Genomic DNA, 57,419 nt, shown 5'->3' with positions numbered 1-57,419 from the left:
AAGGTTGAACGATGAAACGACTCATTATTGGTATTTCTGGCGCAAGCGGCGTGATATTTGGCATCCGGCTGTTGCAGGTTTTGCAGCAGGTCAGCGATGTGGAAACGCACCTGATCATCAGTCAGGCAGCACGTCAGACGCTGAGCCTGGAAAGCGACTACAGCCTGCGGGATGTCCAGGCGTTGGCCGATGTGGTTCACGATGTGCGCGATATTGCCGCCAGCATCTCCTCCGGGTCGTTTAAAACGCTGGGAATGGTGATTCTGCCCTGCTCGATGAAAACCCTGTCCGGTATTGTGCATAGCTACAGCGACTCGCTGCTGACACGTGCCGCGGATGTGGTGCTGAAAGAGCAGCGCAAGCTGGTGCTGTGCGTGCGTGAAACACCGCTGCATATTGGTCATCTGCGGATGATGACCACCGCGGCTGAACTGGGGGCCATCATTATGCCGCCGGTACCTGCCTTTTATCACCGTCCCACCACCATTGATCAACTGGTCGATCAGACCGTTAATCGGGTTATCGACCAGTTTGATATTGAACTGCCGCAGGATTTATTTGTGCGCTGGCAAGGTGCATAAGTTTCTTCTTCCGCACTTCTTTGGTGCAGAAACGCGGGAGCGATCACTGTTCCTGCATTTCCTGAACTAAAAGTTCACAACATCGCTTTTTCTCTGCGACATCACTGATATATTCCATTCACAAACCCAGCCTTTTCGTGGCTAAACGGCTGGCTGGGCAGGCGGTAACGCTGCAGACCTGGCATGAAACATGCACAGGAAAAGGCAGTGTTAGTCGCAAACACACATCATGCACCACATAACAATAAGCATTTTACTTGAGGGTAATCTATGAAGAAGCGTGTTCTGGCTCTTTCTTTAATGTTGGGCCTGTCCAGTGCGGCCAGCGTATTTGCAGCAGTACCGACCTCGATTCGTGTCGGCACTGACCCAACATATCCGCCGTTTGAGTCGAAAAACGCGCAAGGACAGCTGGTCGGTTTTGATATCGATCTGGCTAACGAAATCTGTAAACGTATTCAGACCAAGTGTACTTACGTAGAAAGCGACTTTGATGCGCTGATCCCCTCTTTGAAAGCCAAGAAAATCGACGCCATCATCTCCTCGCTGTCTATCACCGCTAAGCGTCAGGAAGAAATTGCGTTCTCTGACAAGCTCTATGCCGCCAATGCGCGTTTAGTGGCGCCTAAAGGCGCAAAAATTGAACCCACTCCTGAGTCGCTGAAAGGCAAAAATATCGGCGTACTGCAGGGCACCACCCAGGAAACCTATGCTAATCAGAACTGGCGTCCAAAAGGTGTGACCGTCACGCCTTATGCTAACCAGGATCTGGTGTATCAGGATCTGACCGCTGGCCGTATCGATGCTGCCTTCCAGGACGAAGTTCAGGCTGCCGAAGGCTTCCTGAAACAGCCGGTTGGCAAGAGCTATGCGTTTGCAGGCCCGGCAGTGAAAGACGATAAAATCTTTGGCGTCGGCACCGGCATGGGATTGCGTAAAGATGATACCGAGCTGAAAGCGGCCATCGACAAAGCGTTTGAATCTATTCGTAAAGACGGTACCTACGACAAAATTGCGAAGAAATATTTTACTTTCAACGTGTACGGTGACTGATCTGTCGTCTTCGCTTCTGCTGTTCGCATAACAGGATTCGCCTCTGGTTGCCCCAGCCTGTCTGGCCGGGGCAACGTTGTGCGTTATCGTTTATGTGTTAACAGAAGCAACGCGGCCCGTCTGTAGGGCGGGCACCGCGTCGTTTCCACCCCACGACAGGACTTTTTTCCATGTTGTATGGCTATTCTGATGTCATTTTAAAAGGGACGCTGGTCACGCTTGAACTCGCGCTGAGTTCAGTCTTGATGGCGGTGATCCTGGGGCTGATTGGTGCTGGCGCGAAGCTATCGCGTAATCGCCTGCTGTCCCTGATTTTTGAGGGCTACACGACGCTGATTCGTGGCGTGCCCGACCTCGTTCTGATGCTGCTGATCTTCTACGGTCTGCAGATTGCGCTGAATCACCTTACCGATGCGCTCGGACTGGCCCAGTTCGATATCGATCCCATGGTTGCGGGTATCATTACGCTGGGGTTTATCTACGGCGCCTATTTTACCGAAACCTTCCGCGGTGCCTTTATGGCGGTGCCAAAAGGGCAAATCGAAGCAGCCACAGCGTTTGGTTTTACCGGTTCCCAGATTTTCCGCCGAATCCTGTTTCCGGCGATGATGCGCTATGCGCTGCCCGGCATTGGTAACAACTGGCAGGTGATCCTGAAAGCCACGGCACTGGTTTCCCTGTTAGGTCTGGAAGATGTGGTTAAAGCCACGCAGTTGGCCGGCAAAAGCACATGGCAGCCATTTTATTTTGCCATCGTAGCCGGTGTGATCTATCTGGTCTTTACCACCTTGTCTAACGGCATTCTCTGGTGGCTCAATCGTCGCTACACGGTCGGTGTGAAGAGGGCGGAGCTATGATCGAGATTCTTCACGAATACTGGAAAGCGCTGCTCTGGACAGACGGTTATCGCTTCACCGGCGTAGCCATTACCCTGTGGCTGCTGATTGTCTCGGTCGTGCTGGGCGGCTGCATGGCGGTGTTGCTGGCGATTGCGCGCGTGTCACCGAATCGTTTTATCAGCCTGCCGGTGTGGCTCTTTACCTACGTTTTTCGCGGTACGCCGCTTTATGTGCAACTGCTGGTGTTCTACTCCGGCATGTATACGCTGGAAATCGTTAAAGGCACGGAGCTGCTGAATGCGTTTTTCCGTAGCGGCCTGAACTGTACGTTACTGGCTTTCACCCTGAATACCTGCGCCTACACCACGGAAATTTTCGCCGGTGCGATTCGTGCTGTGCCACACGGCGAAATCGAAGCCGCGCGGGCCTATGGCTTTTCCACCTTTAAACTGTATCGCTGCATTATTTTGCCTTCTGCGCTGCGCACGGCCTTACCGGTTTACAGCAATGAAGTCATACTGATGCTGCACTCAACCGCTCTGGCTTTTACCGCAACCGTGCCAGATTTGCTGAAAATCGCCAGGGACATTAACGCGGCAACCTATCAGCCCTTTACCGCGTTCGGCATTGCGGCCGTGTTGTACCTGATTATTTCTTATGTGCTGATTAGCCTGTTTCGTCTTGCGGAACGTCGTTGGCTGGCGCACGTGAAACCTTCTTCATCGCATTGAGTAAGACTATGGCTGATAACAAATTAAGCGTCACCGACCTGCATAAACATTACGGTGAACATGAAGTATTAAAAGGCGTGTCATTGCACGCCAATGCGGGCGATGTCATCAGTATTATTGGCTCGTCGGGTTCAGGGAAAAGTACCTTTTTACGCTGTATCAACTTCCTCGAAAAACCGAGCGAAGGCGCCATTGTGGTCAACAACACCGCCATTACCCTGGTGCGCGATACGGATGGCCAGTTAAAAGTGGCAGACAAGGAGCAGCTGCGCCTGCTTCGTACCCGTCTGACGATGGTCTTTCAGCATTTCAACCTGTGGAGCCACATGACCGTGCTGGAAAACGTCATGGAAGCGCCGATTCAGGTGTTGGGGCTGAGTAAAGCCGAAGCACGCGAGCGCGCCATTACCTATCTGAACAAGGTCGGCATTGATGAGCGGGCGCAGGGAAAATATCCCGTACACCTGTCCGGTGGTCAGCAGCAACGCGTTTCGATTGCCCGCGCACTGGCGATGGAGCCGGAAGTGCTGCTGTTTGATGAGCCCACCTCTGCTCTGGACCCTGAACTGGTCGGTGAGGTGCTGCGCATCATGCAGAAACTGGCCGAAGAGGGCAAAACCATGGTGGTGGTCACGCACGAAATGGAATTTGCCCGTCACGTTTCCAGCCACGTGATTTTCCTGCATCAGGGGAAAATTGAGGAGCAGGGGCCCCCGACGGAATTATTCGGTAACCCGAAAAGCCCACGCTTACAGCAGTTCCTTAAGGGATCGCTGAAGTAGTTGAGTTACCTGTCATTCAGCAGGCGCATGGCGGTGGTTTCGTCGGTCACCAGGCCCGATATCCAGCCGCCGTTCACCGCAGCCTGAATGGCAGCATATTTTCGCTCACCACCGGCAAAGCCGATGATATTGCGCGTCGTCTGGCTTTCCAGCGTCACGCTGGTTAACAGCGCATCGGTCTCCCCCAGAACACGTTCGCCCTGCTGATTGAAGAAGTGGCCGAGCATTTCCCCGACAACGCCGCGCGCATTCAGCGCTTGCACCTGACTGTCAGTAATAAAGCCTTCCGCATTCAGTGGGCAGCCGGGGTTAACTTCCCCGATCCCCAGAAACGTCACATGCGCCTGCAGTGCACGATCGACCACGCGCTGATAGACCTGATGCTGACACCACATCTGCTTATCTTCCGGGCTGTCAGCAAACAGCGGTGCGGGGATGAAGAAATACTTGCCCTGCATTTTTTCAGACAGCTTAAGTGGCACGTCATAGCGGGTGCCCGAGTCGTCACGGGCAATCGCGCCAATCATGGAAACACAGTGGTGCTGAGGGCGTTCCACCCAGGGCAGCGCATCGATAATGGCACGCAGCGTTTTGCCCGATCCAATGCCAAACACCTGCGGCTGATCGTCATTGATAAACTGTGACATCACCTCTGCACCTTCCACCGCCAGCATCTGCTGTATGGCGTCGTCGTCAAGGCCACCGGAGGGCACGACGCGACAATGCTGCAGGCCAAATTTTTCCTGCACATCGTGCGCCAGACGCAAGCAGTGCGTGACAGGATGATCGATCTTCACGCTGACCATTCCCATTTCACGCGCCCCTGAAATCAGGCGCTGGGCAACCTGGCGCGACAATCCCAGCGCCCGGGCGATCTCCTGCTGCGTTAAGCCCGCGACGTAATACATCCAGGCAGCACGCGCGGCGAGTTCCTGTTTCTTCTCTTCTTTGTTCATTCCGGCATTCCATCTTCTGTGAACCGCCATTTTATCGCGCAATGCGGCGAAAAGCCTATTCGGGCAAAAGCGCATTTGCTGGGCGAATGTTATAAATGTGAAATTAATCACAGTACATCGACGTAACCTCTGATTAACATATGTGCATCCGGGCAAATGCCCTTTGGTTAAACAAATGCTTAAAGAGGTCGTGATGACAACGTCAGTTTGGATGCATATCGGCGCAGGCTCGTTCCATCGTGCTCATCAGGCATGGTATCTGCATCGACTGATGCAGCAGGGCGACAGCCGTTGGCATATCGCCCTGGGAAATATCCGCGATGATGCCACGCCGTTACTCACGCAGTTGGCCGCGCAGCAAGGCGAATATGTGCTGGAAACGGTCACGCCAGAAGGCGATCGCGATTACGAAACCATCACCTCGATTCGTCAGGTTCTGCCGTGGGACAAAGAGATCAGCGCGCTGGTGCGGCAGGGTGCCGATCCGGCCACCCGGGTGATCGCGTTTACCGTGACCGAAGCCGGTTACTATTTAACGCCGGAGCATGAACTGGACCTGCAGCAGCCCGATATCCGTGCGGATCTCAACGGCGAGGCACGGACGCTGTATGGCGCGCTGGTGCGCATCCTGACGGCACGTGTTGCCAACGGCGGTGCACCCGTAACGCTGTTGAACTGCGACAATCTGCGTCATAACGGTGAACGTTTTCGCCAGGGCTTTTTAGCTTTCCTGGCGGCGAAGGGCGCAGATCGTCTGGCCGAGTGGGTACGCGAGAAGACGACATCGCCAAATACCATGGTTGACCGTATCACCCCGCGCCCCACGGCAGATGTCGCTGAGCGGGTTCAGGCCGCGACAGGTAAAGATGATGCGGTGCCGGTGATGGCGGAATCCTTTATTCAGTGGGTCATTGAAGACGATTTTATTGCCGGACGTCCGGCGCTGGAGCAGGTTGGCGTCGAGCTGGTGGACTCGGTGCTGCCCTGGGAAGAAGCCAAAATCCGTATCCTGAACGCCACCCACAGTGCAATTGCCTGGGCGGGAACCCTTATCGGCTTGCTTTACATCGATGAAAGCACCCGACAGAAAGCCATCCACCAGATGGCCTGGGAATACGTCTCTCAGGATGTCATTCCCTCGCTCTCTCCCAGCCCGCTGGACCTGGCGGACTATCGGGATGTGGTGTTGTCTCGCTTCAGTAACCCCTGGATCAAAGACACCAACCAACGTGTGGCGGCGGATGGCCTGTCAAAAATTCCCGCGATGGTGACGCCGACCTTGCAGGAATGTTACCGGCGCGGCACGCCGCCAGCCGCCAGCCTGGTGCTACCCGCGCTGTTCTATCTGTTTTTGCAGCGTTGGACCCGGGGCGAGCTGCCCTATGACTATCAGGATGGCGTGCTGCAACCCGACGTGATTCAGCAGTGGTTTGCCCGCACCGATCCGCTGACGGCGTATATGAGCCAGTCTTCCCTGTTTGGTGAGCTGGCCGCGTCTGACGATTTTCATGCGCGGCTGACCACGACCGTGGCCGGGCTGGAAACATGGTTGGTCCAGCCAGAGCAACCTCCTCTTGCCGTGGTGTAGGGAGATGACAGGTTCTGGCTATGGATATTGGCCGCTCAGCGCTAAAAGCGCCGATGGTGAAATCACAGCAGCAGCGTGGCATCGGAACATGCCGCATCTTATCCGCACCGGGCAGAGCAGAGCCCATGAAGCGGGTGACGCGCAGCAGCCTGAACGTCGCGGTGCTGGCGCTGACCATCGTTATACATCTCGTCAATGCGGCGGGTCATGAGCGTGCGGACGCGCAAATGTACCTCAACGTGCCGAATCCTGGCGTTGTCTGCCCAGGACCAGAGGCTTTAGCGCCGCCTGACCGTCTTACCGCGTGCCGTGAGCTCTACCGTCAACCATGTCAGCCTCGCTCGCTGACCTGAATAACCTGTAACCGAACAGAGAAGGACCATCGTCATGCACTCTACTGCGTACTGGTTTGGCTTGCCCAAACATCTGATCTGGGGATTTGTGGCTATTGCCGTTTTTATGGCGGGTGACGGCTTCGAGATGGCTTTCCTGTCACGCCATATTACCGATATGGGGTTCACGCCAGGCCAGTCGGCGCTGGTGTTCACCTTTTACGGTTTAGCCGTGGCGCTGGCGGCATGGGCGTCAGGTGTGGTGGCGGAGCTGATTACCCCGCAGCGCGCCATGCTGATTGGTTTTATTTTGTGGGTGGTCATGCATGCCCTGTTTATGAGCCTGGGGCTGGGGATGCGTAATTATCCGCTCATGGTGTTGTTCTATGGTATTCGTGGTTTGGCCTATCCGCTGTTTATCTACTCATTCATGATGATGCTGGTGCAGGTACTGCCACGGGAACGGCTGGCTGCCGCCACGGGCTGGTTCTGGGCGATGTATTCAGTGGGGATCGGCGTAGTGGGAAGCTATCTGCCAAGCCTGATTATCCCTTCCGTTGGTGAAACCGGCACATTATGGCTGGCGATTGGCTGGGTCACCTGCGGCGGCTTGCTGGCGTACTTTAGCCTGCGCAACGTGCCGGTCGATCGTTCTCGCGTCAACTTGCCTCTGCGGGAAAAAATGACGGAGATGTCGCGAGCGGTGACCATCCTGTTCACCAACCAGCATGTGTTTTATGCCTGCCTTATCCGCATCATTAACACACTGTCGCTGTTTGGCTTTGCCATCATCATGCCGCTGCTGTTTGTGGACCGCCTTGGGTTTACCCTGTCGGAGTGGCTACAAATTTGGGCGGTGTTCTTCTTTGTAACCATCTTTACCAATATTTTCTGGGGCATCATGGGCGAACGTATTGGCTGGATTCGCCAGGTACGCTGGTTTGGCTGCCTGGGAATGGCCGTTTCCAGCCTGGCGTTCTACTACCTGCCTGTCTATGCCGGTCACAACTTCCTGGTCGCCCTTATTCCCGCCGTGATGCTGGGGATTTTCGTTGCGGCCTTTGTGCCGATGACGGCGGTTTTCCCCACGCTGGAGCCGCATCATCAGGGCGCGGCCGTTTCGGTATATAACCTGTCTGCCGGTATGAGCAATTTTGTCGCGCCCGCTATCGCCTCGGTGATGCTGCCGTTTTTTGATATCGTCGGCGTGGTCTGGGCGTACACCGGTCTGTATGTGTTTGCCGGTGTGCTGACGTTTATCATTCGCGTCCCGCAACCGAATCACGGCGCGCTGCGTAGGGTGAAGTCAAAACCCGCCGTCACGTCGCAGTAAACGACAGGGGAGCGCCATGCTCCCCTCTGTCGCTCAGTTTTTTACCACGTCCTGTAACGCATCCTGAAGCTCATACCAGCGGAAGCGAAAACCCGACGCCTCCAGTCGTTTGGGCAGCACATGTTGCCCACCCAGCACCAGCACAGAAGATTCACCCATCATCAGTTTTATGGCACTGGCTGGGGTGCGCATAAAAGCAGGGCGGTGCATTACCTCGCCCAGCGTGGCGGCAAACTGCTCATTGCGCACGGCATAGGGCGAAACCATGTTAAAGGGGCCGCTGCAGTCGTCATTGTCCAGCAACCACATAATGCCATTGACCATGTCATCAATATGAATCCACGGCATATACTGTTTGCCGCTGCCGATAGGGCCGCCGATACCCAGTTTAAACGGCAGTTTCATTTTACTCAGCGCGCCGCCCTCGCGCGCCAGCACCACGCCGGTTCGCAGCAGGCAGACGCGCGTGCGCTCTGTTTGAGCGGTCAGCGCCAACTGCTCCCAGCGGGCACACAGCTCGTGGGTAAACTCATTTTGGCCGGGATCATCCTCGGTTAATACGACGTCGCCACTGTTGCCATAAAAGCCCGTCGCCGATCCCGAAATGAAGACGCGCGGTGGTGTGGTGCTGGCATTGATCAGTGAGGCGATGCGTTCCGTGATTTGCCAGCGGCTCTCGCACAACTGCTGTTTATGCGCATCGGTCCAGCGTTTGTCAGCGATGGGTTCGCCGGCCAGGTTAATGACGGCATCGATGCCGTCAAGCGACTGCTGTTGCGCCAGGCCTGACCAGAGCGCGATATCCTCCCCCAGCTTTTCTCGTGCGGCGGCCACGTCGCGGGTGACCACGCTAACCTCGTGACCGAAGTGTTGTAAACGTGGGATAAGATGGCGGCCAATAAGCCCGGTTCCACCGGTGATTAAGATATGCATAGTGCGGCTCCGTCTGATTTTTTATTTTTTGCTTACTTCATCATAGAAGAGTCGTACCCGTGTGGCGTGAGCCGCTTCGTAATTTAGCGAGTTGACCCCAAACATCGGACCAGCGCCTGGTTGTTTTCAGAAATAAAAGTCGGTAAACATGAGGCACCCCTTTTAGCCATTCGAGGTAGCAGATGAATTACCCTTCCATCACCCTGTGGTCAGATTCATCTTTCTTTAGTCCTTATGTCATGTCGGCTTATGTTGCGCTCAGCGAAAAAGGGGTGCCTTTTAGCGTAAAGCGTCTCGATTTATCGCAAAATCAGCAGCGTGCGGAAACCTACCGCGATCTGTCGTTAACCTGCCGTGTGCCGACCTTACAGGTCGATGACTTTATGCTGAGTGAATCCTCGGCGATCTGCGAATACCTTGAGGAGCGTTTTGCCGCCCCCGAGTACGAACGTCTTTATCCCAAAGATCGCGAGAAACGTGCGCGCGCCCGGCAAATTCAGGCCTGGCTACGCAGCGATCTGATGCCGATTCGGCAGGAGCGTCCTACCGAGGTGTTGTTTGCGGGAGAGCACTTTGCGCCGTTGTCGCCAGCGGCACTGGAAGCGGCGGATAAACTGATCGCCGCCGTACAGCGCCTGTTACCGGAGCGGCAGCAAAATTTATTTGGTGAGTGGTGCATTGCAGATACCGATTTGGCTGTCATGCTTAATCGACTGGCGCTGCATGGTGATACGTTGCCTGCGCGTTTACAACATTATGCCGAGTTTCAATGGCAGCGAGCATCAGTCCAGTTATGGTTAGCGGAAAGCGGCAAAAATCGCTAGCGATCGGCGCTTGCTCAACCCGTCATAAGTGATTACCTTACGACTGATAAAAACGTGGCAAACAGCGCGTGCATAAAGACACGCTAAACAGGAAAGGGTTACGGATGGTGGATCACATTGCTGGTGGCGAAATCGAATGGGTCGATATCGTAAGCGAAGAGAATGAAGTCGTTGCACAGGCTACGCGTGCGCAGATGCGCGCGCAATGCTTACGTCACCGCGCAACCTATATCGTGGTTCATGACGGTATGGGCAAAATACTGGTTCAGCGCCGTACTGAAATCAAAGATTTTATGCCGGGTAAACTGGATGCAACTGCCGGTGGCGTGGTGCAGAGTGGCGAGGACATGCTGGAATCTGCGCGACGCGAAGCCGAAGAAGAGCTGGGCATTGCGGATGTTCCCTTTGCAGAACATGGCAAATTCTACTTTGAAGATGAGCATTGCCGCGTCTGGGGCGGCTTATTCAGTTGCGTGTCGCACGGCCCCTTTGCCATGCAGGAAGAAGAGGTGGATGAAATCTTCTGGATGACCCCGGATGAAATCACCGCGCGCTGTGATGAGTTTACCGATGATTCGCTTAAAGCCTTATCTTTATGGCTGAGTCGTAACAACGAAAACAATCACTGATACCTTCTGTTAGCTTTGCGCGCGGTCATGGCCGTTCGCAAAGCTAGTCCTCTGTTTTAATCGCCGTCGCATTCCCGCCTGATTATCAGCTCCCTTTCTTTTAGCCATCAGTCGCGTTGTCATGGCCACGCCGTCCATTCACCTTGCGCGCAAGGAACGGGCAGGGGATTTATGCTAGTCGGCCTGTCAGAACAGGAAAGCGGTTGTGGGTCAACGGTGCGGTTCACCTTCACCGGACGATGACAAGGCGCAGGGCCGGTTTAGCGCTTGCTGTGACTGTGCGCCTGTCAGGCTGACAGCGGCAGGATGCGCACTGTCCAGATCGTACCACCGGCCACCGGTTAACCGCGTGGGCGGTGGTACAATGCGCACCCTTATACTGAGGGTGATCTAAGCCGGTTGCGCCTGGCGCATCTTTTCCCCGCGCCGCCGCAGCACTTCCATCACGATCAGTAATAAAAGCGAAGCCGCAATCATGATAGTGGCGGCCGCTGCAATGGTGGGGTCGAGATTTTCGCGGATACCGGCAAACATCTGAATCGGCAATGTCCGCTGCGTTGGGCTGGCAAGGAATAGCGTCACGACCACTTCATCAAATGAGGTCGCAAACGCGAATAACGCGCCGGAAAATACGCCGGGTGCAATCAGCGGCAGGGTGACTTTACGAAACGCCAGCAGCGGCGAGGCACCGAGGCTGGCGGCGGCCCGCGTCAGATTTGTGTCGTAACTTTTCAGCACGGCAACCACCGTGATCACCACAAAGGGCACGCCCAGCAGCGCATGGGCCAGTACCAGCCCAAGATAGCTGTTCAGCAGTGACAGTTTGGCGAAGAAGAAAAACATGCCAACGGCGATGATCACTACGGGCGCAACCATCGGAGAGATAATGATCGCCATCACCAGGGCTTTTCCGCGAAACTCACCGCGTACCAGGCCCATAGCGGCCAGCACGCCGAGGACGCTGGCCAACAGCGTCGCCAGTGGCGCAACCAGCAGGCTGTTCATTAGCGCACCGATCCACTCCTTCGAGTGAAAAAAGGCCGCATACCAGCGCAGCGAAAAGCCACTTAGCGGATAGCTCAGAAACGAACTTTCGTTAAATGACAGCGGCACGATGACCAGAACAGGCACAATCAAAAACAGCAGTGCCGCTGCGCCGTAGAAATTAAACAGGTAGCGCCAGACCCGCAGCAACGTTGAACCTTGTTGTCTCATCATTCGCTCCTTAACGCACCGCAACTTCGGATGAAGTCCGGGTGACACGTGAATACACCACATACAGCAACGTCACGATAATCAGCAACTGGCTGCCTAAGGCGGCGGCCATGCCCCAGTTCATGGTGCTGTTGGTAAAGAAGGCGACAAAGTAGCTGACCATCTGATCGTCCGGCCCGCCTAACAGGGCAGGTGTCACGTAGTAGCCAATCGCCATCATGAACACCAGCAGCGCACCTGCGGTAATCCCGGCAAACGTCTGTGGCACATAGACGCGCCAGAAGGCCACAAAGGGATGCGCACCCAGCGACACGGCAGCACGGACATAGCTGGGGGAAATGCCTTTCATTACCGCATACAGAGGCAGCACGATGAAGGGCAGTAGAATATGTGTCATTGAGATGTAGACGCCGACCCGGTTAAACACCAGCGTGAGCGGGCTGTCGATGAGACCTGTTGCCATTAAGGTCCGGTTAATTAATCCTCCAGACTGCAGCAGCACAATCCAGCTCGCGGTACGCACAATTAATGAGGTCCAGAAGGGCAGCAGCACCATAATCATCAGCAGGTTGGCCCGGTTAGACGGCTGTTTCGCCAGCCAGTAAGCCAGCGGATAGCCCAGGCCGACGCACAATAAGGTGACGACGGTCGCCATCCACAAGGTGCGTAGCAGAACATTGACATAAAGCGCCTGATCGGGCGACTGTGGTGTGATATCGCCGGTCTTGGCATCGACCTTATGGTCAAACACCGACAGCAGATAATAACTGGTATAAGGTTTGGCGACGCGTTTCAGGGTTTGCCAGGTGGACAGCTCTCCCCACATCGGCTGCTTGTCGATCAACGTTTGTTTGACGTTAAGGCCATCCTCGGGAGCCTGGCGAGGGACGGCCAGGATCAGCCGACGAAAGGTGCTGTCTTCATAACTTAACCGCTTAGCAATGCCGGAAATCTGGCCCTGTTCACGCGCCGCGCTGACTTCTTTTGCCATAGTGGCAAACAGGCTTTCATCCGGCAGCGCCTTGCCATCCCACTTGGTTAAGGCCTGGCTGGTTTGCGGGAGCCCGTCTTTAAGCTCAGGGTTATTCACGCTCATACTGAGAATCGAGCCGATGGGAAATAAAAAACACACCACGACGAAAATCAGTAAAGGGGCAACTAAAAGCAGGGAGCGTTGCGTTTTGATCCAACCAGCCCGGTTGAATTTGTGACGCAGACTGAATGCGCCTTCCGTGCGTCTGACGGGCGCTGAATCCATAACGGGGTTTTGACTCATGCCGACCTCCTCAATGGTGCTGCCGGAGCGGGTCCGGCAGAGGGTTATTTCGCGGCCCAGGCGTTAAAACGCTGTTCCAGTTCTTCACCATGTTCCAGCCAGAACGTCGCGTTAACCTGAACCGCCTTGGCCATATTGTCAGGCGCGGTGGGCAGTTGGGCTAAACGATCGGCAGCCAGCAGCTTGCCAGCCTGGATATTGGCAGGGCCATAAGGAATATTTTCGGCATAGACCTTTTGGTTTTCGGGTTTCAGCGTGAAGGCAATAAACTTTTCCGCCAGCGCTTTGTGTTTTGAGCCTTTCACAATGGCCCAGTTGTCGAAGTCATACAGGTTGCCATCCCAGACGATTTTAAAGTTATGGCCTTCTGCCTGGGCGGTGCCGATGCGACCGTTATAGGCCGACGCCAGCGTTACGTCGCCTGAAACCAGCCACTGCAGGGGCTGTGCGCCCGATTCCCACCACTGAATGTTCGGCTTGAGCTGATCCAGCTTCTTAAAAGCACGATCCACGCCCGCCGGGGTTGCCAGCACGTTATAAACGTCTTCGCGCTTCACGCCATCCGCCATCAGCGCAATTTCCAGCGTGTATTTCGCGCTCTTACGCAAGGCGCGTTTGCCCGGGAATTTTTTCACGTCCCAAAAATCCGCCCAACTGGTTGGGGCCGTTTTTAGCTTGTTGCCATCGTAGGTCAGTACGGTAGACCAGACGAAGAAGCCTGCGCCACATTCGCTTACGCTGCCCTTGGCAAAGTCGGCTTTGTTACCCAGCTTGCTCCAGTCCAGCGTTTCAAGCAGCCCTTCTTCACAACCACGTTCCAGTTCCGGGGTTTCGAGCTCGACCACGTCCCAGCCGACCTGTTTGGTTTCGACCATGGCACGGATGCGTGCCATCTCACCGTTATATTCACCCGCTTCTATGCCGTCATGACCTGAGGCCATAAAAGGCTTATAAAACGCTTTATCCTGCGCGTCTTTGTTGGTGCCACCGAAAGAAACCACCGTAAGGTTTTCGGCCTGCGCCTGGACAGCCACCGCCGCCAGAACCAGTGCCGCTATATTTTTCATCATCCCCGGACTCCTGAATTATTATATTTGGGCAGAATTCTCTGCCCGGTGTTTGCTTTGCAATCTTAATGCCAGGGTACTGCCACGCTGCGGAACGGGCGGCGTGGCAGTACGCGAAACTCAATACTTGCCCAGAATACGGTTCAGCAGGTTCAGTGCCGTGCGGAACTGCGCGTCCGGGATGGTGAGCGGGTAGAGGAAGCGGATCACGTTGCCGTGCACGCCGCAGGTGAGCAGCAGCAGCCCCTCGTCCAGCGCCTGTTGCTGAATCGCTTTGGCGATGTCCGCACTCGGCTTGCCTGCGCCATCCATGAATTCAGCGGCGATCATTGAACCATGACCGCGCACCTCTGCCAGCGCTTTACAGCCTGCACCTTGCAGGGTTTCAACCAGTTGTCCACCCAGTTGCAGGGCTCGCTCGCTGAGGTTCTCATCGCGAATCACCTCAAGCACGGCCAGCGCGGCGGCAATGGCCGGTGGGCTGCCGGCGTAGGTGCCGCCCAGACCGCCGGGCAGCGGCGCATCCATCACCTCAGCCCGTCCTGATACCGCCGACAGCGGCATACCGCCCGCCAGGCTTTTTGCCATTGTGATCAGGTCTGGCTGCACGTCGGGATAGTACTCACTGGCAAACAGCTTGCCGGTGCGGGCGAAGCCACTTTGAATCTCATCGGCGATGAGCAAAATGCCATGCTGATCGCACAGCTTACGCAGAGCGGTGACGAAGGCGGGCGGTGCCACATTAAAGCCGCCTTCACCCTGAATCGGTTCATAGATAATGGCCGCCACCTGTTGCGGGCTGATATCGCAGCGGAAAATGGCCTGCAAACTTTCCAGTGCATCATCCACGCTGCAGCCATGCAGTGCATTCGGGTAGCGGGCGTGAAATACTGAACTGGCAAAAGGGCCAAAACCGGTTTTATACGGGACCACTTTGCCGGTCAGCGACATCGTCATGTTGGTGCGACCGTGGAAAGCCCCCGTAAAGGCGATAACGCCAGGACGGCCCGTGGCGGCGCGTGCAATTTTCACCGCATTCTCAACGGCCTCCGCTCCGGTGGAGAAAAAAGTGGTTTTGGCGGGCCCATTCACCGGCACCAGCGCATTCAGTTTTTCTGCCAGGGCGATGTAGTTTTCGTAGGGCACGACCTGAAACGCGGTATGGGTAAAATGGTCGAGCTGTTCTTTGATGGCGGCGATGACTTTGGGATGGCGATGTCCGGTATTCAGCACGGCAATGCCTGCGCTGAAATCGATAATTTCGCGTCCCTGATGATCCCATAACGTGGCGTTTTCTGCTTTCACCGCATAGAAATCGCACATCACGCCCACACCGCGCGGCGTAGCATTGAGACGACGAACCTGAACTTCACTGTTACTCATAACGCGACCTCATGGTGTTTGTTGCCATATTGTTACAGTGGAATCTGCCTCCTTGCTTTTTAGCGTTTTCAGGGTTTTATAATCCAGAGCCAGTTTTTTTTATTTTGAGGTACCAATTTTGCGAAGCTTACTCGGTGACCTGCTTGCACAACGTCTGGCCTCGCTTTCCGGCGGTACGCTGAATAAGCGATTGTATGATGTCTTGCAGGCAGCCATTCAGGATGGAGCCATTGCCACCGCGACGCGACTGCCCGCCAGCCGCGACCTTGCTCGTGAACTCGCAGTCTCACGTAACACCGTGCTGGCAGTTTATGAACAGCTTCAGTCTGAGGGTTACTTACAAACCCGTACCGGAAGCGGCACCTTCGTCAGTGCGGTATTACCGGAACAGGCACCGGGAGAGCCGCTGGTCAGGCCGGTAACGCCGCCGATGAAACCCGTCCGGCTGTCGCGACGGGGTTCACGTCTGCTGGCGAACAGCGGTGCCGGGAGCCATCAGTGGGGCGCGTTCATGCCCGGCGTACCGGACGTCAGCCATATGCCGCACGACATCTGGCGAAAAATACAGCTTCGCCTCAGCCGGCGGCTGCCGGTTGAGAATCTGAGCTATGCCAGCCACGGCGGCTGCGTCGAGTTACAACAGGCGCTGGCCGATTACCTGCGGGTGATCCGATCGGTGAACTGCAGCCCCGAGCAGATCCTGGTCACCGCCGGAACGCATCAGTCGCTGGATCTGCTGGCGAAAATGCTCTGCGATCCCGGTGACAGGGCTATCGTGGAAGAGCCGGGATACTGGGGAATTCGTAATGTGCTGGCGGTGAATGGGGTGACGCTGATTCCCACTCAGGTTGACGACCAGGGGCTGGTTTTGCCCCCTGAGCAACCGGACAGCCCGGTACCGCGCCTGATCTGTGTGACACCTTCCCACCAGTACCCACTGGGTGCGGTGATGAGTCTGCAACGGCGCCATGAATTACTGGAGCGCGCGAAAAGCAGCGGCAGTTGGGTGGTGGAAGATGACTACGATGGCGAGTTTCGCTTTACCGGTAGCCCGATCCCGGCGCTACAGGGCCTGGCGGCGGATGCACCGGTGATCTATCTGGGCACCTTCAGCAAAACGCTGTACCCGGGCATCCGGCTCAGCTACATGGTGGTGCCTAAATCCATGGCCGCACGCATGAAAATGGCACACTCAGAGCTGTATCGTGGCGGCTACGGCCTGGTGCAGCTCACCCTGGCGGAGTTTATTCGGGAAGGGCACTATGCGGCCCACGTTCGGCGCATGCGGCAGATTTACAGCCGTCGCCGGGCCGTGCTGGTGGAGGTGATTAGCACCTCGCTGGGCGCTGACTGGATTGTGCACCACAGCAATGCAGGTTTGCATCTGGTGCTCAGGCTGCCCGACAGCATCGACGATGTGGCCTTCAGCGCAGAGTTAGAACAGTGCGGTGTGTTAACGCGTCCGCTTTCATCCTACTACCTGCAAGGGACGCCGCAGCGAGGCTTGCTGCTGGGCTACGCCTGCGTTAACGAGGCAGATATCCCCGCCGCCTTTGCGCCTGTCCTTGCCCGGTTGGAACATCATCTGCAAATTGCCTCAGTTTCGCCCTGAGGCACCATCAGCGTGCATCATCCTGGATTGCCTGATTCTGTGAGCAATCTCACGTTGAATTAATGTTAAATATAAAAAGACAATAAAATACAATGGCCTGCAAAGTGATTTTGTAAGCCGTTTCATTTCCTGTTGTCAAATTCTGCTTGTGCAAATCAAAGGCGTTGTGGTAGTGCTAAAAAAAGGCCCGCCAGAATTCGCACGTCAAAAGGATGATGCATGAATCGTGCCGACACCTTTTTTATCCTGTTTACGAGAGTACGCCATGAGAAATTTTGTCAGTTTTCGCAACATCAAAAAGAGCTACGACGGCGACAAGCTGGTGGTGCGCAACCTCAATCTGGATGTGGCAGAAGGGGAGTTTTTGACCCTGTTAGGGCCATCTGGCTCCGGGAAAACCACCAGCCTGATGATGCTGGCCGGATTTGAAACGCCCACCGATGGTGAGATCCTGCTGCGTGATAAACCCCTTCACACCTTGCCGCCGCATCAACGTGATATCGGTATGGTATTCCAAAACTATGCGCTTTTTCCCCACATGACGGTGGCGGAAAATCTGGCGTTTCCGTTGTCGATTCGCCGTTTGAGCAAAGCCGATATCAGTGTGCGGGTTAAGCGGGTGCTGGATATGATTAAACTCACTTCGCTGGCAGACCGCTATCCCGCGCAGATGTCTGGGGGGCAGCAGCAGCGTGTGGCCCTGGCGCGGGCGCTGGTCTTTGAACCCAAACTGATCCTGATGGATGAGCCGCTAGGCGCGCTGGATAAACAACTGCGCGAGCACATGCAGATGGAGATTAAGCAGCTCCACAGTATGCTCGGACTGACCATTGTCTATGTCACGCATGACCAGAGTGAAGCCATGACCATGTCAGACCGGGTGGCGGTCTTCAATGATGGAATGATCCAGCAGATGGACAGCCCGCATAAACTTTATGAGCAGCCCGATAACGCCTTTGTGGCGCAGTTTATCGGCGAAAATAACAGCCTGTTGGCCACGCAGTCGGGACAGCATGGCGATTATTATCAGGTGACGCTGGATAACGGTGTTCAGCTGGATGCGCTGAAGGTGCGCCCGAGCTCGCCTGGTAAAAAAATACAGCTCAGTATTCGCCCAGAACGCATCAATGTGAACGCCGCCAAACCGGGCGAACAGTCTGTTCAGGCCAGGATACAGCAGTTTATCTATCTGGGGGATCACGTGAGAATGCTCACTGAGGTTGCCGGGCAGGGGAATTTTATGGTGAAAATGGCCGCATCTGAGGTATCACCCGACTGGAAAGCCGGCAGTGAAGTGAGACTGTCCTGGCAGCCTCAGCACCTGCGCGCGCTTGACGTTACGCTGCAATAGGCAAAAAAAAGAGCATGCAGTCTGCATGCTCTTATTCAGCCATGGAAACTTAGCCTTCAGCCTGCTGCGACTGAATCGCCGTCAGGGCGATGGTGTAGACGATGTCATCCACCAGCGCGCCACGTGACAGGTCGTTGACCGGTTTACGCATGCCCTGCAGCATTGGCCCGATTGAAATCAGGTCAGCTGAACGCTGTACCGCTTTATAGGTGGTATTACCGGTATTGAGATCCGGGAAAATAAACACCGTTGCGCGACCGGCAACCTGCGAGTTGGGGGCTTTGGATTTTGCCACGTCTTCCATAATCGCCGCGTCATACTGCAACGGACCATCAATCACCAGATCTGGACGTTTTTCCTGGGCAAGTCGCGTTGCTTCGCGTACTTTCTCCACGTCGCTACCTGCACCTGAGTTACCGGTTGAGTAGGAGATCATCGCGACGCGCGGATCGATGCCGAAGGCTTTGGCGGAATCGGCGGACTGAATGGCAATTTCTGCCAGCTGTTCAGCGGTGGGGTCCGGGTTGATCGCGCAGTCGCCGTAGACCAGCACCTGCTCCGGAAGCAGCATAAAGAACACCGATGAGACCAGCGAACTGTTGGGTGCGGTTTTGATCAGCTGTAACGGCGGACGGATGGTGTTTGCAGTGGTATGCACTGCGCCGGAGACCAGCCCGTCGACTTCACCACTTTCCAGCATCATGGTGCCCAGCACCACGTTATCTTCCAGCTGTTCCTGAGCAACCACTTCGGTCATGCCTTTGCTTTTACGCAGTTCGACCAGACGTGGAACGTAGTTCTGGCGAACCACTTCGGGATCAACAATCTCAATCCCTTTGCCCAGCTCAACGCCCTGAGCTGCCGCAACGCGCTGGATTTCATCCGGATTGCCTAACAGGACACAGGTCGCGATGCCGCGCTCGGCGCAGATGGCTGCCGCTTTGACGGTGCGGGGTTCATCCCCTTCCGGCAGCACAATGCGTTTGCCTGCCTTGCGTGCCAGTTCGGTCAACTGATAGCGGAACGCCGGCGGTGACAGGCGACGGCTGCGTTCAGACGTGGCCGTCAGGGATTCAACCCAGTCAGCATTGATGTAGCTGGCAACGTACTCCTGGACTTTCTCAATACGCTGCGTGTCGTCTACGGGCACTTCAAGGTTGAAGCTTTGCAGGCTGAGCGAGGTTTGCCAGGTGTTGGTTTTCACCATAAATACCGGCAGGCCGGTCTGGAAGGCACGTTCGCACAGTTTGGCGATGCGCTCATCAATTTCATAGTTACCGGTTAAGAGGATGGCACCAATCTCAATACCGTTCATTGCCGCCAGGCAGGCAGCAACCAGCACATCAGGACGGTCGGCAGAGGTGACCAGCAGCGAGCCTGGACGGAAGTGCTCAAGCATGTGCGGAATGCTGCGTGCGCAGAACGTCACTGATTTTACGCGGCGCGTCTGAAGTTCACCTTCGTTAATGACCCGGGCGTTAAGGTGGCGGCACATATCAATGGCGCGGGTGGCAATCAGGTCGAAGCTCCAGGGCACACAACCCAGGATGGGCAGTGGGCTATTGGCAAACAGCTGGTCAGGATTGATGTTGGCAATGCTGGCCTTTGACGAATCATCGAAAATTTCTGACAGGTCGGGGCGCGTGCGGCCCTGTTCGTCGACCGGCGCGTTCAGTTTGTTAATGATCACGCCAGTGATGTTTTTATTCTTTGACCCGCCAAAGCTGCTTTGCGTCAGTTCAATACGCTCTTTAAGCTGTGCAGGCGAATCGTTACCCAGCGCGGTCACAAAGACGATTTCAGCGTTTAACGTTTTGGCGATTTCATAGTTCAGGGCGTTGGCAAACTGGTGCTTGCGCGTGGGGACTAAGCCCTCGACCAGGACCACTTCAGCATTCTGGGTATTGGCGTGGTAGCGGGCAATAATCTCTTCCATCAGCACATCTTGCTGATTTGACCCCAACAGCGATTCCACGCGGGACATTGGCAACGGCTCTGCGGCCGGAATGCCTGAACTCTTGCGCACAATGCTGGTGGTCTGGTCTGGTGCATTGCCGCCCGCACGCGGTTGAGCAATGGGTTTGAAAACGCTCAGTCGAACGCCTTTACGTTCCATGGCACGAATGACGCCAAGGCTAACGCTGGTCAGACCGACGCTGGTGCCGGTCGGAATGAGCATAATTGTACGTGACACGATTGAACCTCTCAGATTTCACTGGGTGTCAAAACAACGCCGTCAGCATGGGCTGACGGCGAAAGGAGATCAGGCGGTAAGACGTGCGGCGTCGCGGGCAATCACTAACTCTTCGTTAGTCGGAATCACCACAGCCGGGCGGGTGCCTTCTTTATTGATAAAACCTGACTTGCCAAAGCGTGCCGCCAGGTTGCGGTCGTGGTCAACCTCAAAGCCAAGCAGCGCCAGTTTATTTAAGGTCAGCTCGCGCACCATTGCCGCATTTTCGCCGATACCACCGGTAAAGATCACACCATCAAGACGGCCGTCCATCAGCGCCGTATAGCTGCCAATGTATTTGGCAAGACGATGGCAGAAGACATCCATCGCGCGTTTGGCATCCGCTTTCGTTGCATAGTTATCTTCGACATAACGGCAGTCGCTGGTGACTTCGGTGAGCCCTAACAGGCCGGACTCTTTGGTCAACATTTTGTTGATGGCGTCAACGCTCATGCCTAAGGTGTCGTGCAGGAAGAAAATAATCGCGGGATCGATGTCGCCACTGCGGGTACCCATCACCAGGCCTTCCAGCGGTGTCAGGCCCATCGAAGTATCCACACATTCGCCGTTGCGAATGGCAGAAACAGACCCACCGTTACCGAGGTGACAGGTAATAATGTTCAGCGTTTCCAGCGGCTTGTTGAGCATTTTTGCCGCTTCGTGGGTCACATAGTAGTGACTGGTGCCGTGCGCGCCATAGCGACGAACGCCATGTTCTTTATAAAGCGCATACGGCAGCGCATAAAGATAGGACTCTTCCGGCATTGTCTGATGGAAAGCCGTGTCGAAAACCGCCACATTCTTGTCGGACAAATGCGGGAAGTTTTTCATGGCTTCATCAATACCGATCAGGCCGGCTGGGTTATGCAGTGGTGCAAAAGATGACGCATCTTTGATACCCTGCACGACAGACTGAGAAATGACCACTGACTGCGTGAGTTTTTCGCCGCCGTGAACAATACGGTGACCTATTGCTGCGATTTGTGCTGAAAGCTCTGGTTTTTGTGCCAGAATTGTTTTAACAATGAAATTCAGCGCTTCGCTGTGGGCAGCGCCAGCACCCAGAGGGGCTTCCTGCTTCTGGCCCTCAAGTTTCCATTTAATCCGCGCTTCGGGAAGGTGGAAGCATTCTGCCAGGCCAGACAGGAATTCTTCACCGCTGGTGGGATTAAGGATGGCAAACTTAAGGGAAGAGCTGCCGCAGTTCAGAACCAGTACTAACTTACTCGACATGGAAGTACCTATTTGTTAAAAGTGGCTAAAAATAACGCAATCAGACTTACAGCGTAGCCCATTGAAGCAGCCAGATTAATGACAGAAGTCATACCCAGGTCAAAATAGTGCGTTTTTACGCAAAAAAAATTGAGTTTTTACGCATAAATTTGAAAATTCGCTTAAAACGGGCCTTGTCGTCTCTGTTACAAGGAAAGTTGCGGCAGGGACGTTGTTAAATCGGCGACAGAATAGCCGGAGTCACCTTTAAAGACAAAAACATTTGAAGGATGTTACGTAAAGTTGTGTCGTTATAATTATTTTTCAAAAAATACAGCATTAGTTGAGGCGAGCCATGGCGAATGAATCCCACACCGGCTGGTTCCGGATGTTTCAACGCGGACAGCATTATATGAAGACCTGGCCCAACGATAAACGCCTGGCGCCAGTCTTTCCTGAAAATCGTGTCTCTTCGGCGACACGGTTTTCAATTCGCTTTATGCCGCCGCTGGCGGTCTTTACGTTAACGTGGCAAATCGCGATGGGTGGCCAACTTGGCCCAGCGGTCGCGACGGCCCTGTTCGCCTGCAGTTTGCCCATGCAGGGTTTATGGTGGTTAGGTAAGCGTTCGGTCACGCCATTGCCGCCCACGCTGCTGCGCTGGTTTCACGAGGTGCGCACGAAACTGGAAGCCGCAGGGCAGGCGATTGCCCCGGTTGAGGGGAAACCCACATACCAGGCGCTGGCCGATCTGCTTAAGCGTGCCTTCAAGCAACTGGATCGGACATTTCTGGACGATCTTTAATCTGCGCCGTGCGGCAAATTATTGCACCCAAACCCGCGCTTAAATCAATGAAAAGCGATGTGGCAACGCCCACATCGTTTCCCCTGTGTAATTATCTTTCCATCGTATAAAACCTGAACAGCCAGCGGGCTTGAGGAAGAGATGATGGAAATGACCCATGCACAACGTTTGATCCTGACAAACCAGTACAAAATCATGGCGATGCTGGAGCCGGAGAACGCCGAACGTTTTCGTCGCTACCAAACCATCATTGAGCGTGGTTACGGCCTGCAGATGCGTGAACTGGATAAAGAATTTGGCAAACTACCCGAAGAAACCTGCCGCACGCTCATCGACATTATGGAGATGCACCATGCGCTGCAGGTTTCCTGGTCAAACCTTAAAGCCGAAGGCGACATCGATCCACGACGTCTGGCGTTCCTGGGTTTTGATGCCGCCACGGAATCGCGTTATCTGGGCTACGTGCGTTTTATGGTGAATACCGAAGGGTGCTATACCCATTTTGATGCCGGCACGCACGGCTTTAATGCGCAAACGCCGATGTGGGAAAAGTATCAACGGATGCTGGCTTTGTGGCAGACTTGTCCTCGCCAATACCATTTAAGCGTAAACGAGATTGCGCAAATCATTAACGCCTGATGAGGAGTGACGCGTGGAGTACAGTGGTTTTTTATTTGATTTAGATGGCACCTTAGTTGATTCACTACCGGCGGTAGAACGCGCCTGGAGCAACTGGGGTGCACGTCATGGCATTGCGGCTGATGAAATTCTGGACTTCATTCACGGTAAGCAGGCTATTACTTCACTGCGCCACTTCATGTCGGGCCAGTCAGAAGAAGCGATACAGGCTGAGTTTCTGGCGCTGGAAAAAACAGAAGCAGAAGACACCGACGGCGTGCAGGCGCTGCCAGGCGCAAAAGCGCTGCTCACGCAACTGGATGCGTTGCAGATCCCCTGGGCGATTGTCACCTCAGGTTCCGTGCCGGTGGCACATGCGCGCCATAAAGCAGCAGGATTACCGCAGCCTGCCGTGTTTATTACGGCTGAGCAGGTGGCAAAGGGCAAACCGGAACCTGATCCTTACTTACTTGGGGCAAAAATGCTGAAACTCTCTCCGGCCGACTGTGTCGTGGTCGAAGACGCGCCTGCCGGTGTGGTGTCAGGATTGGCGGCAGGCTGTGCTGTCATTGCCGCCAATGCGCCAGATGATACACCGCGCATCGATGAGGTGGCGCTGCGCCTGACCTCACTGACATCGCTGGTGGTCACCCGACAGACAACGGGCAAGTTTGTTTTTCACAGTAAAGACTAAGCAGAACGTGGCGGCGTGAAGCCGCCCGTATCAGAGCGGCGAATCCTGCGAAATTTCATCCAGAGACAGGCTAAAGCTGGGAATAAACACCTCGACGAAATAGCTCATTTCGGGTGAGTGACGTTGGCTCAGGGTTTTTTCCAGCCGCGCCTTTGCTAATAAAAATTCATTGTTGCCGGCCGACAGCTCTTCAAGGCATTTTACGTATGCGCAAAGTGCATCGGCCTGCTTCACCACGGCTTTCTCTTCTTCACTGTGCAGGTGCTCATCAATCAGCGGGCGGTAAATATCCTGCAGCTCTTCCGGCAGCATCTCAATCAACTTCTGCTGCGCAATCTTTTCAATCTTTTTGTATTCGTGGGCTATCTGCGCGTTGTAGTACTTCACCGGTGTCGGTAAATCGCCGGTCAGCACTTCACTGGCATCGTGATACAGCGCCATCATAGCGATGCGCTCGGCATTGAGATTGCCATTGAACTTCTTGTTCTTAATGGCGGCCAGGGCATGGGCAACCATCGCCACCTGCAAACTGTGTTCCGAGACGTTTTCGGTGCGTACGTTACGCATCAGCGGCCAGCGGTTGATCAGTTTGAGACGGGAAAGGTGGGCGAAGAAATGGCTTTGAGTCATGGTGGTTCCTGTTTGCAACAGGGGAGAGGCGAGCTCTCCCCGACATCACATCAGTATAGGCGCAACAGGACTACTGACGGTAGCCCTGCAGGAAACGGCCAAACTTATTGATCGCCATCTCCAGATCGTCAACGCGTGGCAGCGTGACGATTCGCAGGTGATCGGGCCACGGCCAGTTAAACGCCGTTCCCTGTACCAGCAGGACCTTCTCCTGCAACAGGAAATCCAGCACCATTTTCTGATCGTCGTGAATATTGAATTTTTTAGCATCAATACGCGGGAACATGTAGAGCGCGCCCTGCGGCTTCACACAGCTGACGCCGGGGATCTCGTTGATCAGTTCCCAGGCACGTTGGCGCTGCTCGTAGAGCCGTCCACCGGGCACAATGAATTCGCTAATGCTTTGGTAGCCACCCAGCGCAGTCTGAATCGCGTGCTGCGCCGGTACATTGGCACACAGGCGCATGGATGCCAGCATTTCCAGGCCTTCGATATAGCCTTTCGCATGCTTTTTAGGTCCGTTCAGCACCATCCAGCCCTGGCGGAAACCCGCCACGCGGTAGGTTTTAGACAGGCCATTAAAGGTGACAGTCAGTAAATCCGGTGCCAGCGCAGCGATAGAGTGGTGCTGTGCCGCGTCGTACAGAATTTTGTCGTAGATTTCGTCAGCAAAAATAATCAGGTTATGCTGACGGGCAATCTCAACCACTTCCATTAACAGCTCTTTGCTGTAAACCGCACCGGTGGGGTTATTGGGATTGATAATCACAATGCCACGGGTGCGTGGCGTGATTTTACTGCGGATATCATCAAGATCCGGGAACCAGCCTGCGGATTCATCACACAGATAGTGCACGGCCTTGCCGCTCGACAGGGACACGGCGGCGGTCCACAACGGATAGTCGGGCGCAGGCACCAGCATTTCATCACCGCTGTTCAGTAACGCCTGCATAGCCTGGACGATCAGTTCAGACACACCATTACCGATGTAAATGTCTTCGACCGTAACGTCGCGCATATCGCGCGCCTGGTAGTGCTGCATAATGGCTTTGCGGGCAGAATACAGCCCTTTGGAATCACAGTACCCCTGCGCACTGGGGAGGTTGCGGATGACATCAACAAGAATCTCATCCGGCGCTTCGAAACCAAAAGGTGCCGGATTGCCGATGTTCAACTTAAGAACTTTATTACCTTCTTCTTCAAGGCGTTTAGCCTCTTTTAAAACCGGCCCACGAATGTCGTAACAGACATTGTCCAGTTTGCCGGATTTATCAATTTGAAAAGTCATTGTGGCCGCCTTAATGTGCAGAATCCTTTTGCCTGCCGCTGAAAACAAACCTGCACAATGTACTCTCCTCAGGCCTACAAAAGAAGGGCAAGAAACGGTTTTGGCGTGTTCAGCATCTTTGTCTTCGGGCAGACGACGTAATGCATATTGGTTATCATGCAGTCCGGTTGAAACGTTTGGTTTATAAGGCTTTCCTGGTTTATTGTTCTGTGAGTAAAAATTGAGCGCTGGGTAATGTCTGCTTTTATTATGCCGATAATGAACCTGAAGGCCGTGACACAATCTGAGTCTGCGCAATGCGTCATGAGCGAAATAGTTTAATTATGCTTTATTAATGCATAAAATTTGCGCGGCTTTGACCGCAGTTAATCAGAGTAACCTGAAAAACAACGGTTGCTCTTGATGTTAACGCATTTATATCTAAGGTTTTTTTAACGATTATTAAGACCGACAGAAATAATGCAGAGCATCTTCAATGCATGTTTCGACAATGAAAAGTCGTATTTACTGTTTTCCGGCAGGTTACGTCCGCTCAGGAGGGACAAGGATGAATGTAAGATGCGATTTGATCAAAATATGCAATGCTTTTCATAAAAACATTTCCATTTTGCGGTCAAAAATGATTAAGTATAATTTACTATTTGATGAGATTAAACGCTACACACCGTTAGCGTATTCCAGACCTGTTTACCCCTGCTTAACCGCATTTTGGGGGTAGAAAAAAGACAACTACACAGCTTCCCGCATTTTTGCATCCCGTGCCTTCGGCACAGAAGTTGTCTCTGTCTTCAGGAGCCGGTTTCCTTGTTTTGCAGGGAAGTTCCGTCTTCCTCCGTAAGTAAATTTTATGTCGGCCCTTTGCCGGGACGCCATGAAGCATCATTACCGCTTATCGCTTTGATAAGCATGTAATAACACCAGGATAGTAGTTCTTAAAAATCTAATAAGTGAAGAAAAAAACATGACTAATGCAAATCGTCCGATACTCAATCTCGATCTCGATCTGCTCCGAACTTTTGTTGCTGTTGCTGATTTGAACACCTTTGCAGCCGCCGCTGCTGCGGTGTGCAGAACGCAATCGGCAGTAAGTCAGCAGATGCAACGTCTGGAACAACTGGTTGGTAAAGAGTTGTTTGCCAGACATGGCCGCAACAAGTTGTTAACAGAACACGGTATTCAGCTTCTGGGCTATGCCAGGAAAATCCTGCGTTTTAACGATGAAGCCTGTACTTCCCTGATGTACAGCAACATCCAGGGCGTACTGACGATTGGCGCTTCTGACGATACGTCCGACACCATTCTGCCATTCCTGTTAAACCGCGTGACCTCTGTCTATCCAAAACTGGCGATTGATGTTCGCGTGAAACGCAATCCCTTTATGATGGAAATGCTGAACCAGGGCGAAGTCGATTTAGTTGTCACGACCTCCAGCCCGGGTAACTTTACTCACCAGGTCCTGCGCACGTCGCCGACCTTGTGGTACTGCGCGGCGGATTACGTGTTCCAGCGTGGGGAAGCGATTCCGTTGGTATTACTCGATGAGCCAAGCCCGTACCGCGATATGGCGATTGACCATCTTAATGAAGCCGGTATTCCGTGGCGTATCTCCTACGTTGCATCAACCCTGGCGGCCGTGCGCGCTGCGGTGAAAGCAGGATTAGGTGTAACGGCGCGTCCGGTAGAAATGATGAGCCCGGAATTACGTGTCATGGGTGCAGCTGAAGGCTTACCGGTATTACCTGATACGCAATACCTGCTGTGTCGCAATGCTGACAGTGATAACGAGCTGGCGCTGGCGATCTTTAATGCTATGCAGTCTACGCACGATCCTTACAACATGGTGGCCAATGCCGATGGCACATTGTTGCTGGATGATGAAGAGTAAATACCGCATTCTTTTGCAAAAAATGCGCAATTTAGCAGCACGATAACCTCTGTAAATACGCCTCTTGTCCTGTAAAAAGGACAGGGGGCTTTTTTTTAGGCTTTTTCTTGCGCAATAAAACCGATTTTCGAGGGGTTGTCTTTACTTGCTGTCAGCCACCCGCAATCGAGCGGACGTGAGAGAAGGACGCCTGTAAAATGTGAAATAGTTGATTCGAATCAGTCTGATAACTGCTGAAATTTAACACAAAAAAGATAATTCTGTGTTCTGGATCAACAAAATAGCCATTCCAAAGGGAAGGAAAAGCCTGAAAATCCTGTCAAAATATGGGGGTTAAATGCACGATCCATGCGCGCAAATACCCGCTACACTAAAATTACCCTTACAGACTGAAGCGATTTAGCTGGAAACACGCGCATCATATGTTAATAATATGATGCAGGTGTAAAATAAAGTTTGGATACTTTTGTCTAAGTTGACAAAAGGTTATAGAAAGGAGTAAAAAACCCCATAAAATTGCTGCTTATTCCAGAGTAACAGCAAAATTTGTAAGGTTTTTATCCTTCCCTTTGAATCGATGTGGTGAGTTTGCTGCCAGAACCCGAGCAGGATGCCAGCGCCACTTTTGATGAGTAAGCAAAGAGTATGTCAACTACCACCGAAATCATCGCTCAGCATTGGGCATTCGTCGTTTTTATCGTCATTGCATTTGGCCTCTGTGCGTTTATGTTAACCGGAGGATGGCTGCTTGGCGGCAGAGCGCGTGCCCGTTACAAAGACACACCTTTTGAGTCCGGCATTGAATCTGTCGGTGATACTCACCTCCGCTTGTCAGCAAAATTCTACCTGGTGGCGATGTTCTTCGTTATCTTCGACGTAGAAGCTCTCTTTTTATACGCATGGGCGACTTCAATCCGCGAAAGTGGATGGATCGGCTTTGCGGAAGCCGCAATTTTCATTTTGGTGCTCCTGGCGGGCTTGGTTTATCTGGTGCGCATTGGCGCGTTGGACTGGACGCCTGCACGCCGCCGAATCGTGGTTAAAACTCCCACGGTAAGTCACACCAATCCTCACAAGCAGTAAAAGAGAGGCAATAAGATGGACTATACGCTCACCCGCATAGACCCAAACGGTGGTGAGAACGACCGTTACCCTCTGCAAAAGCAGGAAATCGTCAGCGATCCGCTGGAGCAGCACGTTCATCGCAGCGTTTACATGGGCAAGCTCGAACATGCCCTGCACGACATGGTGAACTGGGGACGTAAAAATTCCCTGTGGCCGTACAACTTTGGTCTTTCCTGCTGCTACGTTGAGATGACGACCTCTTTCACCGCCGTGCACGATGTGGCGCGCTTTGGTGCTGAGGTTATGCGTGCTTCTCCACGTCAGGCTGACTTTATGGTGATCGCCGGTACGCCATTTACCAAAATGGCCCCGGTGATTCAGCGTTTGTACGATCAAATGCTGGAGCCGAAATGGGTCATTTCCATGGGTGCCTGTGCCAACTCAGGCGGCATGTACGATATCTATTCTGTCGTGCAGGGCGTGGATAAGTTCCTGCCGGTTGACGTTTATATCCCAGGCTGCCCGCCGCGTCCTGAAGCCTATATGCAGGCGCTACTGCTGCTGCAGGAGTCGATTGGCAAAGAGCGTCGTCCCCTGTCGTGGGTGGTCGGTGATCAGGGCGTTTATCGTGCCAATATGCAGCCTGAGCGTGAACGTAAGCGTGGCGAACGTATTGCAGTAACCAACCTGCGTACACCAGACGAAGTTTAAGTTAACCGTATGGATGGAATTCGTGCCTGCAGCAGACAACATCACAAATTAATGCATGGCACCATCCTGACGCCTTCATTTGAGCGCCTGTTATCAGGCCGGAATGGTGAGTAACGTATGACAGATTTGACCACGCAAGATCTCGCTCAGCCACTATGGCAAACCCGCGATCACCTGGATGATCCGGTGATTGGCGAGCTGCGTAATCGTTTTGGGCCGGATGCCTTTACCGTTCAGGCCACCCGCACCGGTATTCCGGTGGTGTGGATAAAGCGTGAACAGCTGCTGGAAATCATTACATTCCTGCGTAAATTACCTAAGCCGTACGTCATGCTCTATGACCTGCACGGCATGGACGAACGTTTACGTACCCACCGCGCAGGTTTACCTGACGCGGATTTTTCCGTTTTCTACCACCTGCTGTCGATTGAACGCAATCGCGACATCATGCTCAAGGTGGCTTTATCCGAAAACGATATGCATGTGCCGACCATCACCACTACTTTCGCCAATGCCAACTGGTACGAGCGCGAAACCTGGGAGATGTTTGGCATCACCTTTGATGGTCACCCGCATCTGACGCGCATTATGATGCCGCAGACCTGGGAAGGGCATCCGCTGCGTAAGGATTATCCCGCGCGCGCGACCGAGTTCGATCCTTTTACGTTGACGAAGCAGAAAGAAGATCTGGAAATGGAAGCGTTGACGTTCAAGCCTGAAGACTGGGGCATGAAACGCAGCACCGCCAATGAAGACTTTATGTTCCTCAACCTCGGTCCAAACCACCCCTCCGCGCACGGTGCTTTCCGCATCATTTTGCAGCTGGATGGTGAAGAGATCGTCGACTGCGTCCCGGACATTGGTTATCACCACCGTGGCGCGGAGAAGATGGGCGAACGTCAGTCCTGGCACAGCTACATTCCTTACACCGACCGTATCGAGTACCTCGGTGGCTGCGTCAACGAAATGCCTTACGTACTGGCGGTAGAAAAACTGGCCGGTATCGTTGTCCCTGACCGCGTTAATGTGATTCGCGTTATGCTCTCCGAGCTGTTCCGCATTAACAGTCACCTGCTGTACATCTCCACCTTTATTCAGGACGTCGGTGCCATGACACCGGTGTTCTTTGCCTTTACCGACCGCCAGAAAATCTATGACGTGGTTGAGGCGATTACCGGTTTCCGTATGCACCCGGCCTGGTTCCGTATTGGCGGTGTGGCACACGACCTGCCGAATGGCTGGGAACGCTTACTGCGTGACTTCCTGGACTGGATGCCGAAGCGCCTGAAAGAGTATGACAAAGCGGCGCTGCGCAACACGGTACTGATGGGACGTTCACAAGGTGTGGCGGCCTACAATATGGAAGAAGCGCTGGCATGGGGCACCACAGGTGCGGCTCTGCGCGCGACCGGTCTTGATTTTGACGTGCGTAAATGGCGGCCATATTCAGGCTATGAAAACTTCGACTTCGACGTGCCCGTGGGTGCCGGCATCAGTGATGCCTACACGCGCGTGCAGCTGAAAATGGAAGAGATGTGGCAGTCGCTGCGTATTCTTGAGCAGTGCCTGAACAACATGCCGGCAGGGCCGTTTAAAGCGGATCATCCGCTGACCACGCCGCCGCCGAAAGAGCGCACGCTGCAGCACATTGAAACCCTGATCACTCACTTCCTGCAGGTGTCATGGGGCCCGGTTATGCCGGCCAATGAATCCTTCCAGATGATTGAGGCGACCAAAGGGATTAACAGTTACTACCTGACCAGCGATGGCAGCACGATGAGCTATCGCACACGTGTGCGTACGCCGAGCTTCCCGCACCTGCAACAGATTCCTTCGGTAATCCGTGGCAGCCTGGTATCCGATTTAATCGTGTACCTCGGTAGTATCGACTTTGTTATGTCAGACGTGGACCGCTAATTATGCACGATCAACACATTGCTATTAAAACGATCGACCCCAACGAGGTCTTCGTGCTGAGTGCGGAAGAGCACCATGCGATTGAGCACGAAAAACACCATTACGAAGATGCACGCGCCGCGTCAATTGAAGCGCTGAAAATCGTGCAGAAGCAACGCGGCTGGGTACCCGACGGCGCAATTCACGCCATTGCAGAAGTGTTAGGTATTCCGGCCAGCGACGTAGAAGGTGTTGCCACTTTCTATAGCCAGATTTTCCGTCAGCCGGTTGGCCGCCATGTGATCCGCTATTGCGACAGCGTGGTATGCCACATTACGGGTTTTCAGGGAATTCAGGCTGCACTGGAAGAAAACCTGAATATCAAGCCGGGTCAGACGACAACCGATGGTCGCTTTACGTTGCTGCCAACCTGCTGCCTGGGTAACTGCGATAAAGGCCCAACCATGATGGTGGATGAAGATACGCACGTTCATCTGACGCCGGAAGGCATCGCCTCTTTGCTGGAGCAGTATCAATGACAATTAAACAGATCATTCGTACTGCCGAAACCCATCCCCTGACCTGGCGCATGCGTGACGATCAGCAGCCCGTTTGGCTGGATGAGTATCGCAGTAAAAACGGTTATGCCGGTGCAGAAAAAGCCCTGAAAGGCATGGCACCGGATGAGATCGTGGCGCTGGTGAAAGATTCCGGCCTGAAGGGACGTGGTGGTGCAGGCTTCTCTACCGGTCTGAAGTGGAGCCTGATGCCGAAAGACGAATCCATGAACATCCGTTACCTGCTGTGTAACGCCGATGAGATGGAGCCGGGCACCTATAAAGACCGCCTGTTGATGGAGCAAATGCCCCATCAACTGGTGGAAGGCATGCTGATCAGTGCGTTTGCCCTGAAAGCTTACCGTGGCTATATCTTCCTGCGTGGCGAATACATTGAAGCTGCGGTGCACCTGCGCCGCGCTATCGCCGAAGCCACCGAAGCCGGTTTACTGGGTAAAAATATCCTGGGCTCAGGGTTCGATTTCGAACTCATCGTGCACACAGGTGCCGGCCGCTACATTTGTGGTGAAGAAACGGCCTTGATCAACTCGCTGGAAGGGCGTCGTGCTAACCCACGTTCTAAGCCACCTTTCCCGGCGAGCGCAGGCGTCTGGGGTAAACCGACCTGCGTCAACAACGTTGAAACGCTGTCAAACGTGCCAGCTATTCTGGCCAACGGGGTTGAATGGTATCAGGGCCTGTCAAAGAGCGATGATGCCGGTACGAAACTGATGGGCTTCTCAGGTCGGGTAAAAAACCCCGGCGTCTGGGAGCTGCCGTTTGGTATCACTGCCAGAGAAATTCTTGAAGACTATGCGGGCGGCATGCGCGATGGCCTGCGCTTCAAAGCCTGGCAGCCGGGCGGTGCAGGAACAGACTTCCTGACCGATCAGCACCTGGATCTGCCGATGGAGTTCGCCAGTATCGGTAAAGCAGGCAGCCGCCTGGGTACTGCCCTGGCTATGGCCGTCGACCATGAAATCAATATGGTTTCACTGGTGCGCAACCTGGAAGAGTTCTTTGCTCGCGAATCCTGCGGCTGGTGTACGCCATGCCGTGATGGTTTGCCGTGGAGCGTGAAGATCCTCCGCGCGCTGGAGCAGAAAAAAGGCCAGCCGGGGGATATCGAAACCCTGGAGCAGCTTTGCCGCCAGCTCGGCCCGGGCAAAACCTTCTGTGCTCACGCACCTGGTGCCGTCGAACCGCTGCAAAGCGCCATTAAATATTTCCGTGAAGAGTTTGAAGCCGGCATTGCGCCGCAGGTGTTTGGTAATACCCGAGCTATCGGTGGTATTCAGCCAAACCTGCTGAAAGCGCGCTGGTAATTCGCCGTTATCCACGGGAGCTGGCCCTGTGCCGCCGTTCCTGCTGCAGTGTGCAGGGACAAGAATTTGATTAACGCTCGTTTATGACGAGCCTTACGGAAGCATGTCACTATGGCTACAATCCATGTAGACGGTAAAGAATATGATGTGAACGGAGCGGACAACCTGCTACAGGCATGTCTGTCTCTGGGCCTTGATATTCCTTATTTTTGCTGGCATCCGGCGCTGGGAAGCGTGGGTGCCTGCCGCCAGTGTGCGGTAAAGCAATTCCAGAACGCTGAAGATACCCGCGGCCGCCTTGTCATGTCCTGTATGACGCCGGCGTCTGATGGCACCTTCATCTCTATTGATGATGGCGAAGCGAAAGAGTTCCGTGAAAGCGTGGTCGAGTGGTTGATGACGAACCACCCGCACGACTGTCCGGTATGTGAAGAGGGCGGTAACTGTCATCTGCAGGATATGACGGTGATGACCGGCCACAGCTTCCGTCGCTATCGCTTTACCAAACGCACCCATCGCAATCAGGATCTTGGCCCGTTCATTTCGCATGAAATGAACCGCTGTATTGCCTGCTATCGCTGCGTGCGTTACTACAAAGATTATGCTGATGGCACCGATCTGGGCGTTTATGGTGCCCATGACAACGTTTACTTCGGCCGCCCGGAAGACGGCACGCTGGAAAGCGAGTTTTCCGGTAACCTTGTCGAAATCTGCCCAACCGGCGTCTTCACCGATAAAACCCACTCTGAACGCTATAACCGTAAATGGGATATGCAGTTCGCGCCAAGCATCTGCCAGCAGTGCAGCGTGGGTTGTAACACCAGCCCGGGTGAGCGCTATGGTGAACTGCGCCGCATAGAAAACCGTTATAACGGCAGCGTTAACCACTATTTCCTGTGTGACCGTGGTCGCTTTGGTTACGGTTATGTGAACCTGAAAGATCGTCCTCATCATCCGGTTCAGTTACGTGGCAGCGACCGCGTAACGTTGAATGCAGAGCAGGCGGTGAACGTCGGTGCTGACGTTCTGCGTCAGGCGAAACGCGTGATTGGTATTGGCTCACCGCGCGCCAGCATCGAGAGTAACTTTGCGCTGCGTGAACTGGTCGGGGCCGAAAACTTCTCTACCGGTATGCCTGCGGGTGAGCAGGAGCGCCTTGAACTGCTGTTAAAAGTGCTGCGCGAAGGTGGGATTTATACGCCGTCGCTGCGCGAAATTGAAAGCTATGACGCGGTGCTGGTGTTGGGTGAAGACCTGACGCAGGTCGGCGCGCGCGTTGCCCTGTCTGTTCGTCAGGCGGTGAAAGGCAAGGCCCGTGAAATGGCCGCTGCGCAGAAAGTCGCAGACTGGCAAATCGCGGCCATCATGAATATCGGTCAGCACGCTAAGCATCCACTCTTTGTTACCAACGTCGATGAAACGCGTCTCGATGATATTGCCGCATGGAGCTACCGTGCCCCAGTGGAAGATCAGGCGCGTCTTGGGTTTGCCATCGCCAATGCGCTGGACGAAACCGCCCCGGCCGTAAGCGATTTCGACCCTGCGCTGAACGGCAAGCTGGATGTGGTGGTACAGGCTCTGGCGGGTGCGAGAAAGCCCCTGATTATCTCCGGCGTCCACTCCGGCAGCAGCGCCATGATTGAAGCCGCAGCAAACGTGGCGAAAGCGCTTAAAGCACGCGGCGCAGAGGTGGGTATCACCTTAATGGCAAGCCATGCGAACAGCATGGGACTGGGCCTGATGGGCGGACATACCCTGGACCACGCGCTGGAGCAGCTGCAAAGCGGCGAAGCCGATGCGGTCGTCGTGCTGGAAAACGATCTTTATCGTCATGCGCCAAAAGCGCAGGTCGATGCCGCGCTGAATCATGCCGCTAATGTGATCGTGGTTGATCATCAACGCACCGCCACGCTGGAAAAAGCCGGACTGGTTCTTTCCGCTGCCAGCTTCGCTGAAAGTGACGGCACCTCGATTAACCATGAAGGCCGCGCACAGCGTTTCTTCCAGGTCTACGATCCAGCCTATTACGACAACAGCATCGTGATGCTTGAAAGCTGGCGCTGGCTGCATTCACTGCACAGCGCGCTGGAAAGCCGTCACGTTGACTGGACGCAGCTCGATCATGTTATTGATGCCGTGGTCGCCAGCCTGCCACAGCTTAAAGGCATTAAAGAAGCTGCACCGGATGCCAGCTTCCGTATTCGTGGTCAGAAACTGGCGCGTTCACCGCATCGTGCCAGTGGGCGTACCGCCGCGCGCGCTAATATCAGCGTGCATGAGCCGCGTCAGCCACAGGATCAGGACACCATGTTTGCCTTCTCTATGGAAGGGAACAACCAGCCAAGCGCACCGCGTTCGCAGATTCCGTTTGCCTGGGCACCCGGCTGGAACTCACCTCAGGCATGGAACAAATTCCAGGATGAAGTGGGCGGTAAACTGCGTCACGGCGATCCCGGCGTTCGCTTGTTTGAAGCCAGTGAGGCGCAGTTAGCCTGGTTCAGCAGCGTACCAGGTGCTTATGCCACCACCGGTCAGTTCCGTGTCGCCCCTTACTACCAGTTGTTTGGTAGTGAAGAGATGACGCAGCGTGCGCCGGTAATCCAACAGCGTATGTCGGCACCGACCCTGGTGCTGAACCCGGATGATGCGGCTAAGCTGGGCGTGAACAGCGGCGCATCCGTGGAATTAACCTGTGCCGGTGAAACCGTTCGCTTACCTGTGCGCTTCTCTTCTTCGCTGCAGGCAGGGCAGGTGGGCCTTCCACTCGGTCTGCCAGGCGTGCCGCCATTCCTGGCGAATGCAAAAATTGATTCTCTGCAGGAGGCGGCGCAATGAGCTGGTTAACTCCGGGTGTTATCGACATTCTGATCGCCGTGGTTAAAGCGCTGGTGATTCTGCTGGTTGTCGTGGGCTGTGGTGCGTTTATGAGCTTCGCCGAGCGTCGTTTGCTTGGTCTGTTCCAGAACCGCTACGGACCAAACCGCGTGGGCTGGGGCGGCTCCTTGCAGCTGGTTGCTGACATGATCAAGATGTTCTTTAAAGAGGACTGGGTTCCCCCCTTTACAGACCGCTTTATCTTTACCCTGGCGCCGGTGATTGCTTTTGTGTCACTGCTGCTGGCGTTTGCCATCGTACCGGTATCACCGACCTGGGTCGTCACTGACCTGAACATCGGGTTGCTGTTCTTCCTGATGATGGCTGGCCTGGCGGTCTATGCGGTGCTGTTTGCTGGCTGGTCGAGTAACAACAAATACTCGCTGTTAGGTGCCATGCGTGCTTCTGCCCAGACGCTGAGTTATGAAGTGTTCCTGGGGCTGTCGCTGATGGGCGTAGTGGCGCAGGCGGGCTCGTTCAATATGACCGATATCGTCAACAGCCAGACGCACCTGTGGAACATCATCCCGCAGTTCTTTGGTTTTCTGACCTTCTGTATTGCGGGCGTCGCAGTGTGCCACCGTCATCCGTTTGACCAGCCAGAAGCTGAGCAAGAACTGGCCGACGGTTACCACATTGAATATGCCGGTATGAAGTTTGGCCTGTTCTTTGTGGGCGAATACGTTGCGATTACCACCGTTTCAGCGCTGATTGTTACGCTGTTCTTCGGTGGCTGGCATGGGCCTTTCCTGCCGCCATTCATCTGGTTCGCCCTGAAAACGGCGTTCTTTATGATGATGTTCATCCTGATTCGTGCTGCGCTTCCGCGTCCACGCTATGACCAGGTGCTGTCGTTCGGCTGGAAAGTGTGTCTGCCGTTGACGCTGTTGAACCTGCTGGCAACCGCCGCAGTCATTCTGTATACAGCGCAGTAAGGGGTAAACAAATGACATTAAAAGATATTGTCGTAGGCTTCGGCACGACAGTGCGCAGTATCTGGATGATAGGCATGCATGCCTTCGCGAAACGCGAAACCCAGATGTATCCGGAAGAGCCGGTCTACCTGCCACCACGCTATCGTGGTCGTATTGTACTGACCCGCGATCCCGACGGGGCAGAGCGTTGCGTTGCCTGTAACCTTTGTGCAGTAGCCTGCCCGGTAGGCTGTATTTCACTGCAAAAGGCCGAAACAAAAGACGGTCGCTGGTATCCAGAGTTCTTCCGCATTAACTTCTCACGCTGCATTTTCTGCGGTCTGTGTGAAGAGGCCTGCCCAACCACCGCTATCCAGCTGACGCCGGATTTCGAACTGGGCGAGTTCAAGCGTCAGGATCTGGTGTATGAGAAAGAAGACCTGCTGATCTCGGGGCCGGGTAAATATCCGGAATACAACTTCTACCGCATGGCAGGTATGGCGATTGACGGTAAAGATAAAGGTGACGCTGAAAACGAAGCGAAACCAATCGACGTCAAAGGCTTATTACCTTAAGGAGCAAGGCATGGAATTTGCGTTTTATCTTTGCGGACTGGTGGCGGTAGTGACGACGTTACGCGTTATCACCCACACTAATCCGGTACATGCGTTGCTGTACCTGATCGTTTCGCTGTTATCGGTGGCTGGCGTCTTTTTCTCCCTGGGTGCCTATTTTGCCGGTGCGCTGGAAATCATCGTTTATGCCGGTGCCATTATGGTGCTGTTCGTGTTCGTCGTGATGATGCTCAATCTGGGCAAAGCCACTGAAAAACAGGAACGCGAATGGCTGAGCCCGTCATTGTGGATTGGTCCCGGACTGGTTTCGTTTCTGCTGCTAGCGGTCATGATTTACGCCATCATGACAGCGCATGACCAGGGCATTGACGGTAAAATCATCGACGCAAAAGCGGTCGGTATTAGCCTGTTTGGCCCTTATGTCCTGGCGGTTGAACTGGCGTCAATGCTGCTGCTGGCCGGTCTGGTTGTGGCCTTCCATCTGGGACGCGAAGAGCGTCAGGGTGAAGTGCTGAGCAACCGTTCAAACGAAGCCGCGCAGGCGAATAAGGAGCAAGCATGATTCCGTTACAACATGGATTGATTCTGGCCGCGGTGCTGTTCGTCCTTGGACTGACCTCGCTGGTACTGCGCCGTAACCTGCTGTTTATGCTGATCAGTCTTGAAATCATGATCAACGCTGCGGCCCTGGCACTGGTCGTCGCGGGCAGCTACTGGGGACAGGCCGATGGTCAGGTGATGTATATTCTGGCAATCAGCCTCGCCGCAGCGGAAGCCAGTATTGGTCTGGCCCTGCTGCTTCAGCTCTATCGTCGTCGTCAGACGCTGAACATTGATATTGTGAGCGAGATGCGCGGATGAATCTTCTCTATTTAACTGTCTTGTTTCCGCTAATCGGTTTTTTGCTGTTAGCGTTTTCCCGTGGTCGCTGGTCAGAAAATTTATCGGCTGCTGTGGGAATGGGATCGGTGGGGTTAGCCGCACTGACGACCGTTTTTGTTGGCTTCGACTTCTTTGCTAACGGGCAGCAGGTCTTCACTCAGGCGCTGTGGACCTGGATTCACGTGGGCAATTTCAACATCCAGGTCAATCTGACCCTGGATGGCCTGTCACTGACCATGCTGTCGGTGGTCACCGGCGTCGGTTTCCTGATCCATATGTTCGCCTCCTGGTACATGCGCGGAGAAGAGGGCTATTCCCGCTTCTTCGCCTATACCAACCTGTTTATCGCCAGCATGGTGGTTCTGGTGCTGGCGGATAACCTGATGCTGATGTATCTGGGCTGGGAAGGGGTAGGGTTGTGCTCCTACTTACTGATTGGCTTCTACTACAGCAATCCAGAAAACGGCAAAGCGGCGATGAAAGCTTTTATCATCACGCGCGTCGGCGATGTGTTTCTGGCTTTTGCCCTGTTCATTCTTTACAACGAACTGGGTACGCTCAACTTCCGCGAAATGGTTGAACTGGCACCGGCACACTTTGCCGCCGACAATCACATGCTGCAGTGGGCGACCCTGATGCTGTTAGGCGGTGCGGTCGGTAAATCTGCCCAGCTGCCTTTACAGACCTGGCTGGCGGATGCAATGGCAGGTCCAACCCCGGTATCGGCACTGATTCACGCCGCGACCATGGTGACGGCGGGTGTGTACCTGATTGCCCGCACACATGGCCTGTTCCTGCTGACGCCTGAAGTGCTGCATCTGGTCGGCATTATCGGTGCCATTACCCTGGTGCTTGCCGGTTTTGCCGCGCTGGTGCAGACGGACATCAAACGTGTTCTCGCTTACTCCACCATGAGCCAGATTGGCTATATGTTCCTGGCGCTGGGCGTACAGGCGTGGGATGCCGCGATTTTCCACCTGATGACTCACGCCTTCTTTAAAGCCTTACTGTTCCTCTCTTCAGGTTCGGTTATTCTGGCCTGCCACCACGAGCAGAACATCTTTAAGATGGGCGGACTGCGTAAAAGTATCCCGCTGGTTTATACCTGCTTCCTGGTCGGCGGCGCGGCGCTGGCGGCACTGCCGCTGATTACCGCAGGTTTCTACAGTAAAGATGAAATCCTGTTTGGTGCTCTGGCTAACGGTCATCTTAACCTGATGGTTGCGGGTCTGGTGGGGGCGTTCCTGACCTCAATCTATACCTTCCGCATGATCTTCATCGTGTTCCACGGCGAAGAGAAAATTCATGCTCATGCGGGTAAAGGCATTACCCATCATCTGCCGCTGATTGTACTGCTGGTGCTCTCCACCTTTATTGGCGCATTAATTACCCCACCGCTGGCGGGTGTTTTACCGGCTAATGAGTTTGGTGAAAACGGTAAAGTGACGCTGGAGATCGCTTCTGGTCTGGTCGCCGTTGCCGGCATCGTTATTGCTGCCGCGCTCTGGCTGGGCAAGCGTCAACTGGTTACCCGCATCGCCAATAGCGGCCCGGGCCGGTTCTTTGGCACCTGGTGGTTCGCCGCCTGGGGCTTCGACTGGCTCTACGATAAAGTGTTTGTCAAACCTTACCTGGGCATTGCGTGGCTGTTGAAACGCGATCCGCTTAACGGCTTGATGAACCTGCCTGCGTTGCTTTCACGTATCGCCAATAAAGGTCTGGTGGTGAGTGAAAACGGTTATCTGCGCTGGTACGTGGCGTCGATGAGCGTGGGCGCCGTCGTGGTTCTGGCCCTGTTGCTGGTAATTTAAAGATTGATGAGCGGGTAGGTGTGAAAACTTACCCATTAAGAATGTCAAAGATTGTCTGATGTAAGGGCGTAATCGGCGCAGTCCGTTTCGCCACCGCCAGCGCACAGCAACCGGAGCGTACTGAAGTACGTGAGGATGCGAGCACTGCCGGAGGCGAAACGGGCAAGTGAGATAGCCCGAGCCAGGACAAAAAAAAGGGAAGTATGCCGTGTTATTACCTTGGCTAATTTTCATACCCTTCTTCGGTGGTTTTATCTGCTGGCTCACCGAGCGCTTCGGCGCGAAGGTGCCACGCTGGATTGCCCTGATCACCATGGGGCTGACGTTGGCGCTTTCACTGCAGCTCTGGTTGCAGGGTGGCTATTCACTGACGCAGGCAGCGGGTATTCCGCAGTGGCAATCGAGCTTCTCAGTACCCTGGATTCCTCGTTTCGGCATTAATTTCCATTTAGCGCTTGATGGCCTTTCGCTGTTAATGGTGGTGCTGACTGGACTGCTCGGCCTGATGGCGGTGCTGTGTTCATGGAACGAGATCGAGAAGTATCAGGGGTTCTTCCATCTTAACCTGATGTGGATTCTGGGCGGCGTTATCGGTGTGTTCCTTGCCATCGATATGTTCCTGTTCTTCTTCTTCTGGGAAATGATGCTGGTGCCGATGTACTTCCTCATTGCACTGTGGGGACATAAGGCATCGGACGGTAAGACACGTATCACCGCCGCCACCAAATTCTTTATTTATACCCAGGCGTCAGGTCTGGTGATGCTGATTGCGATTCTGGCGCTGGTGTTTGTTCATTACAACGCTACCGGCGTCTGGACCTTCAACTACGAACAGTTGTTGAAAACGCCAATGTCGCACACCGTTGAATATCTGCTGATGCTGGGCTTCTTTATCGCGTTTGCGGTGAAAATGCCGGTTGTGCCGCTGCACGGCTGGCTGCCGGATGCGCACAGCCAGGCACCGACAGCCGGTTCAGTGGACCTGGCGGGTATTCTGCTGAAAACCGCAGCCTATGGTTTGCTGCGCTTCAGCCTGCCGCTGTTTCCCAACGCCTCGGCTGAGTTTGCACCTGTCGCGATGTGGTTAGGTATTATCGGTATCTTCTACGGCGCATGGATGGCGTTCTCGCAGACTGATATTAAACGACTGATTGCCTACACCTCGATTTCACACATGGGCTTTGTGCTGATTGCGATTTACACCGGTAGCCAGCTGGCTATGCAGGGCGCAGTGGTACAGATGATTGCGCACGGTTTGTCGGCGGCGGCACTGTTCATCCTGTGTGGACAGTTGTATGAGCGCCTGCACACGCGTGATATGCGTCAGATGGGCGGTCTGTGGTCGCGAATCAAATGGATTCCGGGTTTATCACTGTTCTTTGCTGTCGCCAACCTGGGGATGCCGGGCACCGGTAACTTCGTGGGTGAGTTTATGATCCTCACAGGCAGCTTCCAGATCGTCCCTGTCATTATTGTGATTGCGACCTTTGGTCTGGTTTTCGCTTCGGTTTATTCGCTGGTAATGATGCAGCGTGCCTATTACGGTGAAGCGAAATCTAAAGATCCACTGCCGGGAATGTCGGCACGTGAATTCATGACCATTGGCGTGCTCGTGGTTCTGCTGGTGCTGCTGGGTATTTATCCACAGCCGATTCTGGATACCTCACATGCTGCAATGAGCAATATTCAGCAGTGGTTTACCGCTTCAATTTCAACTACAAGGCCGTAATTCGCCATGACAATAACTCCTCAACAATTGATCGCGTTGCTGCCGCTGTTAATCGTCGGATTGACGGTGGTGGTTGTGATGCTGTCCATTGCCTGGCGACGCAACCACTTTGTTAACGCCACGCTAACGGTGGTTGGCCTGAACCTGGCTCTGCTGTCACTCTACTTTGTGGGCCATGTCGGGGCGATGGACGTCACGCCGCTGTTGCGCGTCGACGCTTATTCGATGTTCTATACCGCACTGGTGATGCTGGCCAGCCTGGCAACCTGTACCTTCGCCTATCCGTGGCTGGCAACATTCCCGGATAACAAGGACGAGTTCTATCTGCTGGTATTGATTGCCGCGCTGGGCGGTATTGTACTGTCAGCCTCTAACCACCTTGCGTCGCTGTTTATTGGTATTGAACTGCTGTCTCTGCCGCTGTTTGGGTTGATTGGTTACGCGTTCCGCCAGAAACGTTCTCTGGAAGCGGCCCTGAAATACACTATCTTGTCGGCGGCAGCATCGTCTTTCCTGCTGTTTGGTATCGCGCTGATTTACGCTGACTCCGGCAACCTGGGCTTTGTCAGCCTGGGCAAAAGCCTCACTGACAGCATGATTCAGGAACCGCTGTTGCTAGTGGGCCTGGGTATGCTGATTATCGGTCTGGGCTTTAAGCTGTCGCTGGTGCCGTTCCACCTGTGGACGCCAGACGTGTATCAAGGCGCGCCTGCACCTGTGTCAACCTTCCTGGCAACCGCCAGTAAAATTGCCATTTTTGGTGTTGTCATGCGTCTGTTCATGTACGCGCCGGTCACGGACAGCGAAGCCGTGCGGACGGTACTGGGCATTATCGCCTTTGTTTCCATCCTGTTCGGTAACCTGATGGCGATTTCGCAGAGCAATATCAAGCGACTGCTGGGTTACTCGTCTATCGCCCATTTGGGTTACCTGCTGGTCGCGTTGATTGCGGTTAAAGATCATCAGCTGTCGCTGGAAACCTCTGGGGTTTACCTGGCGGGTTATCTGTTCAGCAGCCTGGGTGCTTTTGGTGTCGTGAGCCTGATGTCGAGCCCGTATCGTGGCCCGGACGCCGATTCACTGTACTCCTACCGTGGCCTGTTCTGGCATCGTCCGATTCTGTCTGCGGTAATGACCGTAATGATGCTGTCACTGGCCGGTATTCCAATGACGCTGGGCTTTATCGGTAAGTTCTACGTTATTGCCTCAGGTGTCAGTGCTCACCTGTGGTGGCTGACCGGTGCGGTCGTAGTCGGTAGTGCGATTGGCCTGTATTACTATCTGCGCGTTACCGTCAGTCTGTACCTCAGTCCACCAGAACTGCTGAGCCGCGATACGCCAGCGAACTGGGCTTTCACCGCCGGTGGTGTTGTGGTGCTGATTTCTGCGATTCTGGTGCTGCTGTTGGGTGTTTATCCACAGCCGTTAATCAGACTGGTACAAATGGCCCAGCCGCTGATGTAAGTTTACGCCGTTACACTGAATCAGGCCTCCGGGCCTGATTTTTTTTGCCTTGAGCCTGTCCCGTCAGCCTTTTGGTCAGTTCAAACCCGCTTGCTCCTACTGATGCGTCCACCTTCCCGTTATAAAATGCCTATCTTCATTCTGTTTCCATAGTTTCCTGCTGAAATGGGCCATACCTTGCTATCAGGAGTACCCGCTATGGATCGTCGCCGTTTTCTGACAGGTTTGGCAGCTGCATGGGTTGCCGCCAGGAGTACCGTTTCCCAGGCTCAGCCATCCGCTTACTCACAAAGGGTGGTGCCGCTCTGGCCTGGCACACCGCCGGGCGGCGGCGGACCGGAAGGCCAGATCGAGACGCTGCCTTCAGGGGCGCAACGTCATATCGCCATTCCGACCTTAACGGTGTTAAGTCCCAGCGTGTCGAACGGTCATGTTGTTCTGATAGCCGGGGGCGGCGGCTATCAGCGCATTGAGATGGCAAAAGAGTCCTGGCCTGCAGCGCGCTGGTTAACCGCACGCGGCTATACCGCAGCGGTGCTGCGCTACCGTCTTCCCGGTGAGGGCTGGACTGATGGGAATGAAGTGGCCTTACAGGACGCCCAGCGCGCGCTGCGGCTGTTAAGGCCGCAGGCAAAGCGGTTAACGGTGCTGGGTTTTTCAGCCGGTGCGCATCTGCTCGGGATGGCCGTGACCCGGCATCAGCTTCACAGCTACCCAGCCATGGATGCCCTGGACAGCACGCCCGCTTATGCTGATGCTGCTGCGTTGATCTATCCGGTCATCACCCTGGAAGCGCCTTATACGCACACGGCAACACACCGTATGTTAGTCGGTGCGCATGCCACGGCGGCAGAAGATGCAGCCTGGTCAGTGCAGAATTATGTGACATCAACATCGCCCCCTTTTTTTCTGGTCCAGGCCGAGGACGATCCGGTTTCCGATCCCCATAACACACTGATTATGGCTCGTGCCTGCCAACAGCATCAGGTTGACGTGGAGATTTATCGTTATCTCACGGGCGGTCATGGGTTTGGCATGGGAAAACCCGGAACGCCCACCGTCGCCTGGCCTGGGCATTATCAACGCTGGCTGCAGAAAGGGTAGCATTGTAGATTAGTATTATTGCGCCGCCGGGCAGTCAGCCTATTGTGATAAGGATAAGAGATGCAAATCAGTTGGCTGGATCTTCACCAGCAAGCCATAACCGTACCGCAGCTTTATGCGGCGCTGGTCCTGCGCTGCAAGGTGTTCGTGGTGGAGCAAAACTGTGCCTATCTGGACGTCGATGGCCTGGATTTGCAGGCCGATAACCGCCATGTGTTGGGCATGGCGCAGGATGAACTGCTCGCGTATGCCCGCATCTTGTCACCGGATGGCCCGCAGGCAGACGTCACCATCGGGCGCGTTATCGTTTCTGATAAGGCGCGTGGTCTGAATCTGGGAAACCAACTCATGGCGCAGGCGATAGCCAATTGTGAACAGCACTGGCCAGGACATTCGCTGTTTCTTTCCGCCCAGGCGCATCTCCAGGCTTTCTATCAGCGACATGGCTTTGTGGCGGTCAGCGACAGCTATCTTGAAGATGGCATTGCCCATATTGATATGCGCAGAGCAGAACAGGCTGGCGAATGAGTCTGCCTGTGCACTGGGCGAAACGGAGCAGGTTTGAAAAGAGAGGCGCGCTGACGGGTGCGCATTCACCACGCGCTGCAGGAGATGATGGGCAAAAAAAATGCATCCCGGCAGAGCGCCTGGGATGCATTTAGGTCAAGCCTGAACGATTAACTCACCGTCATCTGACGGTCATCAACGTATTTACGCTGATCCGGCGGCGGCGGAACGTACTGATAGAGCCAGGTTTCACTCAGGGTTTCCTCTTTTGTCCGCAGGAACAGACGCATTTCAACCGGTTTGACGGCGTCGCTGTTGGGATACCAGTCGAACAGAATGCGGTAGCCCTTGATGGGTTCGACATAGAGAATCTCAACCTGTTTGAAAGTACCGGATGAAACGGTAATTACCGGCTCAATCCCTTTCGCTGCCGCGGCCTGCAAATCACCACCGATGAAATCGATAGCAAAGCGACGGCACCAGACATCCGGGAAGTGCTCGCCGGGTGCCCAGCCTTCAGGGAAACCACCGATGCCGGTACGGGTTGCATCCACGCGCGCCAGATCGCTCTGTACAGGCGGTAGGGCACTCCAGTAAAGCTTGTAGGCAAAACTGTATTCGCTGCCGGCTTTAATGGGCTCAGCGGGCTGCCAGAAGCAAACAATGTTATCGAGCGTTTCACCGGTCGTAGGAATTTCCATCAGGTTGATGGCGCCTTTGCCCCATTTGCCTACTGGTTCAACCCACAGGCTCGGACGTTTGTTATACCAGCCGATAACGTCCTGATAATTCTCGAAGTCATGGTCAAGCTGCAGCAGACCAAAACCACGTGGGTTTTCATCTTCATAGGCGTTGAACTGCAAACGCTGAGGATTATTCAACGGACGGGCAATCCATTCCCCTTTACCGCTCCACATCGCCAGGCGATCGGAGTCGTGAATCTGTGGGTGATAGGTATTACACATGCGACGTTCGTTGGTGCCGCAGCTGAACATGCTGGTCATCGGCGAAATGCCTAACTGGCGAATATCCTTGCGGGCAAAGAGATGGTTTTCAATCTCCATCACCACGCGTTCGGCTTCGCAGTGAATGACAAACTTATAGGCGCCGGTGATGCTGGCTCCGTCCAGTAAGGCATAGCAGGTAAACGTGGTGTCCTCGGCTTTCGGCGTTTCAAACCAGAACGCCGTAAAGTCGGGGAACTCTTCCTGACCATTGCTGAACGTGTTGATTGCCACGCCACGGGCGGACAGGCCGTACTGATAAGTGTCATCGACCGCACGGAAGTAACTGGCACCCAGGAAAGAGACGATATCGCGGCGGGCCAGCTCAGGCTTTTTAAACGCGCGGAAGCCCGCAAAGCCAAGATCGGTTTTGCCTTCCAGCTGTTTAGTGTCGACTTTGGCATCGTTGTAATTAAACAACTCAGGACGGAAATGAATTTCACGTGCTTCACGGCTGGCGCTGTCCACGGAGAACATACGGATGCGGCGTTTGAATCCCATTCCTACGTGAAAGAACTGCACATCCAGTTCGCGATTGGGAATATTGTTCCACAGAGAGTGGCTGGCATCATACTGAATGTCGTTGTATGCCTGCGGTGTTAGGGTCGCCAGCGTGGGTGGAAGAGGGCCTGGTGCGCCGCCCCAGGGTTTTTTAGCCAGCGCGGCCGCATTCTTCTTCAACTCATCGAAATCGAAGCGTACTGCGGTTCCGTCAGCAATGCCATCGTCTGCCCAGGCGGATTGCGCGAACAGCGTCGATAAGCCTGTCATCCCGCTTACTGCGGAGAAGGCCATTGACGCTTTCATAAACATTCTTCGATTCATGCCAGAGATCATTCCTTAGCTGTTCGAGTTTGTTGTGACTGTCGTGTCAGCACATTGTTATGCACATGGCCTGATTATTACAGGCAACAGCAGGGTACGACAGTCGGCGTAGAGAAAAATTCAGTTCGCTAAAAATTTATCAGATAAATCAAATAAGCGAAGCGAAATTACGGCCAGCAGGCCATCTCTTACACTTCTTTGCGTAGCGCTCAGCGTGACACAGATTGACTCGCGTTCGGTTTACTTATGCTGATTTTCAGGCGATTCCTGGTCGGGTTCCGCGCAAAGCCCTATTTTATGGCTATAGTTACCTTTGTGCTTTGCAATTCACATGGAGGAAATGATGGTAAAACAGACTGAACCTTTCGAAACAGGCTATGACGACGATATCGCACTGCTGACCGAAACGCTGGAAGAAGTGCTGAAGTCATCAGGCGATCCGGCCGACCAGAAATATATCGAACTCAAAACCAAAGCTGAACGAGCGCTGGAAGATGTAAAGTCACGTGTTAGCCAGGCATCCGATAGCTACTACTATCGTGCTAAGCAGGTGGCTTACCGTGCCGATGACTACGTACATGAGAAACCGTGGAAAGGCATCGGCATCGGTGCGACTGCGGGACTGATTTTAGGCTTGCTGCTGGCTCGCCGTTAATCGTAACGTGCACTACATCACGTACAACGGGCAGGCTTCGTCCTGTCCGTTTTGTTTTTGAATTCCGGCCGCTTCGCACCCGCATTGTTAGTCCCGCTGTTTTACTCTCCCGCCTGTCCCGCCTGAAAAGGTCTTATTCTGTGCTAAATCCGCCTTACAGATTGTGTTTTACGCAGGGGCTTCCTAAAGTGAAGTGACTGGCACAAGGAGAAAGAACGTGATTAGAGTTGAAATGCTGTCCACGGGCGATGAAGTGTTACATGGTCAAATCGTCGATACCAACGCGGCCTGGCTGGCTGATGTGTTATTTCAGCACGGGCTGCCGATGACCAGCCGTACGACGGTCGGTGACTCCCTGTCATCGCTGGTGGAGACGCTACAGGCGCGTAGCCTTGAGGCGGACGTTCTCATCGTCAACGGCGGTCTTGGCCCTACCAGTGACGATCTCAGTGCTCAGGCGGCGGCCAAAGCGAGCGGGGTAGCGCTGGTCATGCAGGAAGACTGGCTGGAAACCATGGAAGCCTGGTTCGCCAGCCGCGGACGGGTGATGGCAGACAGTAATCGTAAGCAGGCAGAAATCCCCGCTAACGCTGAAATGCTGGATAACCCGGTCGGTACCGCCTGTGGGTTCGCCATGCAACTCAACCGCTGCTGGTTGTTTTTCACCCCTGGCGTGCCTTCAGAATTTAAAGTGATGGTTGAGCAACAAATCATTCCCCGCCTGAAAGACAAATTTGAACTGCCCGAGCCGCCGCTTTGTCTGCGCCTGACCACTTTTGGTCGTGGGGAAAGTGACATTGCCAATGAACTGGAGCCGCTGCCCCTGCCAGAGAACGTGTTGATGGGCTACCGCTCGTCGATGCCCATTATCGAAATCAAACTGACCGGGCCGGCCTCCCAGCGTGTTGCAATGGAGCAGGTCTGGCAACAGGTGCGTTTGCTGCTGGCGGAGTGCACGATTTTTGAAGGCACCGAGGGGCTGCCTGCACTGTTGGCGCGTGAGCTGCATCAGCGTAACTGGCGCCTAGCGATTAGCGAGCAGTACACCGCAGGTTTACTGAACTGGCAGCTGGCTTCAGCTGAGGTTCCCCTGAGCGCCACCGAAATTTTACCGCAGCAGGACGAAAGTCTTGAAGTACAGGTAATGCGTACTCAGGCGCTGGCGGCGAGGCTTCAGACACCGTTAGCCCTGTCGGTAGGCAATCTACGCGAAGGCGAAATCTCCGTTGCGCTCCATACGCCAGAGGCCACATGGGGGCAACGCGTGAAGTTCAGCCACTGTCGCCACAACCTGGAAACCCGGCAAAAAGTCGTGGCGATGATGGCGATGAATATGCTGCGGCGCTGGTTGCACGGCAGTGAGGTAAGCACAGGCCACGGCTGGATTGACGTAATCGAAACGGTTAAGCACTAAGGATTACAGGGCCGCATTGCGTGAAGGCGGCCCTGCACATCCGGGCTGTTTGTTCGGCTCTTCTGCAAAAACGCTACTCCGGTCTCGGCTGGCATGATGCCGTAGGCTGCAGTAATCCCCCCGCCAGCACGTTAAATGTCGCCGTCACTTTCGCTAAGGTCGCCTGAGGATCATCACTGGCGGCCACCCACAATGCGGCAGTAAAAGCGGCACCGTTGAGCAAGCGGGCTGCCGCTTCGACGTCCACCGGCTTCACTACTCCGTTCTTAACCATCTCACTCAGCGCGCTTTGCGTGGCAGCCAGGCAGGCGTTCTGGCTGGGCCAGAGAGAGGGATCGCCAAGAAAGGCCGGGCCATCCAGTAACACAATTCGCTGGACTTCAGGGTCGAGCGCCATGTGAATGTACGCGATCCCTTCCTCCAGTAGCTGGTTCCAGCTGTCTTTTATACCCGCCGCTCTCTCTTTGGCCCGATGGGCTATTTCGCTATCGACTTCCGCTACAACGGCGGCGAGCAGGCCGCGCTTATCGCCAAAGTTGTGGTAGAGCGCTCCCCGGGTTAACCCGACGCTGGCGGTAAGCTCATCCATGGATGCGGCTGCAAAGCCTTTTTCTGCAAACGCTTTGCGTGCTGCGGATATCAGTTTGACGCGATTCTCTTCCATCGTGACCGCGCGTGGCCGTGCTGTCATCTCTCCTCCTTTTCAGATACGTACCGTATTTGGCTTTGACATACGACACGTATCTGTGTTCTATTTCATATACGACATGTATCTTAAATCAAGCAGGTGATGCGTGCATGACTTACTGACCCTAAATCGATTAAAGGTGATTGTATGATGACTCGTGAGGCCGTATTTCCCGAAGGACGCCATGCGCTGTATGACATGCATGGGTACTCTGCTGCCATCCGCTCTGGTGACCTGCTGTTTGTCTCCGGCCAGGTCGGCAGCCGCACAGATGGCACGCCAGAGCCGGATTTTGCCGCTCAGGTAGCGCTTGCCTTTGATAATCTGCGGCAAACTCTGGCGGCGGCGGGCTGCACATTGGACGATCTTATCGACGTCACCACCTTTCATACCGATCCTGAACATCAGTTTGAAACCATCATGCAGGTAAAGAATGCCCTGTTTCCTCAGGCACCTTATCCCAACTGGACGGCGGTCGGCGTGACCTGGCTGGCGGGGTTTGATTTTGAAATTAAGGTGATTGCGCGTATTCCCTGAACTATCCGTGGGCATAAAAAAACCGCAACCCGGTCGGGATTACGGTTTTTAAACGCGGACGGCTCAGGCGTTAAAGCTCAAGCTCAATGTCGCCTTTCGCCTTACAGCAGCAGGGCAGAATCTCGCCCTGCTCAATGAAAGCCAGCGGTGTTTCCGCGTAGTCGACCTCACCGCTCAGCAGCCGCATACGGCAGGAGCCGCAGTAGCCTTCGCGGCACTGGAATTCAACACACAGATTGTTGGCTTCCAGCATGGTCAGCAGGTTGGGGTGATCGTCTGCGCACTCCAGTCGGGTACCGGAGCTGCGCAGAATAACAACAGAACGGCTCATTATTACAGCTGGAAGTCGTCGAAGTCGTTTTCACCCACTTCGGAGTCAATCTGACCGACCAGGTAAGAGCTGACTTCCACTTCCTGCGGGGCCACCTGAACGTTGTCCGACACCAGCCAGGCGTTAATCCAGGGAATCGGGTTCGAGCGTGTTTCAAACGGCAGGTCGAGGCCAACTGCCTGCATACGAATATTGGTGATGTATTCAATATACTGGCACAGGATATCTTTGTTCAGGCCGATCATTGAGCCGCCGCTGAACAGGTATTCCGCCCACTCTTTTTCCTGCAACGCCGCTTTCTTAAACAGCTCAAAACACTCCTGACGACACTCAGCGGCAATCTCTTTCATTTCAGGATCGTCTTCGCCCGTGCGCAGCAGGTTCAGCATGTGCTGGGTGCCGGTCAGATGTAAGGCTTCATCGCGGGCAATCAGCTTGATGATTTTCGCATTCCCTTCCATCAGCTCACGCTCGGCGAACGCGAATGAACAGGCAAAGCTGACGTAGAAACGAATCGCTTCCAGCGCATTGACACTCATCAGGCAGATATAAAGCTGCTTTTTCAGCGCACGCAGGCTGACGGTAACGGACTTACCCGCGACCTGATGTGTGCCTTCACCTAACAGATGCCAGTAGCTGGTCATCTCAATCAGGTCATCGTAGTACTTCGAGATATCCTGGGCACGCGCCAGAATCTGCTGGTTGGTGACGATATCGTCAAACACCACAGCCGGATCGTTGACGATGTTGCGGATGATATGCGTATAAGAGCGCGAGTGAATCGTCTCTGAGAACGCCCAGGTTTCGATCCAGGTTTCCAGTTCAGGAATGGAGATCAGCGGCAGGAGTGCCACGTTCGGGCTGCGTCCCTGAATCGAATCCAGCAAGGTCTGGTACTTCAGGTTGCTGATGAAAATGTGTTTTTCATGATCGGGCAGTGCCTGGTAGTCGATGCGGTCACGTGAAACATCAACCTCTTCAGGACGCCAGAAGAAGGAGAGCTGCTTTTCGATCAGTTTTTCAAAGATGTCGTATTTCTGCTGGTCAAAACGCGCCACGTTAACGGACTGACCGAAAAACATCGGCTCTTTCAACTGGTCATTTTTGTTCTGTGAAAAAGTGGAGTAAGCCATAAAAACTGTCCAAAGTAGACGAGGCTCAGCACCGGCCTCGCGGGAAAATGTGGGCGGGAAAGGCTTCCCGCCCGACCGTCAGATCTTACAGGCGCCGCTCTCGCAGCCATCATCCTGAATAGAAGGTGCCAGATCATCCTGTGCATCTTCCGCACCATCACGGGTGTTTTGATAATAGAGTGTCTTAACGCCAAACTTGTAGGCGGTCAGCAGATCTTTTAACAACTGCTTCATCGGCACTTTGCCGTTGGCAAAACGTGACGGATCGTAGTTGGTGTTAGACGAAATCGCCTGGTCGACGAATTTCTGCATCACGCCGACCAGTTGCAGGTAACCATCGTTCGACGGCATATCCCACAGCAGTTCGTACTGATCTTTAAGGCGCTCATACTCCGGCACAACCTGACGCAGGATACCGTCTTTGGATGCCTTGATGCTGATATGACCACGCGGTGGCTCAATACCATTGGTTGCGTTTGAAATCTGCGATGAGGTTTCAGACGGCATCAGCGCGGACAGCGTCGAGTTACGCAGACCGTGGGTTTTAATCTGCTCACGCAGGGTTTCCCAGTCCAGGTGCAGCGGCTCATTACAGATCGCATCCAGATCTTTCTTGTAGGTGTCGATCGGCAGCACGCCCTGCGCATAAGTGGTTTCATTGAACCACGGGCAGGCACCTTGCTCTTTCGCCAGCTCATTGGACGCTTTCAGCAGGTAGTACTGAATGGCTTCAAACGTTTTGTGCGTCAGACCATTGGCACTGCCGTCGGAGTAACGTACACCGTGTTTCGCCAGGTAGTAAGCAAAGTTAATTACGCCAATACCCAGCGTACGGCGACCCATTGCACCGCGTTGTGCGGCCGGGATAGGGTAGTCCTGATAATCGAGCAGGGCATCCAGTGCACGCACCGCGAGTGTTGCCAGCTCTTCCAGGTCGTCCAGGCTTTCGATGGCACCCAGGTTAAAGGCCGACAGCGTACACAACGCGATTTCACCGTTGTCGTCGTTAACGTCGCTCATCGGTTTGGTTGGCAGCGCAATTTCCAGGCACAGATTAGACTGGCGCACGGGAGCGATGCTGGCGTCAAACGGGCTGTGCGTGTTGCAGTGATCGACGTTCTGGATGTAGATACGGCCCGTTGAGGCGCGTTCCTGCATCATCAGCGAGAACAGGTCAACCGCTTTGACACGCTGCTTACGAATGCTGCTGTCTTTTTCGTATTTGGTGTAGAGACGCTCAAATTCGTCCTGATCGGCAAAGAACGCATCATACAGGCCAGGCACGTCTGACGGGCTGAACAGCGTGATGTCTTCGCCTTTAAGCAGACGCTGGTACATCAGTTTGTTGAGCTGCACGCCATAGTCCATATGACGAACGCGGTTGCCTTCAACGCCACGGTTGTTCTTCAGAACTAACAGGCTTTCGACTTCCAGATGCCACATGGGATAGAACAGCGTGGCTGCACCACCACGGACGCCACCCTGCGAACAGGATTTTACGGCGGTCTGGAAGTGTTTGTAGAACGGAATACAGCCGGTATGGAAGGCTTCACCGCCGCGGATAGGGCTACCCAACGCGCGGATACGGCCGGCGTTAATACCAATGCCCGCACGCTGAGAAACGTATTTCACAATCGCACTGGAAGTGGCATTGATGGAGTCCAGACTGTCGCCGCACTCAATCAGCACACACGAGCTGAACTGACGCGTAGGCGTACGCACACCGGACATGATGGGCGTCGGCAGTGAGATTTTAAAGGTCGAGATCGCATCATAGAAACGCTTGATGTAATCCATGCGGGTCGCACGAGGATAAGCTGAGAACAGGCAGGCTGCGACCAGGATATACAGGAACTGTGCGCTTTCATAGATTTCACCGGATACACGGTTCTGAGCCAGATATTTGCCTTCTAACTGCTTCACCGCCGCGTAGGAAAAATTCATGTCACGCCAGTGGTCGAGAAAGCCGTCCATCTGCTCGAACTCTTCACGGCTGTAGTCTTCCAGCAGATGGCGGTCGTACTTACCCAGATCGACCATCTTAACAACCTGATCGTACAGGGCTGGGGGTTCAAACTGACCGTAAGCTTTCTTGCGCAGGTGGAAAATAGCCAGTCGCGCAGCCAGATACTGATAATCAGGGGCATCGCGAGAAATGAGGTCTGCAGCGGCCTTAATGATAGTTTCATGGATGTCAGACGTTTTGATGCCATCATAAAACTGAATGTGGGAACGCAGCTCTACCTGTGAAACCGACACATTGTTCAGCCCTTCGGCCGCCCAGTCGAGGACACGGTGAATTTTGTCGAGATCAATGCGCTCCTGGCGGCCATCGCGTTTAGTAACGAGCAGACTTTGGTTCATGTCGCGTTTTTACCTTTGCGTGAGTATCCAATAATTAAAAGAAATCCCGATTTATGCACAGCATATTCATTGTGAATAATGTTGTGGATAAACACTACATCTTGGGGTTGTCGAAGATATGTATAACAATATGGAGGCTTATTCTAGTATTTTGCTGGCGCTTAACAAGAGGAAAAAATGATGTCTACGGGGGTTGTATTTTCTAAGGGTTTTCTTAAGCCGCGTCTCGTAAGGCCGCAGGTCATGTCAACCATCCAGAGAAAATATTGCAATTTATGATCGACCGCTGATTTTTCAAACATTGCGCAAGTTTTTCAGACACCAGAAAGCAGGCATCAGCAAAATGTGCAAATGTCACGGCTCCGATGACACAGAACCGCCCCAGGGGAAAATTAGCGCGAGCACATGACAACAGGATGACAGCAGCGTGGGCAGAGCCGCACGCTGCGGCGGATCAGGCGTCGCCGTGGTGGGCGTGTATCATGTAGTTCACATCAACACCGTTACCCAGACGAAACTTATCGGTGATGGGGTTGTAGTGCAGGCCAATCATATTGCGCTCACGCAGTGGCGTTTCATCGACCCAGCCCAGCAGTTCGGAAGGGCGGATAAATTTTTTCACATCATGCGTGCCGCGCGGCACCATGCGCAGAACATACTCAGCGCCAAAAATAGCCATCAGCCAGGCTTTGGGATTACGGTTAATGGTAGAAAAGAACACCTCACCGCCGGGTTTCACCAGCTGCGCGCAGGCGTGCACCACCGAACGCGGATCGGGCACATGTTCCAGCATTTCCATGCAGGTCACCACATCGTATTCGCCCGCGTGTTGGCTGGCGTGCTCTTCCACCGTCTGCTGCACATAGCTGAGCGTGACGCCGCTTTCCAGCGCGTGCAGACGCGCGACTTCCAGCGGTTCAGCACCCATATCCAATCCGGTGACCACTGCGCCTTCCCGAGCCATGCTTTCGGCCAGGATACCGCCGCCACAGCCGACATCCAGCACCTTCTTGCCAAACAGCCCGTTGCTGTGTTGTGCAATATAGCCCAGCCGCAGAGGGTTAATACGGTGCAGCGGTTTAAATTCGCCCTCCAGATCCCACCAGCGCGAGGCAACGGCCTCAAACTTGGCAATTTCCTTATGGTCAACGTTCTGACCGCTTTCCTGTGAAGTTGAAATCATAACCTTGTTACTCCGGCTAATAGCGTTGATGGTTGGGAGTATACCTCAAGCTGAACCAGGCCGTAGGCTGAAGAGTCAGCAGTCATAGCCAAACCTGGCTTAAATCGAAAGGCACGATGACAAAAGAGAATGTTTCACTGGCAAGCCGAAAGGAGGGAGCAACTGAAATGTGATTATGTTATCAGCACTATCAGAATGATGACCGGAAGCTAAAGATGGCCTGATCGCAGTTGGCGTAAGGGTAAAACGGCGAGACAAAAAACGCGCTTACGTTATGTGTTTTCTGGTTAGCAACAAAGGGATTAAAGCCATGAAATAGGGAAAGGGTATCCACAAAAAACCAATCGCACGGCTTCTGTTCAGATAGTTAAGGCACCGCAAACTGCTGGAAATAAGAGGCATAATAAATGCAATGATCAGCAGGATTGAAAGGGAATCGTCCGCCAGAAAGGACAGGTAGAGCGAAAACCAGACTAGCTGGAAAACCAGGAAGATGAAGTATTCGAGTTTCGAATCTTTTTCTTCGTAATTCATGCAGAGTCTGAACCCTTTTTTTATGGTTTTAAAAATCAAGGTTCTCTCCTTTTTAAAACAAATATCATGCTAATAATAAAACCGAATAAAAAAGCCAGGAAGATGTTCAGTGGATATCCAGTGGTAATGCTTTCACATGGAATGGGTTTTATCTTGGAGTTGACTGTTATTGCAATTATCGATGTTAGTATTTGAATGAATTGTTGGGTTATGATTTTTTTTACGCGTGCTGATTTTTTTCTAAGAATAAATGCAGCGAGTAAACAAAATATTGATAACGTGAGGCCAGTAATAGTTTTATTATAAAATAAGCTACTGATGTTACCAGAAAAAAAATCTTGACAGGCAGAAGATAGCGTTAAAATTTCATAATGGAAATTAAAGCCGAGACAAAATAAGAACAGTGATGATATTATTGAAAATAAATAAAAAAACTTGTTATTCATAGTGTTACACCATGTTTTTTTAGATCAAGCATTGATTTTTTTAGTTCTGTTTTATCAGTAACTAATTTTGTTTCTTTTGTATTGCTATTGTACTTTGCCATTGCCGTAGGTGTATCTATTCCACCATTATCCATAGTGAACTTTACGTTTTTGTTCCCGTAAAGAATAATGTTAGGTATAGGGTCTTTCCCATAATTGATCGTTGGTGAAATTCTGGTTGTTCTGGGCTTGGTCAAGTTTTTAGGTATATCCAATACATCAGAGTCAGGGAGTGCTGAAAAGGAGGCTAACGAACCTGAAAATGCCAGCGTATACACTAAATCACCTGTGTATTTTGTCTGTACCGGGGTGCCAAACGAATATTTTATAGTCTGCCAAAGAGTGATATTTGCAGGGTTGATTTTTGCTCCCTCCATATACATATCTTGCTTTCTGGAGAGGCTAATCACCATGCGATATATCTGAACGAGTGAGGGGGAAATTCCACCAAAAGAAAAATTATCAGGAATGAGTCCGTCACGAGGGTAAATACGCTCGATAATATAATAAAGACCTGTGTTTTCAACCAGTGATATATTCATAGGATAGCCAACGGTTACATTAATTTTTTTAATATCATAACATTTACTCTTTGATTTTGAAGTACCTTAGAATGAGTAATTCAATCAGAGCCAGTGGAACTGAGCGTGAAAGATGTTTTTTGGGATTAATCCTGGTTTTCTGCAATTTAGAGTGGCGGTCATAAAGCAACAATTCAACATGTCACACGACTGCCTCAACTGCTGTGATTATCAAGGAGTGATAAGAGTGGCTGATGCCGAAGTAAACCTGTTTATTGGTCGAAAATTATACGTTTCACTCTGTGTCCAGCATCGCCTGTAAGGTGCATTTTCGTGTTGTACCTGCCTTGGTTAAATTTGTGCCAGTAAGGGATGAAAAACCTCGTGGTTGTCGTTGCTTTACTTTTCCCTCACGTGCGGCTCTATGATATACTTTCGCACCTTTAAAATCCGGGATTAGTAGAGGGATAGCGGCTCCATG

At 53.7% G+C, this 57,419-nt stretch carries 53 protein-coding genes and 1 pseudogene (1 of these 54 cut by a window edge); 36 read left to right on the top strand and 18 right to left on the bottom strand.

Annotation, left to right across the window (positions count from 1 at the left end):
* The first annotated feature begins 11 nt into the window (after positions 1–11).
* The 5 genes from A6A26_RS19800 (at position 12) to hisP (ending at position 3,986) form a co-directional block, all read left to right on the top strand.
* Positions 12–581: a UbiX family flavin prenyltransferase gene (locus A6A26_RS19800; protein ID WP_063880323.1), complete on the top strand. Its 570-nt coding sequence runs from the start codon at positions 12–14 to the stop codon at positions 579–581.
* 270 nt (positions 582–851) lie between these two features.
* The gene (gene argT, locus A6A26_RS19795) at positions 852–1,634 is read left to right on the top strand and encodes a lysine/arginine/ornithine ABC transporter substrate-binding protein ArgT (RefSeq protein WP_063880322.1); all 783 of its coding nucleotides are present in this window, start codon (positions 852–854) and stop codon (positions 1,632–1,634) included.
* 170 nt (positions 1,635–1,804) lie between these two features.
* The gene (locus A6A26_RS19790) at positions 1,805–2,491 is read left to right on the top strand and encodes a histidine ABC transporter permease HisQ (protein WP_063880321.1); all 687 of its coding nucleotides are present in this window, start codon (positions 1,805–1,807) and stop codon (positions 2,489–2,491) included.
* On the top strand, positions 2,488–3,204 hold the full coding sequence (locus A6A26_RS19785; RefSeq protein ID WP_063880320.1) for an ABC transporter permease: 717 nt from the start codon (positions 2,488–2,490) through the stop codon (positions 3,202–3,204). Before A6A26_RS19790 ends, A6A26_RS19785 begins: the two co-directional genes overlap by 4 nt.
* An 8-nt stretch (positions 3,205–3,212) precedes the next feature.
* A complete protein-coding gene (gene hisP, locus A6A26_RS19780) occupies positions 3,213–3,986 on the top strand; it encodes a histidine ABC transporter ATP-binding protein HisP (RefSeq protein ID WP_063880319.1) in 774 nt (257 codons plus the stop codon).
* A gap of 5 nt (positions 3,987–3,991) precedes the next feature.
* Here hisP and A6A26_RS19775 read toward each other — a convergent pair whose 3' ends face one another.
* Positions 3,992–4,942, bottom strand: a complete 951-nt coding sequence (locus A6A26_RS19775) for a sugar-binding transcriptional regulator (protein WP_063880318.1) — start codon at positions 4,940–4,942, stop codon at positions 3,992–3,994.
* A 193-nt stretch (positions 4,943–5,135) separates the two neighbouring features.
* On the opposite strand from A6A26_RS19775, the gene dalD reads away from it, so the two are divergent.
* Genes dalD through A6A26_RS19760 form a run of 3 tightly spaced genes read left to right on the top strand, consistent with a single transcriptional unit; the run spans position 5,136 to position 8,195 of the window.
* A complete protein-coding gene (gene dalD, locus A6A26_RS19770; protein WP_063880317.1) occupies positions 5,136–6,530 on the top strand; it encodes a D-arabinitol 4-dehydrogenase in 1,395 nt (464 codons plus the stop codon).
* Between the two features lie 20 nt (positions 6,531–6,550).
* Positions 6,551–6,883, top strand: a complete 333-nt coding sequence (locus tag A6A26_RS19765) for a hypothetical protein (protein WP_063880316.1) — start codon at positions 6,551–6,553, stop codon at positions 6,881–6,883.
* A 34-nt stretch (positions 6,884–6,917) separates the two neighbouring features.
* Positions 6,918–8,195, top strand: a complete 1,278-nt coding sequence (locus A6A26_RS19760; protein WP_063880315.1) for an MFS transporter — start codon at positions 6,918–6,920, stop codon at positions 8,193–8,195.
* Between the two features lie 33 nt (positions 8,196–8,228).
* Here A6A26_RS19760 and A6A26_RS19755 read toward each other — a convergent pair whose 3' ends face one another.
* Positions 8,229–9,128 carry a TIGR01777 family oxidoreductase gene (locus A6A26_RS19755; protein ID WP_063880314.1) on the bottom strand — a complete coding sequence of 300 codons (900 nt, stop codon included), beginning with the start codon at positions 9,126–9,128 and terminating at the stop codon, positions 8,229–8,231.
* A gap of 182 nt (positions 9,129–9,310) precedes the next feature.
* Here A6A26_RS19755 and yfcF point away from each other — a divergent pair, with 182 nt between their 5' ends.
* Both yfcF and yfcD read left to right on the top strand, forming a co-directional pair.
* Positions 9,311–9,952, top strand: a complete 642-nt coding sequence (gene yfcF / locus A6A26_RS19750) for a glutathione transferase (RefSeq protein WP_063880313.1) — start codon at positions 9,311–9,313, stop codon at positions 9,950–9,952.
* Positions 9,953–10,056: 104 nt separating this feature from the next.
* Entirely contained in the window at positions 10,057–10,581 is a 525-nt protein-coding gene (gene yfcD, locus A6A26_RS19745) for an NUDIX hydrolase YfcD (RefSeq protein ID WP_063880312.1), read from the top strand.
* Between the two features lie 390 nt (positions 10,582–10,971).
* Here the strand turns inward: yfcD and A6A26_RS19740 are convergent, their stop codons facing one another.
* The 4 genes from A6A26_RS19740 to A6A26_RS19725 form a co-directional block, all read right to left on the bottom strand.
* Positions 10,972–11,796 (bottom strand): ABC transporter permease, encoded by an 825-nt coding sequence (locus A6A26_RS19740; protein WP_063880311.1) that lies wholly within the window; start codon positions 11,794–11,796, stop codon positions 10,972–10,974.
* Between the two features lie 10 nt (positions 11,797–11,806).
* On the bottom strand, positions 11,807–13,072 hold the full coding sequence (locus tag A6A26_RS19735) for an ABC transporter permease (protein ID WP_063880310.1): 1,266 nt from the start codon (positions 13,070–13,072) through the stop codon (positions 11,807–11,809).
* 44 nt (positions 13,073–13,116) lie between these two features.
* Entirely contained in the window at positions 13,117–14,142 is a 1,026-nt protein-coding gene (locus tag A6A26_RS19730; RefSeq protein WP_063880309.1) for a polyamine ABC transporter substrate-binding protein, read from the bottom strand.
* A 117-nt stretch (positions 14,143–14,259) separates the two neighbouring features.
* A complete protein-coding gene (locus tag A6A26_RS19725) occupies positions 14,260–15,522 on the bottom strand; it encodes a 4-aminobutyrate--2-oxoglutarate transaminase (RefSeq protein ID WP_063880308.1) in 1,263 nt (420 codons plus the stop codon).
* 118 nt (positions 15,523–15,640) lie between these two features.
* On the opposite strand from A6A26_RS19725, the pseudogene A6A26_RS26335 reads away from it, so the two are divergent.
* Positions 15,641–15,880 (top strand): annotated as a pseudogene (locus A6A26_RS26335) (GntR family transcriptional regulator); the annotation flags it as partial.
* On the opposite strand, the gene A6A26_RS26330 reads toward A6A26_RS26335, so the two are convergent.
* On the bottom strand, positions 15,856–15,936 hold the full coding sequence (locus A6A26_RS26330; RefSeq protein ID WP_367303086.1) for a chaplin family protein: 81 nt from the start codon (positions 15,934–15,936) through the stop codon (positions 15,856–15,858). The pseudogene A6A26_RS26335 and the gene A6A26_RS26330 overlap by 25 nt on opposite strands.
* Positions 15,937–15,952: 16 nt before the next feature.
* On the opposite strand from A6A26_RS26330, the gene A6A26_RS19720 reads away from it, so the two are divergent.
* Together A6A26_RS19720 and A6A26_RS19715 are read left to right on the top strand one after the other, a co-directional pair.
* Positions 15,953–17,134 (top strand): MocR-like pyridoxine biosynthesis transcription factor PdxR, encoded by a 1,182-nt coding sequence (locus A6A26_RS19720; protein ID WP_371560360.1) that lies wholly within the window; start codon positions 15,953–15,955, stop codon positions 17,132–17,134.
* Between the two features lie 265 nt (positions 17,135–17,399).
* Complete coding sequence (locus A6A26_RS19715; protein ID WP_063880306.1) at positions 17,400–18,485, top strand: ABC transporter ATP-binding protein; 1,086 nt, start codon at positions 17,400–17,402, stop codon at positions 18,483–18,485.
* 49 nt (positions 18,486–18,534) lie between these two features.
* Here A6A26_RS19715 and pta read toward each other — a convergent pair whose 3' ends face one another.
* Both pta and ackA read right to left on the bottom strand, forming a co-directional pair.
* A complete protein-coding gene (gene pta / locus A6A26_RS19710) occupies positions 18,535–20,664 on the bottom strand; it encodes a phosphate acetyltransferase (RefSeq protein ID WP_063880305.1) in 2,130 nt (709 codons plus the stop codon).
* Between the two features lie 84 nt (positions 20,665–20,748).
* Entirely contained in the window at positions 20,749–21,951 is a 1,203-nt protein-coding gene (ackA, locus tag A6A26_RS19705; protein ID WP_063880304.1) for an acetate kinase, read from the bottom strand.
* Positions 21,952–22,285: 334 nt separating this feature from the next.
* Between ackA and yfbV the strand changes: the two genes are divergently transcribed.
* The 3 genes from yfbV to A6A26_RS19690 all read left to right on the top strand — a co-directional run bounded on the left by yfbV (position 22,286) and on the right by A6A26_RS19690 (position 24,047).
* The gene (gene yfbV / locus A6A26_RS19700) at positions 22,286–22,735 is read left to right on the top strand and encodes a terminus macrodomain insulation protein YfbV (RefSeq protein WP_063880303.1); all 450 of its coding nucleotides are present in this window, start codon (positions 22,286–22,288) and stop codon (positions 22,733–22,735) included.
* A gap of 144 nt (positions 22,736–22,879) precedes the next feature.
* Positions 22,880–23,374: a YfbU family protein gene (locus tag A6A26_RS19695; RefSeq protein ID WP_063880302.1), complete on the top strand. Its 495-nt coding sequence runs from the start codon at positions 22,880–22,882 to the stop codon at positions 23,372–23,374.
* A 13-nt stretch (positions 23,375–23,387) separates the two neighbouring features.
* Complete coding sequence (locus A6A26_RS19690; protein WP_063880301.1) at positions 23,388–24,047, top strand: sugar phosphatase; 660 nt, start codon at positions 23,388–23,390, stop codon at positions 24,045–24,047.
* 30 nt (positions 24,048–24,077) lie between these two features.
* Here the strand turns inward: A6A26_RS19690 and yfbR are convergent, their stop codons facing one another.
* Both yfbR and A6A26_RS19680 read right to left on the bottom strand, forming a co-directional pair.
* Complete coding sequence (yfbR, locus tag A6A26_RS19685) at positions 24,078–24,677, bottom strand: 5'-deoxynucleotidase (protein WP_063880300.1); 600 nt, start codon at positions 24,675–24,677, stop codon at positions 24,078–24,080.
* Positions 24,678–24,747: 70 nt separating this feature from the next.
* The gene (locus A6A26_RS19680; RefSeq protein ID WP_063880299.1) at positions 24,748–25,965 is read right to left on the bottom strand and encodes a pyridoxal phosphate-dependent aminotransferase; all 1,218 of its coding nucleotides are present in this window, start codon (positions 25,963–25,965) and stop codon (positions 24,748–24,750) included.
* A gap of 961 nt (positions 25,966–26,926) precedes the next feature.
* On the opposite strand from A6A26_RS19680, the gene lrhA reads away from it, so the two are divergent.
* From lrhA to A6A26_RS19600, 16 genes are all read left to right on the top strand, one after another.
* Entirely contained in the window at positions 26,927–27,850 is a 924-nt protein-coding gene (gene lrhA, locus A6A26_RS19675; protein ID WP_013026515.1) for a transcriptional regulator LrhA, read from the top strand.
* Positions 27,851–28,495: 645 nt separating this feature from the next.
* Complete coding sequence (locus A6A26_RS19670; protein WP_063880298.1) at positions 28,496–28,933, top strand: NADH-quinone oxidoreductase subunit A; 438 nt, start codon at positions 28,496–28,498, stop codon at positions 28,931–28,933.
* A gap of 15 nt (positions 28,934–28,948) precedes the next feature.
* The gene (locus A6A26_RS19665) at positions 28,949–29,626 is read left to right on the top strand and encodes a NuoB/complex I 20 kDa subunit family protein (RefSeq protein WP_063880297.1); all 678 of its coding nucleotides are present in this window, start codon (positions 28,949–28,951) and stop codon (positions 29,624–29,626) included.
* 117 nt (positions 29,627–29,743) lie between these two features.
* A complete protein-coding gene (gene nuoC, locus A6A26_RS19660; protein WP_063880296.1) occupies positions 29,744–31,543 on the top strand; it encodes an NADH-quinone oxidoreductase subunit C/D in 1,800 nt (599 codons plus the stop codon).
* Positions 31,544–31,545: 2 nt separating this feature from the next.
* Positions 31,546–32,061: an NADH-quinone oxidoreductase subunit NuoE gene (gene nuoE / locus A6A26_RS19655; protein ID WP_006120024.1), complete on the top strand. Its 516-nt coding sequence runs from the start codon at positions 31,546–31,548 to the stop codon at positions 32,059–32,061.
* A 2-nt stretch (positions 32,062–32,063) separates the two neighbouring features.
* On the top strand, positions 32,064–33,404 hold the full coding sequence (nuoF, locus tag A6A26_RS19650) for an NADH-quinone oxidoreductase subunit NuoF (protein WP_172823930.1): 1,341 nt from the start codon (positions 32,064–32,066) through the stop codon (positions 33,402–33,404).
* Between the two features lie 111 nt (positions 33,405–33,515).
* Positions 33,516–36,239, top strand: coding sequence for an NADH-quinone oxidoreductase subunit NuoG (gene nuoG, locus A6A26_RS19645; protein WP_063880294.1), 2,724 nt, complete (start codon positions 33,516–33,518; stop codon positions 36,237–36,239).
* The gene (gene nuoH, locus A6A26_RS19640; RefSeq protein WP_063880293.1) at positions 36,236–37,213 is read left to right on the top strand and encodes an NADH-quinone oxidoreductase subunit NuoH; all 978 of its coding nucleotides are present in this window, start codon (positions 36,236–36,238) and stop codon (positions 37,211–37,213) included. Before nuoG ends, nuoH begins: the two co-directional genes overlap by 4 nt.
* Positions 37,214–37,224: 11 nt before the next feature.
* A complete protein-coding gene (gene nuoI, locus A6A26_RS19635; protein ID WP_006120020.1) occupies positions 37,225–37,767 on the top strand; it encodes an NADH-quinone oxidoreductase subunit NuoI in 543 nt (180 codons plus the stop codon).
* Between the two features lie 10 nt (positions 37,768–37,777).
* Positions 37,778–38,329: an NADH-quinone oxidoreductase subunit J gene (gene nuoJ / locus A6A26_RS19630; protein ID WP_063880292.1), complete on the top strand. Its 552-nt coding sequence runs from the start codon at positions 37,778–37,780 to the stop codon at positions 38,327–38,329.
* A complete protein-coding gene (nuoK, locus tag A6A26_RS19625; protein ID WP_013026506.1) occupies positions 38,326–38,628 on the top strand; it encodes an NADH-quinone oxidoreductase subunit NuoK in 303 nt (100 codons plus the stop codon). Before nuoJ ends, nuoK begins: the two co-directional genes overlap by 4 nt.
* Entirely contained in the window at positions 38,625–40,460 is a 1,836-nt protein-coding gene (gene nuoL / locus A6A26_RS19620; RefSeq protein ID WP_063880291.1) for an NADH-quinone oxidoreductase subunit L, read from the top strand. The genes nuoK and nuoL overlap by 4 nt, the downstream gene beginning before the upstream one ends.
* 208 nt (positions 40,461–40,668) lie before the next feature.
* Complete coding sequence (gene nuoM, locus A6A26_RS19615) at positions 40,669–42,189, top strand: NADH-quinone oxidoreductase subunit M (RefSeq protein ID WP_063880290.1); 1,521 nt, start codon at positions 40,669–40,671, stop codon at positions 42,187–42,189.
* Between the two features lie 6 nt (positions 42,190–42,195).
* Positions 42,196–43,653: an NADH-quinone oxidoreductase subunit NuoN gene (gene nuoN / locus A6A26_RS19610; RefSeq protein ID WP_063880289.1), complete on the top strand. Its 1,458-nt coding sequence runs from the start codon at positions 42,196–42,198 to the stop codon at positions 43,651–43,653.
* Between the two features lie 198 nt (positions 43,654–43,851).
* The gene (locus tag A6A26_RS19605; protein ID WP_063880288.1) at positions 43,852–44,757 is read left to right on the top strand and encodes an alpha/beta hydrolase; all 906 of its coding nucleotides are present in this window, start codon (positions 43,852–43,854) and stop codon (positions 44,755–44,757) included.
* 60 nt (positions 44,758–44,817) lie between these two features.
* On the top strand, positions 44,818–45,285 hold the full coding sequence (locus A6A26_RS19600) for a GNAT family N-acetyltransferase (RefSeq protein WP_063880287.1): 468 nt from the start codon (positions 44,818–44,820) through the stop codon (positions 45,283–45,285).
* Between the two features lie 149 nt (positions 45,286–45,434).
* Here A6A26_RS19600 and A6A26_RS19595 read toward each other — a convergent pair whose 3' ends face one another.
* The gene (locus A6A26_RS19595) at positions 45,435–47,093 is read right to left on the bottom strand and encodes a glucan biosynthesis protein D (protein WP_063880286.1); all 1,659 of its coding nucleotides are present in this window, start codon (positions 47,091–47,093) and stop codon (positions 45,435–45,437) included.
* Between the two features lie 343 nt (positions 47,094–47,436).
* On the opposite strand from A6A26_RS19595, the gene elaB reads away from it, so the two are divergent.
* Together elaB and A6A26_RS19585 are read left to right on the top strand one after the other, a co-directional pair.
* Positions 47,437–47,748 (top strand): stress response protein ElaB, encoded by a 312-nt coding sequence (gene elaB / locus A6A26_RS19590; protein ID WP_063880285.1) that lies wholly within the window; start codon positions 47,437–47,439, stop codon positions 47,746–47,748.
* A gap of 217 nt (positions 47,749–47,965) precedes the next feature.
* Complete coding sequence (locus A6A26_RS19585) at positions 47,966–49,162, top strand: nicotinamide mononucleotide deamidase-related protein YfaY (RefSeq protein WP_063880284.1); 1,197 nt, start codon at positions 47,966–47,968, stop codon at positions 49,160–49,162.
* Positions 49,163–49,235: 73 nt separating this feature from the next.
* Here A6A26_RS19585 and A6A26_RS19580 read toward each other — a convergent pair whose 3' ends face one another.
* A complete protein-coding gene (locus tag A6A26_RS19580; protein WP_063880283.1) occupies positions 49,236–49,853 on the bottom strand; it encodes a TetR/AcrR family transcriptional regulator in 618 nt (205 codons plus the stop codon).
* A gap of 144 nt (positions 49,854–49,997) precedes the next feature.
* On the opposite strand from A6A26_RS19580, the gene A6A26_RS19575 reads away from it, so the two are divergent.
* Positions 49,998–50,387 carry a RidA family protein gene (locus tag A6A26_RS19575; protein WP_063880282.1) on the top strand — a complete coding sequence of 130 codons (390 nt, stop codon included), beginning with the start codon at positions 49,998–50,000 and terminating at the stop codon, positions 50,385–50,387.
* A 70-nt stretch (positions 50,388–50,457) separates the two neighbouring features.
* Here the strand turns inward: A6A26_RS19575 and yfaE are convergent, their stop codons facing one another.
* The 5 genes from yfaE to A6A26_RS19540 form a co-directional block, all read right to left on the bottom strand.
* The gene (gene yfaE / locus A6A26_RS19570; RefSeq protein ID WP_063880281.1) at positions 50,458–50,718 is read right to left on the bottom strand and encodes a class I ribonucleotide reductase maintenance protein YfaE; all 261 of its coding nucleotides are present in this window, start codon (positions 50,716–50,718) and stop codon (positions 50,458–50,460) included.
* Positions 50,719–50,720: 2 nt separating this feature from the next.
* Positions 50,721–51,851 carry a class Ia ribonucleoside-diphosphate reductase subunit beta gene (gene nrdB / locus A6A26_RS19565; RefSeq protein ID WP_063880280.1) on the bottom strand — a complete coding sequence of 377 codons (1,131 nt, stop codon included), beginning with the start codon at positions 51,849–51,851 and terminating at the stop codon, positions 50,721–50,723.
* A 78-nt stretch (positions 51,852–51,929) separates the two neighbouring features.
* Positions 51,930–54,215, bottom strand: a complete 2,286-nt coding sequence (gene nrdA / locus A6A26_RS19560) for a class 1a ribonucleoside-diphosphate reductase subunit alpha (RefSeq protein ID WP_063880279.1) — start codon at positions 54,213–54,215, stop codon at positions 51,930–51,932.
* 454 nt (positions 54,216–54,669) lie between these two features.
* Positions 54,670–55,398: a bifunctional 2-polyprenyl-6-hydroxyphenol methylase/3-demethylubiquinol 3-O-methyltransferase UbiG gene (gene ubiG, locus A6A26_RS19555; protein ID WP_063880278.1), complete on the bottom strand. Its 729-nt coding sequence runs from the start codon at positions 55,396–55,398 to the stop codon at positions 54,670–54,672.
* 976 nt (positions 55,399–56,374) lie between these two features.
* Positions 56,375–56,959: a hypothetical protein gene (locus tag A6A26_RS19540; RefSeq protein WP_063880275.1), complete on the bottom strand. Its 585-nt coding sequence runs from the start codon at positions 56,957–56,959 to the stop codon at positions 56,375–56,377.
* Positions 56,960–57,416: 457 nt separating this feature from the next.
* Here A6A26_RS19540 and gyrA point away from each other — a divergent pair, with 457 nt between their 5' ends.
* Positions 57,417–57,419: the beginning of a DNA topoisomerase (ATP-hydrolyzing) subunit A gene (gene gyrA, locus A6A26_RS19535; RefSeq protein WP_063880274.1), read on the top strand. Its footprint extends 2,640 nt past the window's final position; 3 of the gene's 2,643 nt are visible here — the first part of the coding sequence; its start codon is at positions 57,417–57,419; its stop codon lies off the right edge, out of view.

The sequence above is a fragment of the Pantoea sp. OXWO6B1 genome (assembly GCF_001641135.1).
Taxonomy (GTDB): domain Bacteria; phylum Pseudomonadota; class Gammaproteobacteria; order Enterobacterales; family Enterobacteriaceae; genus Pantoea; species Pantoea allii.
Note: the sequence above shows the minus strand (reverse complement) of the source record. Positions and strands in the feature narration are given on the sequence as shown.

Bases quoted from the DNA above. Each gene is read 5' to 3' on its own strand.
- yfcF (WP_063880313.1), top strand. From the start codon at position 9,311: ATGAATTACCCTTCCATCACCCTGTGGTCAGATTCATCTTTCTTTAGT.
- A6A26_RS19725 (WP_063880308.1), bottom strand. From the start codon at position 15,522: ATGAGTAACAGTGAAGTTCAGGTTCGTCGTCTCAATGCTACGCCGCGC.
- A6A26_RS19595 (WP_063880286.1), bottom strand. From the start codon at position 47,093: ATGAATCGAAGAATGTTTATGAAAGCGTCAATGGCCTTCTCCGCAGTA.
- A6A26_RS19760 (WP_063880315.1), top strand. From the start codon at position 6,918: ATGCACTCTACTGCGTACTGGTTTGGCTTGCCCAAACATCTGATCTGG.
- A6A26_RS19765 (WP_063880316.1), top strand. From the start codon at position 6,551: ATGGATATTGGCCGCTCAGCGCTAAAAGCGCCGATGGTGAAATCACAG.
- A6A26_RS19785 (WP_063880320.1), top strand. From the start codon at position 2,488: ATGATCGAGATTCTTCACGAATACTGGAAAGCGCTGCTCTGGACAGAC.
- A6A26_RS19800 (WP_063880323.1), top strand. From the start codon at position 12: ATGAAACGACTCATTATTGGTATTTCTGGCGCAAGCGGCGTGATATTT.
- nrdB (WP_063880280.1), bottom strand. From the start codon at position 51,851: ATGGCTTACTCCACTTTTTCACAGAACAAAAATGACCAGTTGAAAGAG.
- yfbV (WP_063880303.1), top strand. From the start codon at position 22,286: ATGGCGAATGAATCCCACACCGGCTGGTTCCGGATGTTTCAACGCGGA.
- A6A26_RS19605 (WP_063880288.1), top strand. From the start codon at position 43,852: ATGGATCGTCGCCGTTTTCTGACAGGTTTGGCAGCTGCATGGGTTGCC.
- nuoK (WP_013026506.1), top strand. From the start codon at position 38,326: ATGATTCCGTTACAACATGGATTGATTCTGGCCGCGGTGCTGTTCGTC.
- A6A26_RS19680 (WP_063880299.1), bottom strand. From the start codon at position 25,965: ATGACTTTTCAAATTGATAAATCCGGCAAACTGGACAATGTCTGTTAC.
- A6A26_RS19740 (WP_063880311.1), bottom strand. From the start codon at position 11,796: ATGAGACAACAAGGTTCAACGTTGCTGCGGGTCTGGCGCTACCTGTTT.
- A6A26_RS19540 (WP_063880275.1), bottom strand. From the start codon at position 56,959: ATGAATATATCACTGGTTGAAAACACAGGTCTTTATTATATTATCGAG.
- nuoN (WP_063880289.1), top strand. From the start codon at position 42,196: ATGACAATAACTCCTCAACAATTGATCGCGTTGCTGCCGCTGTTAATC.
- nuoH (WP_063880293.1), top strand. From the start codon at position 36,236: ATGAGCTGGTTAACTCCGGGTGTTATCGACATTCTGATCGCCGTGGTT.
- yfbR (WP_063880300.1), bottom strand. From the start codon at position 24,677: ATGACTCAAAGCCATTTCTTCGCCCACCTTTCCCGTCTCAAACTGATC.
- A6A26_RS19775 (WP_063880318.1), bottom strand. From the start codon at position 4,942: ATGAACAAAGAAGAGAAGAAACAGGAACTCGCCGCGCGTGCTGCCTGG.
- ackA (WP_063880304.1), bottom strand. From the start codon at position 21,951: ATGTCGAGTAAGTTAGTACTGGTTCTGAACTGCGGCAGCTCTTCCCTT.
- yfaE (WP_063880281.1), bottom strand. From the start codon at position 50,718: ATGAGCCGTTCTGTTGTTATTCTGCGCAGCTCCGGTACCCGACTGGAG.
- hisP (WP_063880319.1), top strand. From the start codon at position 3,213: ATGGCTGATAACAAATTAAGCGTCACCGACCTGCATAAACATTACGGT.
- A6A26_RS19580 (WP_063880283.1), bottom strand. From the start codon at position 49,853: ATGACAGCACGGCCACGCGCGGTCACGATGGAAGAGAATCGCGTCAAA.
- lrhA (WP_013026515.1), top strand. From the start codon at position 26,927: ATGACTAATGCAAATCGTCCGATACTCAATCTCGATCTCGATCTGCTC.
- yfcD (WP_063880312.1), top strand. From the start codon at position 10,057: ATGGTGGATCACATTGCTGGTGGCGAAATCGAATGGGTCGATATCGTA.
- nrdA (WP_063880279.1), bottom strand. From the start codon at position 54,215: ATGAACCAAAGTCTGCTCGTTACTAAACGCGATGGCCGCCAGGAGCGC.
- A6A26_RS19600 (WP_063880287.1), top strand. From the start codon at position 44,818: ATGCAAATCAGTTGGCTGGATCTTCACCAGCAAGCCATAACCGTACCG.
- A6A26_RS19735 (WP_063880310.1), bottom strand. From the start codon at position 13,072: ATGAGTCAAAACCCCGTTATGGATTCAGCGCCCGTCAGACGCACGGAA.
- nuoG (WP_063880294.1), top strand. From the start codon at position 33,516: ATGGCTACAATCCATGTAGACGGTAAAGAATATGATGTGAACGGAGCG.
- nuoJ (WP_063880292.1), top strand. From the start codon at position 37,778: ATGGAATTTGCGTTTTATCTTTGCGGACTGGTGGCGGTAGTGACGACG.
- pta (WP_063880305.1), bottom strand. From the start codon at position 20,664: ATGCTCATTCCGACCGGCACCAGCGTCGGTCTGACCAGCGTTAGCCTT.
- A6A26_RS19715 (WP_063880306.1), top strand. From the start codon at position 17,400: ATGAGAAATTTTGTCAGTTTTCGCAACATCAAAAAGAGCTACGACGGC.
- A6A26_RS19730 (WP_063880309.1), bottom strand. From the start codon at position 14,142: ATGATGAAAAATATAGCGGCACTGGTTCTGGCGGCGGTGGCTGTCCAG.
- A6A26_RS19720 (WP_371560360.1), top strand. From the start codon at position 15,953: ATGAAACCCGTCCGGCTGTCGCGACGGGGTTCACGTCTGCTGGCGAAC.
- ubiG (WP_063880278.1), bottom strand. From the start codon at position 55,398: ATGATTTCAACTTCACAGGAAAGCGGTCAGAACGTTGACCATAAGGAA.
- argT (WP_063880322.1), top strand. From the start codon at position 852: ATGAAGAAGCGTGTTCTGGCTCTTTCTTTAATGTTGGGCCTGTCCAGT.
- A6A26_RS19575 (WP_063880282.1), top strand. From the start codon at position 49,998: ATGATGACTCGTGAGGCCGTATTTCCCGAAGGACGCCATGCGCTGTAT.
- nuoC (WP_063880296.1), top strand. From the start codon at position 29,744: ATGACAGATTTGACCACGCAAGATCTCGCTCAGCCACTATGGCAAACC.
- dalD (WP_063880317.1), top strand. From the start codon at position 5,136: ATGACAACGTCAGTTTGGATGCATATCGGCGCAGGCTCGTTCCATCGT.
- elaB (WP_063880285.1), top strand. From the start codon at position 47,437: ATGGTAAAACAGACTGAACCTTTCGAAACAGGCTATGACGACGATATC.
- nuoE (WP_006120024.1), top strand. From the start codon at position 31,546: ATGCACGATCAACACATTGCTATTAAAACGATCGACCCCAACGAGGTC.
- A6A26_RS19790 (WP_063880321.1), top strand. From the start codon at position 1,805: ATGTTGTATGGCTATTCTGATGTCATTTTAAAAGGGACGCTGGTCACG.
- A6A26_RS19695 (WP_063880302.1), top strand. From the start codon at position 22,880: ATGGAAATGACCCATGCACAACGTTTGATCCTGACAAACCAGTACAAA.
- A6A26_RS19755 (WP_063880314.1), bottom strand. From the start codon at position 9,128: ATGCATATCTTAATCACCGGTGGAACCGGGCTTATTGGCCGCCATCTT.
- A6A26_RS19665 (WP_063880297.1), top strand. From the start codon at position 28,949: ATGGACTATACGCTCACCCGCATAGACCCAAACGGTGGTGAGAACGAC.
- A6A26_RS19670 (WP_063880298.1), top strand. From the start codon at position 28,496: ATGTCAACTACCACCGAAATCATCGCTCAGCATTGGGCATTCGTCGTT.
- nuoL (WP_063880291.1), top strand. From the start codon at position 38,625: ATGAATCTTCTCTATTTAACTGTCTTGTTTCCGCTAATCGGTTTTTTG.
- nuoI (WP_006120020.1), top strand. From the start codon at position 37,225: ATGACATTAAAAGATATTGTCGTAGGCTTCGGCACGACAGTGCGCAGT.